General features: G+C 59.3%; 31 protein-coding genes and 1 pseudogene. 14 read left to right on the top strand and 18 right to left on the bottom strand.

Annotated features, from left to right (window positions below):
• Nucleotides 1-66: 66 nt before the first annotated feature.
• From NW826_RS07545 to NW826_RS07535, 3 genes are all read right to left on the bottom strand, one after another.
• On the bottom strand, nucleotides 67-741 hold the full coding sequence (locus NW826_RS07545; protein WP_414509808.1) for a hypothetical protein: 675 nt from the start codon (nucleotides 739-741) through the stop codon (nucleotides 67-69).
• 414 nt (nucleotides 742-1155) lie between these two features.
• Entirely contained in the window at nucleotides 1156-1698 is a 543-nt protein-coding gene (gene nrdR / locus NW826_RS07540; protein ID WP_414334944.1) for a transcriptional regulator NrdR, read from the bottom strand.
• A gap of 80 nt (nucleotides 1699-1778) precedes the next feature.
• The gene (locus NW826_RS07535; protein ID WP_414509807.1) at nucleotides 1779-3356 is read right to left on the bottom strand and encodes a cryptochrome/photolyase family protein; all 1578 of its coding nucleotides are present in this window, start codon (nucleotides 3354-3356) and stop codon (nucleotides 1779-1781) included.
• Nucleotides 3357-3464: 108 nt separating this feature from the next.
• Here NW826_RS07535 and NW826_RS07530 point away from each other — a divergent pair, with 108 nt between their 5' ends.
• Nucleotides 3465-5897, top strand: coding sequence for a phospholipid carrier-dependent glycosyltransferase (locus tag NW826_RS07530; protein WP_414509806.1), 2433 nt, complete (start codon nucleotides 3465-3467; stop codon nucleotides 5895-5897).
• Here NW826_RS07530 and NW826_RS07525 read toward each other — a convergent pair.
• A complete protein-coding gene (locus NW826_RS07525) occupies nucleotides 5827-6807 on the bottom strand; it encodes a LysR substrate-binding domain-containing protein (protein ID WP_414334941.1) in 981 nt (326 codons plus the stop codon). The genes NW826_RS07530 and NW826_RS07525 overlap by 71 nt on opposite strands.
• A gap of 201 nt (nucleotides 6808-7008) precedes the next feature.
• On the opposite strand from NW826_RS07525, the gene ribH reads away from it, so the two are divergent.
• Nucleotides 7009-7599 (top strand): 6,7-dimethyl-8-ribityllumazine synthase, encoded by a 591-nt coding sequence (ribH, locus tag NW826_RS07520; protein ID WP_414334940.1) that lies wholly within the window; start codon nucleotides 7009-7011, stop codon nucleotides 7597-7599.
• On the opposite strand, the gene htpG is transcribed toward ribH, so the two are convergent.
• Nucleotides 7593-9452 carry a molecular chaperone HtpG gene (htpG, locus tag NW826_RS07515; protein WP_414509805.1) on the bottom strand — a complete coding sequence of 620 codons (1860 nt, stop codon included), beginning with the start codon at nucleotides 9450-9452 and terminating at the stop codon, nucleotides 7593-7595. The two genes, ribH and htpG, sit on opposite strands and share 7 nt — an antisense overlap.
• Before the next feature lie 105 nt (nucleotides 9453-9557).
• Nucleotides 9558-11003: an LCP family protein gene (locus NW826_RS07510; protein ID WP_414509804.1), complete on the bottom strand. Its 1446-nt coding sequence runs from the start codon at nucleotides 11001-11003 to the stop codon at nucleotides 9558-9560.
• Between the two features lie 130 nt (nucleotides 11004-11133).
• On the opposite strand from NW826_RS07510, the gene NW826_RS07505 reads away from it, so the two are divergent.
• The 4 genes from NW826_RS07505 to NW826_RS07490 all read left to right on the top strand — a co-directional run bounded on the left by NW826_RS07505 (nucleotide 11134) and on the right by NW826_RS07490 (nucleotide 16172).
• Nucleotides 11134-11751, top strand: coding sequence for a 4'-phosphopantetheinyl transferase family protein (locus NW826_RS07505; RefSeq protein WP_414334937.1), 618 nt, complete (start codon nucleotides 11134-11136; stop codon nucleotides 11749-11751).
• Between the two features lie 91 nt (nucleotides 11752-11842).
• The gene (locus NW826_RS07500) at nucleotides 11843-12244 is read left to right on the top strand and encodes a plastocyanin/azurin family copper-binding protein (RefSeq protein ID WP_414509803.1); all 402 of its coding nucleotides are present in this window, start codon (nucleotides 11843-11845) and stop codon (nucleotides 12242-12244) included.
• A gap of 65 nt (nucleotides 12245-12309) precedes the next feature.
• Nucleotides 12310-14805: an HD family phosphohydrolase gene (locus NW826_RS07495; protein ID WP_414509802.1), complete on the top strand. Its 2496-nt coding sequence runs from the start codon at nucleotides 12310-12312 to the stop codon at nucleotides 14803-14805.
• Nucleotides 14806-14948: 143 nt separating this feature from the next.
• Nucleotides 14949-16172: a glycosyltransferase gene (locus NW826_RS07490; RefSeq protein WP_414509801.1), complete on the top strand. Its 1224-nt coding sequence runs from the start codon at nucleotides 14949-14951 to the stop codon at nucleotides 16170-16172.
• A 186-nt stretch (nucleotides 16173-16358) separates the two neighbouring features.
• On the opposite strand, the gene NW826_RS07485 is transcribed toward NW826_RS07490, so the two are convergent.
• A complete protein-coding gene (locus NW826_RS07485; protein WP_414509800.1) occupies nucleotides 16359-18134 on the bottom strand; it encodes a peptidoglycan D,D-transpeptidase FtsI family protein in 1776 nt (591 codons plus the stop codon).
• A 475-nt stretch (nucleotides 18135-18609) separates the two neighbouring features.
• Between NW826_RS07485 and NW826_RS07480 the strand changes: the two genes are divergently transcribed.
• Nucleotides 18610-19419 carry a hypothetical protein gene (locus tag NW826_RS07480; protein WP_414509799.1) on the top strand — a complete coding sequence of 270 codons (810 nt, stop codon included), beginning with the start codon at nucleotides 18610-18612 and terminating at the stop codon, nucleotides 19417-19419.
• Nucleotides 19420-19518: 99 nt separating this feature from the next.
• Nucleotides 19519-21105, top strand: coding sequence for an ArnT family glycosyltransferase (locus NW826_RS07475; RefSeq protein WP_414509798.1), 1587 nt, complete (start codon nucleotides 19519-19521; stop codon nucleotides 21103-21105).
• A gap of 17 nt (nucleotides 21106-21122) precedes the next feature.
• Here the strand turns inward: NW826_RS07475 and NW826_RS07470 are convergent, their stop codons facing one another.
• The 5 genes from NW826_RS07470 to NW826_RS07450 form a co-directional block, all read right to left on the bottom strand.
• Nucleotides 21123-22439, bottom strand: coding sequence for a gluconeogenesis factor YvcK family protein (locus NW826_RS07470; RefSeq protein WP_414335119.1), 1317 nt, complete (start codon nucleotides 22437-22439; stop codon nucleotides 21123-21125).
• Nucleotides 22440-22473: 34 nt separating this feature from the next.
• On the bottom strand, nucleotides 22474-23469 hold the full coding sequence (gene rapZ / locus NW826_RS07465) for an RNase adapter RapZ (protein ID WP_414509797.1): 996 nt from the start codon (nucleotides 23467-23469) through the stop codon (nucleotides 22474-22476).
• A gap of 56 nt (nucleotides 23470-23525) precedes the next feature.
• Nucleotides 23526-24215 (bottom strand): endonuclease III, encoded by a 690-nt coding sequence (nth, locus tag NW826_RS07460; protein WP_414335114.1) that lies wholly within the window; start codon nucleotides 24213-24215, stop codon nucleotides 23526-23528.
• Nucleotides 24216-24221: 6 nt separating this feature from the next.
• Entirely contained in the window at nucleotides 24222-25319 is a 1098-nt protein-coding gene (rseP, locus tag NW826_RS07455) for an RIP metalloprotease RseP (protein ID WP_414509796.1), read from the bottom strand.
• A 112-nt stretch (nucleotides 25320-25431) separates the two neighbouring features.
• Nucleotides 25432-25674 (bottom strand): NifU family protein, encoded by a 243-nt coding sequence (locus NW826_RS07450; RefSeq protein WP_414335112.1) that lies wholly within the window; start codon nucleotides 25672-25674, stop codon nucleotides 25432-25434.
• A 217-nt stretch (nucleotides 25675-25891) separates the two neighbouring features.
• Here NW826_RS07450 and NW826_RS07445 point away from each other — a divergent pair, with 217 nt between their 5' ends.
• From NW826_RS07445 to sppA, 5 genes are all read left to right on the top strand, one after another.
• A complete protein-coding gene (locus tag NW826_RS07445; protein WP_414335111.1) occupies nucleotides 25892-27025 on the top strand; it encodes a PIN/TRAM domain-containing protein in 1134 nt (377 codons plus the stop codon).
• A 45-nt stretch (nucleotides 27026-27070) separates the two neighbouring features.
• On the top strand, nucleotides 27071-28816 hold the full coding sequence (locus tag NW826_RS07440; protein ID WP_414341650.1) for a sensor histidine kinase: 1746 nt from the start codon (nucleotides 27071-27073) through the stop codon (nucleotides 28814-28816).
• A gap of 37 nt (nucleotides 28817-28853) precedes the next feature.
• Entirely contained in the window at nucleotides 28854-29684 is an 831-nt protein-coding gene (gene rsmA, locus NW826_RS07435) for a 16S rRNA (adenine(1518)-N(6)/adenine(1519)-N(6))-dimethyltransferase RsmA (protein ID WP_414335109.1), read from the top strand.
• An 82-nt stretch (nucleotides 29685-29766) separates the two neighbouring features.
• A complete protein-coding gene (gene fabG / locus NW826_RS07430) occupies nucleotides 29767-30471 on the top strand; it encodes a 3-oxoacyl-ACP reductase FabG (protein WP_414335108.1) in 705 nt (234 codons plus the stop codon).
• 73 nt (nucleotides 30472-30544) lie between these two features.
• Nucleotides 30545-31351 carry a signal peptide peptidase SppA gene (gene sppA, locus NW826_RS07425; RefSeq protein ID WP_414335107.1) on the top strand — a complete coding sequence of 269 codons (807 nt, stop codon included), beginning with the start codon at nucleotides 30545-30547 and terminating at the stop codon, nucleotides 31349-31351.
• 532 nt (nucleotides 31352-31883) lie between these two features.
• Here the strand turns inward: sppA and NW826_RS07420 are convergent.
• The 6 genes and pseudogenes from NW826_RS07420 to NW826_RS07395 form a co-directional block, all read right to left on the bottom strand.
• Nucleotides 31884-32870, bottom strand: a pseudogene (locus NW826_RS07420) (chlorophyll a/b binding light-harvesting protein); the annotation flags it as partial.
• A 30-nt stretch (nucleotides 32871-32900) separates the two neighbouring features.
• The gene (locus NW826_RS07415) at nucleotides 32901-33386 is read right to left on the bottom strand and encodes an allophycocyanin subunit beta (protein ID WP_414349198.1); all 486 of its coding nucleotides are present in this window, start codon (nucleotides 33384-33386) and stop codon (nucleotides 32901-32903) included.
• Between the two features lie 254 nt (nucleotides 33387-33640).
• On the bottom strand, nucleotides 33641-34114 hold the full coding sequence (gene apcD, locus NW826_RS07410) for an allophycocyanin subunit alpha-B (protein WP_414337776.1): 474 nt from the start codon (nucleotides 34112-34114) through the stop codon (nucleotides 33641-33643).
• A gap of 240 nt (nucleotides 34115-34354) precedes the next feature.
• Nucleotides 34355-38089, bottom strand: coding sequence for a PAS domain S-box protein (locus NW826_RS07405; RefSeq protein ID WP_414509795.1), 3735 nt, complete (start codon nucleotides 38087-38089; stop codon nucleotides 34355-34357).
• 148 nt (nucleotides 38090-38237) lie between these two features.
• Nucleotides 38238-38789, bottom strand: coding sequence for a hypothetical protein (locus NW826_RS07400; RefSeq protein WP_414509794.1), 552 nt, complete (start codon nucleotides 38787-38789; stop codon nucleotides 38238-38240).
• Between the two features lie 161 nt (nucleotides 38790-38950).
• On the bottom strand, nucleotides 38951-40243 hold the full coding sequence (locus NW826_RS07395) for a serpin family protein (protein ID WP_414509793.1): 1293 nt from the start codon (nucleotides 40241-40243) through the stop codon (nucleotides 38951-38953).
• A gap of 228 nt (nucleotides 40244-40471) precedes the next feature.
• Between NW826_RS07395 and NW826_RS07390 the strand changes: the two genes are divergently transcribed.
• Nucleotides 40472-41014: a DUF192 domain-containing protein gene (locus NW826_RS07390; protein WP_414347931.1), complete on the top strand. Its 543-nt coding sequence runs from the start codon at nucleotides 40472-40474 to the stop codon at nucleotides 41012-41014.
• Nucleotides 41015-41123: the final 109 nt, after the last annotated feature.

Here is a 41123-nt window from a genome sequence, read left to right as displayed (position 1 = left end):
CTAGCTCGGTGCCAGGCTCACCTCTGCCCCCCCACCACCCAAGGGGGGGCTAGTCCTTCCATAACTTTAGGGCGCCTGCACAGGTGGCGGGTTGTTGCGCAAGAAGGGCTGTACAGCCAGAAATCCCAGTCCGAAAGAACCAACCACCAAAAGGACTGCGGCGGCCATCCAAAGCACGGGAGATCCCTGGGATCCGTGATGTTGCTCCCGTACCCGCTGGTAGATGCCGCTGGGATGGGAAAAGGAGTCTGCCTCGCCGAGATAGGGATCTGAGCCGACTGGATCTTGCATCAACTCGTCCAGGGAAGGAACCTGGTACCCGGTGCGGGGGTTATCTTGGCGCAGGCAGGTGGAAGGTGGAGAGCGGCGGAGAGAGTCCAAGGGGGGCGAGGCAAAGCTATTGGACGAGAAGGAGGAGGTCTCGCTGCGGGCCTGGCGGCGCTTGAGGCGATTCAAAAAATCGTAGCTGGGGGGAGTTTCCGGTTGGCTGGGATCGGCAATCGAACTGTCCTGCTGGAAAGATGCTCCAGAAACCCCAGTGGCATCAGCAAGCTGTAGGCTGATTTGCTGTAGGCGCTTCAGGGCCTGGCCCAACTGCCCCTGGAACTCTTGGCCGATGGCGGCAATCTCTCCAGACAACTGCTGATGCAAAGCGCGCAGGCGCTGGTTTTCGGAGGAGAGCCGACTCACCTGCTGACGGGCGGCCTCCAACTCTTCGGCCACTTGTTGATATGCTTGCATCGGTACGACTCCTGGCCCCGTCTCTCTTGGGGCAGGGGAGCGAAAGCCGCTGCGAGGCAAACCACCGAGGTTGCCGTTGCGAGTGCCAGAGGGGGTAGAACCCCGAAAATCGTATTGCATAAGTTGGGATTGACTTGAAAAGACAGAGGGCTGAGACACACGGGGGCTCTTTAGGGGTAGTGCTGAACATCGATAGTCTGAGGATGTGCAGCGCTAGGGTTAGTGTGAGCAGCGATTGCTACCCCAAGCATACCGCTAAGCCTTTGCAATGGGCGACCTCTTACAGCAATTTTTCTCACCCATAAGCGCCCTTTTCTCGCTGACCCAGGGGATCGCCTGGGCTTGTTGGCGGCTATCGTTCCTGAGTTACCGAGAAGCGCCGCGAAGTCTCTGGCTTTGGCTACGGGAAGTCTGTCAAGAATATCCCCCCACCAAGTCTGGGGAACTTGGGGATTCGGAATCTGAGGCGGAAGAGTCCCGCAGCAGCCGCTCCAGCTTCTGTCGAAGAGGGGGCTCCAACTGTTCCAGCTCGTTGACGAAGTCTTTTATACCCTGAAACTGGCGGTAGACGGAGGCAAAGCGTACATAGGCCACCTCGCTCAGGTGTTGCAGGCGCTCCAGCACCATCTCGCCGATGCGCAGAGTGGTTACCTCTTGGGCATCTTCCAATTGCAGTTTTTCTTCGATCTCGTTGACCAGCTCTTCCATCTGTCTGACGGTGACGGGGGTTTTTTGGCAGGCGCGCATCACCCCCTGCAGGATCTTGTTGCGATTGAAGCTTTCGCGGGATCCATCCCGTTTGATGACCATGATGGGCATGAACTCGATGCGTTCGTAGGTGGTGAAGCGGTAGCCGCAGGACATGCATTCTCGCCGCCGCCGCACACTCTGGCCGCCTTCTGCCGAACGAGATTCCAAAACCCGGATTTCTTGTTTGCTGCAGCGGGGACATTTCATGGCTGGTGATCCTCGACAAAGCGACAGGTGGAGAGGGGGTGCCTCAATTTTACCGGATACCTTCGGATACCCATTTAGACTCAGACAGATTGCAGCTGAGATGAACTCTGTTCGTTGGGCATAGATGGCCAGGGATCCCACCAGGCGGCGGCTTGCGCCTGGATTTGGGCTTTTAGCTCTGGTTCCATGCGATCCAGATGGGCCAGTACCCATTTCATCCTGCCCAAAGGAGATAGGAGGGAGTGCTGACGCAACAGGAAGTCCCAGTAAAACGTGTTAAAGGGACAGGCCCGTTCGCCCATCTTTTCGCTGGGATTGTAGCGGCAATGGCGGCAGTAGTCACTCATTTTGCGGATGTACTGGGCGGAGGCCGCGTAGGGTTTGGTGGAGAGCATGCCCCCGTCGGCGAAAAGGCCCATGCCGATGACGTTGGGCTGCATCACCCAGTCATAGCTGTCGATGAACACGTCGTGAAACCACGCTTCCACCGCTTGGGGTTGGATACCGCTGATGAGGGCAAAGTTGCTGAGAACCATCAGTCGCTGGATGTGGTGGGCATAGCCATGGCGGCGAATTTGCCCTAGGGTGTGCCGCAGACAGGCCATGTCGGTTTCGCCCGTCCAAAAAAAGTCCGGCAGGGGGCGGTAGTGGCCAAAGAAGTTCTTCTGGGCATAGCCCTGGGGCATTTGGTATTCGTAGAAGCCGCGCAGGTATTCCCGCCAGCCCAGGATCTGGCGGATGAAGCCTTCCGCCGAAGGGAGAGGGATCCCGCCGCGATGGTAGGCCTGTGCGGCGGCGGCGATGACTTCATGGGGGGTGAGCAGGCCCAAGTTGAGGTAAGGGGACAGCAGGGAGTGGTAGAGGAAGTCCTCGCCGGTTTGCATGGCGTCTTGCCAGGGGCCGAAGTGGGGCAGGCGGTGCCGGATAAAGTCTTCGAGCACTTGCAGGGCTTGGGCACGGGTGACAGCCCAGCCAAATCCCTCTAAAGATCCGAAGTGATGGCCGTAATGGTGCTTGACTTTTGTGATCACGGCCTGGGTGATGGCGTCGGGAGGAAACGTCAGAGGCGGCGGGTAGCGCCGGCCAGGCTGGGGAGGCTGCCGGTTTTCCCGGTCGTAGTTCCAGCGCCCGCCGAGGGGCTGGGAGCCGTCCATGAAGATGCGGAAGCGTTTGCGCCCTTCGCGGTAAAAGTCTTCCAGGAGCAGGCGCTTGCGGCCTGTGGCCCAGTCGATAAATTGGCGAGCTGTCCAGAGGAAGTGGTTGTTTTCCAGGATCAGGAGGGGGCAGGGGAGGGCAGACCGCAGCTTTTCTACCTCATCCCGGACGGGAATATCGGCGGGCTGCATGAGGCGGATTTGCCGCAGTTGCTGTTGCTTGGCCCAGGTTTGCAGGGGCTCGGCATAGCCGTCGGCTTCCACATAGGTGACCGGGTAGCCCCGCTGTTGCAGTTCTTGGGCAAAGTGGCGCATGGCCGACCACACCAGCACCAATTTCTGCTGATGGTGGTTGCGGGAGCTGGCCCAGGTGTGGGATTCGATGAGGATGATGGGAACGCAGCGAGGGGGTAGGGCGGAGAGGGAGGCGAGGGCGGATTGTTGGGGATGGAGTTGATCGGGGAGGATCCAGACGCCTGTGGGGCCAGCGAGTGAAGCGGTCATGGGAAGGCGGGGTAATTTTGTCGATCGCGGGGCCAAGATGTCTCTAGATCTCTGAGGGCAGCCCAAGTTGAGTGTAGCGTTGGGGAGCAGGGCTAAGGTGAGGTGGCGATGGAGAGGGCATCCAGCCGGCTAGCGGGGGAAAGAGGGCGGTTGGGGATCCCTTTTTTCAAGGCCTGGGCCGGGCTGGGGATGGCGGCGCTGCTGCTGCTGGTGATTTGGAATTGGACGGATCCCTTGCCGCCGGCCTGGGATGAGGCGCAGCATCTGCTGCAGGCGCAGGCGTTTGGGCTTCACCTGGGGCGGTTTCGCTGGGAAAAGATCTGGTGGCAGCAGTTGCTCCACCTTAACCAGCGCTACCCGCCTTTGGCCTACTGGCTGGGGATCCCGTTGGCAGCTCTGCATCCGTTCGGCCGTGCTGACGGGCAATTGCTCAATTGGGTGTTGCTGGGGGTTCTGATCCTGGCAACCCAGCGGCTGGGGCGGCGGGTCTATCGCTCTTGGGAAGTGGGCTGGCTGGCGGCGGCGCTGGTACTCCTTTATCCGGGGATCACGGCTTTGGCTCATGTTTACATGCTGGAGCTGCCGCTGGTGGTGGCGGTGACGCTGGCTTTTTGCGCGCTGTGGGCCTATGCGGAGGAGCCGTCCTGGCGGGGGGCGACGGGGGTGGGGGCGGGGGTGGCGGCGGTGCTGCTGACCAAGTGGACAGGGGTGCTGTTTTTGCTGCTGCCTCTGGTGGGGGCTGCAGGTCAGGCTTTCTGGCGCAGCAGAAAAGCGGTGGGGTGGCAAAAAGGGATCCCTGTGGCCCAGATGGGGTTGGGCCTGGCTGTGACGCTGCTGCTGTGTTGGCCTTGGTACGGAGCCAACTGGCTGTTTGTGCTCAGCAATGGGTGGGGCTATGCCAGTACTGCCCACTACTACGTCACCTGTGGGGCTGGATCCCTGTGTTGGTGGACTGCCTACTTGCGCTGGTTGCCCCTGCAGATGAGCCCTTTTTTGTGCCCCTTGCCGCTGCTGACGCTGCTGGGATCCCTGGACCGGCGAGAGGCAGTCCTGTGGGCCACCTACAGTTCGGGCTATCTTCTCTACACCGTGGTGGATATTAAAGATGTGCGCTTTACCCTACCCCTGTTGCCCCTTTTGGCGGTGTTGTCGGCAGGTGGGATGCAAAAAGCTTATCGGTGGCTGGGGGAGGGCTGGGGCGGGTGGGCTTTGCAAAGGGGAGCCTGCGCGGGGCTGGTTCTGGGCTGCTTGGCCTTGGCCAGCTTGGGTCGGCCCCTCACCCCAGGCGTGGCCCCTCTCTGGAGGGGGATCCCGATGCAGTGGCAGGGGCAGCGCCCCGCCCAGGAGCTGACCCAGTGGATTGAGACGTTGCTCCAGCCGGGTTTAACCACCACCTTGGGCGTTCTTCCCAACACCGAGCTCATTTCTTCGGAAACGCTGACTTACTTGGCGGCTCTCCAGCGCTGGCCGGTCACGTTCCGCGCTGCCGGGCAAACCCCCTGGCCGGAACTGGAGCTATCCTTGCTGGACGGGTTTGTAGATGCTGCGGGGGAACAGGGAATTGTCGGCCCCTACGGCCCGGCCAAGGAGCAGATCCGGCAGCACCTGCGCAGCAGCCCGGACTGGCGACAAGAACCTGGGGTAGAGTTGCCCAGCGTGGGTCGGCTGCAGACTTATTTTCCCCGCCGGCCACGGGTGACGGTGCAGGAGTCGCCTCTTGAAGCTGGGGAGGTGGAGTTGGTGGAGGTTGAGGCGCTGTCGGAGCTGGGGATCCCGGCCTGGCGGCTGCGCTGGCAAGGCCCGGCTCAGGAGTTGGCCCAAACCCTGGCCTGGGCGTGGCTGGAAGATTCCCAAGGGCAGGTGTTGGCCGAGCGCGCCTGGGTGGTGGGGCAGAACCGCCTGCAGCTCAGCTCAACGGGTGTCTGGCTGGTGGAAGAGATCCTGACGCTGCCCACAGCCGACTTCCCCAAGGAGGGCTTTCTACATCTGGATTGGCAGTTGCCCAATGGGATCCGCCATGCCCTCCACCAGCCCTGGAGAGGATTCCTGTTCAGCTTCCAAAAGGAGGGATCCCTTTTTTTGATGGATCCCTTGTTTCCTCTCCAAGAGGCGGCCAGAGCTGCTGCTGCTGGGGATCTGCAAACTCTCTCCCTTTACCTCAATGCCTGGACAACCCTGCAATACCCGACTTTTCTGACGGATCCCGATCGCACCCTGACACGCCAATTGCTAGAGGGGCAATGGCAACAGGCCGCTGCCCAGGGTCGAGTGAACCGGCAAATCCAAAGCCACTACCAACTGGGCCTCATGTTGGCAGTGCTGCTGCAGCCACAAGCAGCCCAGCGGCATTTTCAACAAATTGTCGAGCTGGATCCCGAGGACCAGTGGGCGCGGGCTTACCTGGCCTTTTTGCGAGTATTTTTTACCCGTGACCTTGAAGGCGTTCCGGAGTTGCAACAAGAGGTTTCGGCTATGGTTCGGCCTCTTTGCCAGAAAGCGGATCCAGACTGGGATTGGAATTGGGTTTGTGCTGATCTTTAGCCACAAAGTCCAAATCCATTTGAGAAACTTGTGAAAGCAGAAAGTCGGCAAAAGCTTTGGCCACCACCGAAAGGCGCTTGGAGCGCAAATAGACCAAATACCAAAACCCCCGAATGGGGAACTCTTCCACATCTAAAATAGCCAGATGATGTTGCCATCCCCCCAAAGCCAACACATGCTGAGACAAAACCGAAATGCCCAGTCCACCAACAATGCCTTGGCGAATGGCTTCGCTGCTGCCTATCTCCATGCGAATATTTAACTTCAAGTTGTGTTTGTCAAAAAGCCGCTCCACCGCCATGCGCGTTCCAGATCCGGGTTCGCGGGCCAAGAAGGGTTCTTGGGCAATGCGCGCCAGAGGGATCCGCTTTTGGCCCACCAATGGATGATGAATGGGGGCCATAACCACCAAAGAGTTTTCCAGAAAAGGTTGCGCCACCACATCCAAATCTTCCGGCGGCATCCCCATCACGTAGAGATCGTCCATGTTGTGGCCGAGCCGCTCCAAAACCTGCTGGCGGTTGATCACTTTAAGGGCGACGTCGATACCGGGATACTGCTGACAGAATGGCCCCAGAAGACGAGGAATAAAGTATTTGGCGGTGGTGACCACCCCAATGCTCAGCCGTCCCTGTTTTAACCCCTTCAGGTCGGCAAGGGTCATCTCGAATTGATTCAATTGTTCGAAAATTTTGTCGCAGGTTTGGTGTAAAGCTTGCCCCGCTTCGGTGAGATACAGCCGCTTGCCCACCTGCTCAAACAGCGGCAACCCCACGGCTTTGCTCAATTGCTTGATCTGCATGGAAATCGTGGGCTGGGTCAGGTAAAGCTCTTCGGCAGCCCGGGTAAAGCTCAGGTGACGAGCGGCAACCTCGAAGATTTGCAGTTGGTGCAAGGTAATGGCCTTCATGGACAATTAGGAAAAACTAAAGGTTCACTACTAAATCATAAGCCCTGATCTATGCGTTTTGGCGAGATCTCCCCGGGGAAAGGCAAACCCCTGTCCCCCGTCCTTTGACGGAGCTTGAGGTAGGGGAGTGAACTAGGATGGGAAAGCGCGGTTTTGCCGTGTTGGTCGACCCGCTTGTCTTTCAGGTCTGGAGCAGTGTAGATGGCAGTTTACGAGGGCAACTTTGTTCAGACGGCGGATCTGCGTCTGGCGATTGTTATCAGTCGGTTTAACGACTTGATTGCCGGCAAATTGTTGGAGGGGTGCCAGGACGGGCTGAAGCGGCATGGTGTGGATGTCGGCCCGGAGAGCAAGCAGGTGGACTACTACTGGGTGCCGGGCAGCTTTGAGGTGCCTGTGGTAGCCCACCAACTGGCCCAGTCCCGCCGTTACGATGCCATCATCTGCTTGGGGGCGGTGATTCGCGGCCAAACCCCTCACTTTGACTATGTGGCAGCAGAGGTGGCCAAGGGGATCGCGGCAGCGAGTTTTCGCACCGGCGTGCCAGTCATTTTCGGGATCCTCACCGCCGATACTCTGCAGCAGGCGCTGGAGCGGGCCGGGATCAAGAACAACAAAGGCTGGGAATACGCCATGAGTGCCCTGGAGATGGCCACCCTGATGCGCCAAGTGGCTCCCCTGTTGCAAGGGAGCAACAGCGCCGGCAACAATGGAGCGGCCTCCCGTCCCTCTCTGCCCGGTGGAGCAGAGGCGCTGCAGCCGGGGGTAACTTTGGAGAGTGCCGCCTACTGACGGCGGGTTAGACGGGTGAGCACCTCGTTGGAACGCTGCACAAAGGCCCGTGCGGCTGCGGGGTCAAAGCTTTTCTGGGTAATCAGCGCCAGATCGTAGATGTGATTGCAGATGAGGTTGACCAGCTCTGGATCCCGCCCCTCCTCGGCCAGAGCCTGCAGGTTTTGGATCAAGGGGTGGGCGGTGTTGAGCACCAGGGTGTGTTCTTCCAGAAACTCCATGGGCTTTTGTTGCAGGATGGCATTGAGCTCCTGCAGGCGCCGCAGCGCCTCCGGCAGCAGGATCATGGCCGGAACCGACTCAGACTTGAGGGCCTCGGCTTTGATCTGCAGCTTCTCTTTGCCCAAAGCCTGACGGAACAGATCCACCAGCTTTTCGCTGCGGGTTTTTTGTGTTACCGGATCGACGAGATCGGCAGCTTTGTCTTTCTGGAGCAGCGTCTCGTCCAGCTCGGAATCCACCCGCTTAAATTGGATCCCTTCTTCCCGATACTCCCGCTCCAGGAAGCTGCTGAAATGGCTGTCGATCCAGCTATCCAGCATGATGACCTCCAGGCCCTGGGAGCGGTGCAGGTCGATGTAGGCGCTCTGGGCTGCTTCGTCGGTGGCGTAGTAAACCCGCTTGTTTTGCTTTTCCCGCGTGCGCTCCAGGTATGCTTTGAGGGTCACGTACTCCGGTTTATCGGCAGGGGATCCGGCCACTCGGAAGATGAGAATGTCTTTAATCTGGGCGAAGAACTTGTCGTTGTTCATCGCCCCAAACTTCATGAAGAGGCTGATATCGGGCCAGACCTTGACATATTTTTCATAGTCTTCTTTGTAAAGCTCGTTGAGGCGATCCGCCACCTTTTTGGCGATGTGATCCCCGATGCGCCTGACGGTGCGATCATTTTGCAGGAAGCTGCGGGAGACGTTGAGGGGAATATCTGGGCTGTCGATGGCACCGCGCAGAGGCAGGAGGAATTTGGGAATGACTTCTTCGCAGTTATCCTGGACAAAAACCTGGTTGCAAAATAGCTTGACCTGGCCCTTGGTGGGATCGATATCCGGGCGCAACTTGGGGAAGTAGAGGATCCCTTGCACGATGAAGGGATAATCCGTGTTGATGTGTACCCAGAAGTGGGGATCCTCTTGGAAGGGATAGAGGTAGCGGTAAAACTCTAGGTAATCCTCATCCTTGAGCTCAGAGGGAGGAATCTTCCAGAGGGGCTTCTGGCGATTGATGACTTCTCCGTTGAGTTTAATAGGGACGGGAATGAAGTCGCAGTATTTGCGCACCAATTCGCGGATGCGGCTTGGCTCCAGATACTCCTCGCTATCCGGGCTGAGGTAAAGGGTGACGGTGGTGCCGATGGCGGAGCGCTGCGAATCGGAAAGGGTAAAAGTTGGGCTGCCGTCGCAAGACCACTGCACAGGTGTGCTGCCGGGCTGATAGGAAAGGGTGTCGATCTCCACCCGCTGCGCCACCATAAAAGAGGAATAGAATCCCAGACCAAAGTGGCCGATGATCGCCTGTTCTGCCTCTTTGCCTTTGTACTTTTGAAGGAACTCCTCAGCGCTGGAAAAGGCCACCTGGTTGATGTACTTTTTTACCTCTTCGGCAGTCATACCGATGCCGGTGTCGCTGACCGAGAGGGTCTTGGCCTCTTTATTGAGCGCGATCACGATCTCCGGCTCCGGGGGATCCGCCACTTCGCCGGCCAGTTTGGCCATCTTGAGCTTGGCAATGGCATCGGCAGCATTGGAGATCAGCTCCCGCAAAAAAATCTCCCGATCCGAATAGAGAGACTGCTTGATGATGGGGAAAATGTTCTCGGTGTGGATGGTGATGGATCCCTGTTCCAGCACAGTCATAGATGGCTCGGCACTTCAACAAGCTCAGTGCCAATCTACAGAGGTAGCAAAGGCCCCGACAAGCTGAACTTTTTCCAGAAATCCGCACCCGCAACCGAACCGGCTCTAGAGCTGAGCCCCTCTGGCCGGACTCTGCGCCTGGTCGATATCAAGGGTAAGCTGGTGGGCCCAATCTTGGCCAACGCGAATGGTGATGTCGGAGTTGAGAACGCCGGTGGATTCCACCCGCAGCTCTCCCAGGCCAAGGGCAGCGCGAACCTGCTTGGCTCCTTCCCGATCCCCGCTTTGGGCGAGGATCTCCGTTTGCGGCAACACCTGGGGGCTGTCTTCGACGGCAAAAGCCTGGGTATAGCCCTGTCGAACCAGTTCTTGCACCATGCGGCGGGCCATCCCCGGCTTTCCGGTAGCATTTTGCACAGCTATGCGCAGGCGGTGCGGCGAGATGGGAGCTACTTCCGCCTCCAGGCCAAAGTGGGTCACGGCCAGGCGGCGGATCCCGGCCAAATCTGGCAGCCAGTAGCTGGTGGCAAACTCTCCCGGCTGGCTGAAGCGGCCCGGCAACAGCACCAGGTCGATGCGATCGTCCCCAGAGGTGAGGACGAACTTGGCCAAGCTCAGAACCTCTTCCCAGGTGAGGTTGGTCTCCAGGTGGGTGCGGACGACCTGCAAAACCTTCGGGATGCGCGGCCAGACGGCAGGGGAGAGCAGTTCCCGGCTCAGGGCCCGCAGCAGCTCCTGTTGCCGTTGTACCCGACCGATATCCCCCAAGCCCAGGTGGTCGCGGCGGAAGCGGGCAAAGTGATGGGCTTGTTCGCCATTGAGGCGGTGCCAGCCAGGCTCTAGGTTAATAAACAACTGCTGCGTGTGATCCACATAGTGCATGGGCTCCGGCACATAGACCTCCACACCCCCCACTGCGTCAATCAAAGCTTCCAGGGCCTCGGTATTGAGGCGAACATAGCGGTCAATCGGGATCCCGCCCAGCAAGGTGCTGACCACCTGGGCCACCAGCGCCGGGCCCCCTGCCAAGTTGGCCGCATTGATCTTGGTTACACCAAAGCCAGGCAAGCGCACGCGGGTATCGCGAGGGATGGATAGGACAGTGATCCGCTGCGCCTGTGGATCAAAACGGGCCAAGAGGATGGTGTCGGTGCGGGTGTTGAGACGCTCCCGTTCTGTGGACAAGGGCAGGGTGGGATCCGGGTTGTCGGTGCCGAGGATGAGAATGTGCAAGGAGCGATCCAGAGCGGCAGCCCGCAAAGCATCCGGACGGAAGGCTTCTTGTTCGCCGGGAGTGAGGGAAGTGGGGATCACCTGACGGGGCAACATCACAGCCAAGAAGGCACCGGCAGAGCCCGCCAACACAGCCGTGAATCCCAACAACAGCCAGAGGATCTCCTGGCGAATGGCCTGCTGACGAGCGGCGCGGACACGGTCTGGGCGGGGTGGATAGTGGAAAGATGACATCAGGTCGGGCCGAGCCTCGCGAGCGCCTGCAGGAAGGGGTGTACTGTCTAGGTGGTGTTGCCAACCCCACCAATTCAAGGTCATGTTACCGCATCCTTATTCTCTAGGACTGTCCATACCCAACTGCAACGAGAGAGCAGCTTCCCCGGCGGGATCCCTGCAGCCGTTACCGGGGAAGTGGGAGGCGCACCTTTGGCTGTGGAGCGTACCCCCGTTGGAGCAGTTGCTTCCCCAGCTCGACATGCTTTCTCCTGGGGAATGCCGGCGGGCAGAGCGTTTACAACTGCCGGCGGATCGGTGCCGCTTTCTGGCCGGTCGTCTTGGGTTGCGCAGCTTGCTCAGCCGCTACAGCGGCATTCCACCCCGGGCGATCCCCCTCGACCACAGCTCCACCGGCAAGCCCTATTGGCGGGATCCACCCCTACCGCTGCAGTTCAACCTCAGCCACTCCCACGAGTGGATCCTGGTTGGCTTGACGTTGCAGCGTCGAATTGGCGTGGACTTGGAGCGGATCCGACCCGTGCCCCGCTGGCAACGCATTGCCCGACGCTATTTTTCCGCCGCCGAGCAGGCTCGTCTGTTGGCCTGTCCACCGGCAGAGCGGGAGAGGGTTTTCCTGGAGCTGTGGACGCAGAAAGAAGCTCTCCTGAAAGCCATGGGCGTGGGGCTGGCCGGAGCCAGGGCCGGGGCCGGGGATCCCTGCTGGCTGACCCTGCCCCTGCGGGTTGCCGAGGGCTACGTTGCCGCTGTGGCGATGGAACGACTGGAAGTGGGCGGGCCAGTCCCGACGGTGCAGCTCTGCCAAGGCGCAGATCTCTTCACTCCCGCTTGAGCTGCTATCTTGGGTTTTCAGGCCGAGTTTCCATGTTGGGGTTATGTTGCGTGGGTTGCGTTATCTCCTGATATTGAGCCTCTGTCTGGGGATGTCGATCGGCGGGATCCCGCATCCGGCCTGGGCGCGGGATCTGTCGCGGCAAACGCCCCAGGACAAAGCTGTCGAGTTAGGTACTGCCGATAACCAGTTGGTGTTTGTGCCCAAGGAGCTCTTTTTTCGCAACGGCAACCTCTACCGTTTGCACTTGAGCAACCCCAGCCAGTTGAAGCACTATTTTAGCGCCAAAGATTTTGCCGATGCCGTTTGGACTCGCAAGTTGGAAGTGGCCGGCGTGGAAATCAAGGGCCAGATCCGAGAGCTGGAGCTGAAGCCAGGCGCGTCAGTGGAGTGGCAGTTTATTCCCCTGAAATCTGGAGTTTATTCTTTGGCCTGTACCATTCCTGGCCACGCCGAAGCGGGCATGATCGGGCAGATTACCATTGGCGACTAGGCTATCTCCTGGGCTAGGGGGGCAAAAGGGGATAGAAAAGAGAAAGACGCTGCCAGGCAAATCGCATGAAAAACCTGCTCAGCCCCATCGTGGAACACTGGACTCGGCGACGCCAGGCAGCCTCTCCTCGCAAGAGCAGGCCCCCCCTGCCGGAGCGGGTTGCCGGCTATGCCCTAGCGCTTCTCTCCCTCACTGCTGTTCACGGGATCCGCTACTACAACGAGCCGCAACTGACCGTCGGCAGCCGCTCCCCGCAAACCTTCCTCGCTCCTGCTGCGGCAGAGATCGAAGATGTGGAGGCCACCCAGGCCCGGCAGGCCGAGGCGCGACGGCGGGTGGTGCAAGCCCTCAAAATCAACAGCACCGCCAACGAGAGCATGCGGCAAAATCTGGAGGCTCTCCTGGCAGCGGTGGAGGCCATCCGACAAGAGGCAGGTTCTCTGCCCTATGTTTCTGTCCAGTTGCTATCTCTGCCAACGCAGATCTACCTGCGCCAGCTTTCCCCAGAAGAGTGGAAAGCCTTTCAGGCTCGTGTCCGACAAGAGGCCATCCGCACCCGTGCAGCCACTCAATCTCTGTCGGAAGAGGTTGCTGGACGTCTGGAGCCGCTTTTTCCAGAGCAGCGGGCCCGGCAAGAGCTGGTCGAGGTTTGGCAGCGGGCCTGGTTGGATGGGGCGGCCACTCAGACGGCGGCCACGGATCCCTATACCCAGTTAATTGCCCAGGTGGAAGCGGCCCAACAGCGCTACCAAGGGGCTCTGCCGGCTCTGGAGCAGCTCACCCCCCCTGTCCCGGCCACGGTTCTCAACTTAACAGAGACTGAGTGGCAGCAGCTCCAGGGCCTGAGCCGGCGGGTCTTGGAGCGCCTGCAGAAGATAGGCATTGTGGATGGCCTGCCCCGCGAGGTGCGCGCTGAAGGGATCCAAGCCCAACTGGACGAGCTGGCCTTTCCAGGCAGTGCCGCCCAGCGGCAGGAGCTACAGGCGCTGGTCTATCAGTGGCTGCAGCAGGTGCTTGTTCCCAACGTGGAGGTGGATCCCCAGCGCACCGAGCAGCGCATTCGCGCCGAGCTGGAAAAAGTTGAGCCCGTCCTGATCTCGGTTGCGGAAAACCAGGTGATTGTGCGAGCAGATCAGATCATCACCCCCGAGATTTTTCTCATTTTGGATCACTTTGGTTTTACCCAGCGCGGGATCAACGTCTGGGGCCTGGTGGGGGTGGCTGGCGTCATGGGCTTGGGCTTGGCCATTTTCGTCCCCTTGCAGCAACGCTTGCAGCCGGGATTGCGCCGCCGGGATCGGGTGTTGATCCTGATGGTTTCCCTGACTGCTCCGCTTGTGGCAACTTTGTTCAAGCTGGAGTTCAGCTCCTTGCCGGCGGTGGGGCTGTTGCTGGGCAGTTTTTACGGGGCAGGGCTGGGCCTGGTGGTGGTGGTGGGCCAGGCGTTACTTTTGCCGTTGGTCTCCTCTGCCAATCTGCTCACCTTCGCACCCTTGCTTTCCGGCAGTGTGGTGGCCTGCGCCCTGGCCGGGCGCTCCCGCTCTCGGGAAGAGCTGGCCTTGTTGGGAGGAGGGGCGGCGGCGGTGCAGATGCTCACCTATGCGGCTGTTAGCTTGACCACAACTGGCGGCATCGATCTATTGGCGATGGCCTTGGGGGGAGGGATCACGCTGGGGTGGAGCATTGTGGCGCTGGGAGCCAGCCCCTACCTGGAGCGCTTGTTCGACCTGGCCACCCCCATTCGCCTCATCGAGTTGAGCAACCCCAACCGCACCCTGCTGCGACGGCTGGCGGCAGAAGCCCCCGGCACCTTCCAGCACACCCTGTTTGTAGCCACCTTGGCGGAACGAGCTGCCCAGAAGCTGAACCTTAACGTGGAGCTGGTGCGCACCGGCACCCTCTACCACGACATCGGCAAAATGCTGCAGGCCCGCTACTTCATCGAAAACCAGATGGGCGGCCTCAACCCTCATACGCAACTGGACGATCCCTATCGCAGCGCCCAGATCATCAAGGCCCACGTCAGCGATGGGCTGCGCCTAGCCAAGCAATACAATCTGCCCACCGCTGTCCAAGCTTTTATCCCTGAGCACCAGGGGACGATCCTGATTGCTTACTTTTACCATCAAGCCCAGATGAAAGCCGGGGATCAGCCGGTGCCCGAGGAGCTGTTCCGCTACGATGGCCCCATCCCCCAGAGCAAGGAGACAGGGGTGGTAATGCTTGCCGATGCTTGTGAGGCGGCCCTGCGCAGCATGACCCTGAGCGACGGCTTTGGCCCTGAGGTGGTTGAGCGGGCCAAGGCTGTTGTCCGCAAAATTGCCCAGGCCCGTTGGCAAGATGGCCAACTGGTCGATAGCGGCCTGACGCTGGAGGATTTGGAGGTGGTGGCAGACGCTTTTGTAGAGGTGTGGCGGGAATCCAACCACGAGCGCATCCCCTATCCCAGCGTCACCCCTGCCCCCTCGCTGCCGGAGCCTGACCAGGCACAAATGCCGATGTCGATGCCCCCGCCCACCGGCTCCTCTCAGCCGAGCGCACCCTTGCGAATCGCTGGGTAGGTAGAGAAAGGTCTAGTCCTGAAGCTGATCCATCGGTAGGATAAGGGATTAATTGCGGATCAAGTCAAGACGGCCCAGAGTTGGGATCCCCTGCCATTGTTTTTTGGATGGCCTCCTGTTCGCGTCAGCGGGACAGAGTCTTTATGCCCCATGTAGCTCCTGCTTCATCTACCCATCCCAAAGCTTCTGGAGTTCCCATTCAGATCCCATCTCTATCCCACCCCAGCCCTGTTCAACTTTCGTTGGTCATTCCCACCTACAACGAAGCTTCCAGCATTGGCAGCTTGATTCGCCAGTTGTGCGCCCACCTCGACGCGATTCTACCCGGAGCCTATGAGCTGATCGTGGTGGATGACAACAGCCCAGATTACACCGCCAAGTTGGCCCAGGAATTGCAAGAGGAGTTTCCCCAACTCAAAGTTATCTGCCGCCAGGGGGAACGGGGCTTGGCCACAGCCGTATTGCGGGGATGGCAAGTTGCCCGCGGCGAGGTGCTGGGGGTGATGGATGGGGATCTGCAGCATCCGCCGGAGATCGTCCTCAAACTGTGGCCGCTCATGCAGAGAGGGGCAGATTTGGTGGTGGGCAGCCGCTACGTGGAGTCGGGGGGGGTGAGCCACTGGAACCTGGGCCGGCGCCTCGTCTCTCGGGGAGCTCAAGCAATCGGGCTGGTTTTGCTGCCAGGGGTTTTCAGGCGGGTGTCGGATCCTCTCAGCGGGTTGTTCCTCGTCAGACGCCAGGCTATTGCCGGGATCCCGCTCAGCCCCAAGGGTTACAAACTGCTGATCGAGGTGCTGGCACGGGGCCGGGTGACAACCATTGCTGAAGTCGGCTACATCTTTCAGGAGCGCCAAAACGGCGAGAGCAAAATTCAACTGCAAACCTGTCTTCAGTATCTCCACCATCTCATCCACCTGCGCTTCTCGCTAGGACAGGTGGGATCCTTTTTGCGCTTCAGCACAGTCGGCCTGTCAGGCACTGTGGTGGACATGGTTTTGCTCTATTTGTTACACGATCCGGACAACTTAGGATGGGATCTCATCACGAGTAAGCTGATCGCTTCGGAAGTGGCCATTCTCAATAACTTCCTGTGGAACGATCTGTGGACATTTCGCCATGTTACCCGATTGCAGCCGGGTCTCTTGAATCGCCTGAAGCGGCTGGTAAAGTTTAATGTCATCTGCTTGATCGGCTTGTTTCTTAACTCTTCACTGGTGATCTTGCTAACCGAGCGCTTGGGCATTCATTATCTGTTGGCCAACCTAATTGCGATCGGCATTGTTGTATTCTGGAACTTCTACCTCAACTCCAAGCTGAGCTGGAAAAGTGCAGAGGTTAAGCTGGATCCCAGGGGCGACAAGTCTTGAACGTCTGTTTATTTCAGACACTCCTGAAGCGCTCACGCGACCACTCCCGGCCCCTCTCCCTGAGGCCCTCACCCCCGGCCCCTCTCCCTCAGGGAGAGGGGAGTTAGGGATCGACGCCACGATCCGTTCCATTGCTATTTAGTTAAAGCTCTAGTTAAACTTACTTGAAGATCCTAGCCCCCGCTTTCAGTTGCTGTAGCCACGCTCGGTAGAATTGGGGCGGATCCCTTCTAGGGTGATGATCTCCTCAATGACCGAGCGAACCACGGGAGCCGCCGTCGTCGAGCCGAAAGCATCTTCCCCCTGGGGCTCGTCGAGCACTGCCAGGATCACGTAATTGGGGCGAAGGGCCGGGAAGTAGCCCACAAAACTGGTGATGCGTTTGCCGGGCAGATAGCCCCCCCGCGGCCCTGCTTTCTGGGCGGTACCTGTTTTGCCGCCGATCTCATACCCCTCGATCTTGGCCGATTGCCCGGTGCCAAAATCCACCACGTCCCGCATCTGGATGCGCACCGCCAGGGTGGCCTGCTCCGACAGCACCCGCACCGGCTGGGGTTGCGGGGATCCCCAAACCAAGGTGTCTGTATCCTTTTCCACCAGACCGCGCACCACATGGGGCTGCACTTTCAGCCCGCCGTTGGCGATGATGCAATGCAAAGTGGCCAACTGCAGGGGGGTGAGGGCCAGCCCCTGGCCAAACGCAACGGTGGCTCGCTCCACCGGCACGGTTACGAATTGCCGCAGCGGCTTCAAACGGCTGGCCGGCTCGAAGGGCAGATCCACACCACTGCGCTCATTCAATCCCAATCGTACCAAGGCATTGTAGTACTGGCGGGGATCCAGTTTGCGCATCAGCTGGACCATGCCCACGTTGCTGGACTGGCGCAGGATATCGGTGACGCTCATCCAGCCATGGGCCCCCCGCTGGTGGTAGTCGTAGTTTTGGATGGGCCACTGACCGATCAGGATCCGTCCTTCGTCATACACCCGTTCATCGGCTCTAAAGGCGCCGGCATCCAGTCCAATGGCGATGTTGATGGGCTTGAAGGTGGATCCCGGCTCATACAAATCCGTTACAGCCCAGTTGCGAAAAAGGCCGGGGTCATACTCGAAGTAGCGGTTGGGGTCGTAGGTAGGTTCGGCCACCAGAGCCAAGATCTCCCCCGTGTGGGGCTGGAGGACGATCACCGTGCCCCGCAGCGCTCGAAACCGTTGCAGTTGGGCTTTCAGGGCGGCGCGGGCAGCCCTTTGCAGGCGCATATCCAGGGTGAGCTGCAGCACCGTCTCCTGGGATTGCAACAGTCCTTCCGGCACTTCGGCCGCCAACAACTGGCCGTAGCCATCGCGGGGAAGGGTGACAGGCTGAACCGTCCGCTCCAGCAAGACCTGTTGAGAGTACTCCAGCCCTGCTTGGCCGCGGTGATCCAGATCCACATAGCCCACCACTTCGGCGGCCATTTCCTTCTGGGGATAGACCCGCTGCCGCTCGCTCACCAGTTCCAGGCCGTCCAGGTACAAAGCCTGAATTTGAGCCGCCACTTCCGGCGACAGCCAGCGCTCCAGCCGTACCGCGTGAGTGGCCGACAACTGCTGAGTCAATTGCTCAACTGGCCGCCGCAGCAGAGGGGCCAGAGCAGTGGCAATCTCCTGGGGGGTACGCTTGCCGAAGAGGCGAGGGTGGGCCCAAAGGGTATAGACAGGGCGATCCACGGCCAGCAATTCTGCCTGCTGCTGGGCAAGGGAGCGGCGATCCACAATCGAGCGACGAGGGATGAAGGGTCTCAACTGAGCCCGCTGCTGGGCCTCAGCTCGCTGCTGCAACAGGGGCGCCTGTTGATGTTGCAAATAAACCAGACGTGCTCCTGTCAGGAATAGGGCAATGATTAAAGCCAAGCCGGTCATGCCGGCGCGAAAGTCGAGCTGGCGAGCTGTCGGGATCCGTTCCCCCAGGAGCCAACCCAACGTTGTTCTCCACCGCCTGGAGCTTGGCAGTGAAGGGGGCCAAGCACCTCTTCTGTATCGGTGGGCAAGTTGCCGGCCCTTCTGCTCTGTCTCCGGTTTTTTGGGCTCAGCTCGCCGTAGCCCAGCCCTAGATCTGACTTCCACCACAACCCCTACCAGACACCACCGCTAGTTTGGCGTCCATCCTACTGCTATGTCAGCGCTGCGTGGCAACAACGCCACCTCACAGCTTTTGAGAGTGTAGTTATTTCAAACCAGATTAAGACACTCCTCAGTCGCTCCCTTTTTGGAAGAGGTGAGTTGGAGATCGATGTGATAGACCATTTCATTGCCATTGGATTTGAATAGGCTAACATAAGTGATTCTGCTGATATCCGAACAGCTTCGTATTCTCAAACACTGACAGATGCTACATTGACAAGCAATAATGAGGGCAACCACAAAAGGGTCAACGGAGCTGAGTTCTATGAGATGCGTGGAGCAAACTCCCGGCAAGCGTGTTTATCTAGAGCCTGTAGTTTCTGGGGCTGTCGGTATTGCCTTTGTAATGTTGCTTTTTTCGTTCCCACTTATCCTAACTATTGGGCTTTCTGAGAGGGATCGCCGTTTTACTTGCCATCGGCTTGATCAGGATACAGTCACCTGTGAAGTGGTCTTCCAGCCACTGCTGCCTTTACCAAAACAGATCGAGTTTTATTATGACGTAAGGGGAGCCGGAACCGAAACTGAAACTCGAACAGACTCCGAAGGAGACGAGACAACCTATTACTACGTCACTCTCATAACTCCTGCAGGAGAAACAAAAGCTTGGTCAGCCGCCAGCGAGAGCGGGGCTCGGCAACTGGCAACAAAGATCCAATCGTTTCGGATGAGTGCAGAGAGCCAGCTCTTGGTGGCCAGCGATGGTTTTGCCTTAGAGGATTTCTTGGCTGTTGCTCTGGCTCCAGCAGGAGTGGTGGTTCTATTGCTAATACTCGCTTTAATTAAGAAGAGGCGTCGGCTGACCTTTGACCGCTCCCTCAACCAGATCCTGGTGGAGTACCTCACTCCCTTTGGTGTAAGGGGGCGGAAAACTTATTCCTTCAGAGATGTTCAGCAAGTTGTAGTTGAGAGGTCAACAGATTCCGATGGCGATAGTTATTTTTCGGTGAAGGTGGAGCTGGCATCGGGAGAGCCTTTGTTGCATCTCAGTTTCGGTTCTGACAATGGCAAGGCAAGGGCGGAGGCGGAGCAATTGGGCCAGCTTTTGGGGTGTCCGGTAAGGCTGCCGGAGGCAACGTCTTAGGCTTAGCCTATTCTGAGCCCCCACTTGGGTTTTTGGGGACAAGCCCGGCCAAAGCTGAGACAATAACACCTGTCCACGCGCTTAAAGGGATCCCCTGTGGTGCCGAAAGCTGCTCTGTGGATTTTGGGGTTGGGCCTGCTTCTGCGCTGCTGGGTGGCTGCTCTGTTGCCGCCGGGCTTTGACGAGGCCTACTACTACCTCTACACTCGCCATCTGGACTGGAGCTATTTTGACCATCCGCCACTGGTGGCCTGGACAACGGGCTTGGGGCCTGTTTTGACGGGGCAGGTGTCGGCTTTTTCGATTCGACTGGGATCCCTGCTGGCCTACACTGGCTCTTCCCTGTTGCTTTACCTCACGGCGGCGCGGCTTTTTTCGCTGCAGGCGGGGCTGATCACCCTGGCAACCATCAGCATCGCGCCCATTTTCTGGATTGGGTTTGGAGTGCTGACCCTGCCGGATAGCCCGCTGATGTTTTTTACGGCGGCAACCCTGTGGGTGGCTGCCCAGGAGTTTTTTCCGGCTCCCTTAGTGGAGGGGAAATTGGGGGTCTATGGGTCGGCTCGCTACCGACCGGGGCCGCGGCTGGCGCTGATTGGGCTATTGGTGGGGCTGGCCTGCCTGGGCAAATACCACGGCCTGGCGTTGGGGTTTGGCCTGGTGCTCTTTTGTCTGCTCAGCCCGGCCCACCGCTGCGCCCTCAGGTCGGGATGGGCGCTCTTGGCAGTGCTGGGGTTCTTGGCGGCCTTCAGCCCGGTGCTGATCTGGAACGCCCAGCAGGATTGGGTCTCCTTTCGCTTCCAAGGGGGGCGAGCGGTGCCGGAGGCAGGGTACCAACTGCAAGAGCTGGTTCTGACGGTGCTGGCGGAAATTTTTTATCTTTTCCCAACCTTGGGGATCCCTTTGCTGGGGCTGAGCTTGGCTGAGGGTGGGCGGGTGGGGCTGGTGCTTTTTCAGGGAAGACGCCTCACGGATCAGGAGCTGAAGCATCTTCTAATCCTGGCCTGTGGGCTGCCGCTGGTGCTGGCTTTTACCTTGATGGGGGGCTATCGGCCCATTTTGCCCACCTGGCCCATGCCGGGGTTTTGGGTGCTGAGCTTACTTTTGGGATCCCGTTGGGAAAGGTGGCCAGGAGCGAAGCGGCTCTTGGCGGGAACGGCGGTGGCGGTGGGCCTGTTGGTGGGGGTGGGGCTGGCCCATGTGCGCTACGGCCTTCTCCAGGCTCCCGGTGGGCTGGGCCTGTGGCCGGTGGAACGGGATCCCTCGACTCAGTTGATTGCAATTGAACAGTTGCGGCGGCAGTTGCAGACGGATCCCCGCTTGGCCCAGGCTCTTGCCGAGGCGGATTTCATCTTCACCAACGCCTACTTTTTGGGCGGCCAGATCGGCATGGCCTTGGCGCCGCTGACGGATAAGCCCCTCACCTGCCTGGATGAAGATCTGCGCGGCTTTGCCTTTTGGTCGCAACCTGAAGATTGGCTGGGAAAAAATGGGCTGTTGGTTACCTCCAAGCTGTTTCAGCCAAGGGCGGGGATCGCGGCCACCTACGGCAACCATTTTGAACAAATTGAACCGGTGGCAGAGATCCCGCTACAGCGGGCGGGCGTGGTGGCACAAACCTTTCAGGTGTACTTGGCTCGCCAGATGCGCCGCCCCTATCCCCGACCTTATTCCCGCCAGCGCTGATGCTTCTCCGGAGTGTCCTATCGGTGCCTGTCGAACCAGCGCATCAGCATTGCCGCCAAGCGCTCGGGGTTGTGGCGCACCAAGCCGGTCTGCGGATCTTCTTGCATGACGTTGGCCAAAACGGCGCGGCAGCCCAGGTAGGCCAGTTTGTCAGGATCCAACATCACAAACTCGGAGCCGCTGCGGCGGTAATGCTCCAGAGCCCGTGGGGAAGGCGGCTCCCGCTGCACCAGCACGCCGTCAAATAGGCGCACGCCCGCCACCCGATCCAAAGCCATGACGTGATCCCCAACGGTATAGCCGTCGGTTTCCCCCGGCTCGGTCATGATGTTGCACACGTAGATGTGGGGCGCCATATTTTTGGCCAGAGCTTCCACAATTTCCGGTACCAACAGGTTAGGAATAATGCTGGTGTAGAGGCTGCCCGGCCCCAGCACCACAAACTCTGCCGCCTCAATGGCCTCGATGACTTCCGGCAGGGCCGGCGGGTTGGGGGGATCACAGCCAATCCGATAGATGCGTCCTCCGGCTTTGGCGATGTTGGACTCCCCCACCACGCGGCGGCCATCGCTCAACTCCGCCCAGAGGGTGACATCCGCCAGCGTGGCCGGCAGCACCCGTCCCTGAATGGCCAAGACTTGCGAGGTGGCGGTGATGGCCCGGATCAGGTCGCCCCCGGTTACGGCGGTGAGGGCGGTGATGAAGAGGTTGCCGAAGCTGTGCCCGCTCAGCCCCTCCCCCGCCTGGAAGCGGTACTGGAACAGCTCCGTGAGCAACTTTTCTTCGTTGGCCAAGGCGGTGAGGCAGTTGCGGATGTCGCCGGGGGGCAACACGCCGATCTCCCGTCGCAGGCGCCCTGAGGATCCCCCGTCATCGGCCACGGTGACGATGGCGGTAATGTTAGAGCTGTAGCGCTTCAGGCCCCGCAGCAGGTTGGAGAGGCCGGTGCCGCCCCCCAGCACCACGATGCGGGGGCCACGGCTGAGGCGCCGCCGCGACAGCAGCTTATCCACCAGCGCCTCATCCCCCTCTGGGATCAGCACATCTTCGATGGAGCGCATGGCGCTGCGAAAGCCCAGCACCACCATCACCAGGCCGATCCCAGTTACCAAGGGGCCGCTGATGTTGTTGGGGATCCAGGTGGTGATCAGGCGCAGGGTGATGTCGATCAGCCGCTTCAGGCGAAAGATGGGGGTCAGCTCCGTCCAGATGGCGATGCCCAGCACCATCAGCAGCACGCCCCCCACGGCCAGGGTGAGCCAGCGCTTAACGGCCAGACCGGGAAAGAGCCATTTCCAGCCACTGCCCGGCCAAGCAGTCTTGCGGCGGCGCATGCCCCAAGCGAGGGACTTGTTGCTGGGCACAGGCTTAGCCATGGGGAGGTACAGAAACGCCGGCCAAAGGGATCCTAACCTGTTGCTGCGCAACACTGACGGAGCCGCTCGCCGGGCCGAAGCGGGCCTCCAGCTCCCGCTGCGAATCCAGCAAATGGCGGTGCTGCACCTGGATGTTCAGGGCAGGCAGGGCAGGGTTGCCAGCAGGGACGGTCCAAGGTCGCAAATCTTGCGCCAGGCGCTCCACCAGGGCCACCGAGCGGTGTTGGCCGCCGGTACAGCCGATGGCCACACTTAGGTGGGGGCGACGTTCTGCCCGGTAGTGGGGCCAAAAGGCCTGGATCAGGGAAACGATGTGCTGGTAGGTGGATTGGGTAACCGGATCGGCAAACAGGAACTCCTGCAGGGGCGGATCCTGGCCGGTCAGGTGGCGCAGGTGGGGCTGAAAGAAGGGGTTGGGCAAAAAGCGCACATCGAAGAGCAAGTTGGCATCGGGGGGGGCGCCGTACTTGAAGCCGAAGCTGACCAGCCGCAGGTTGAGCGGCTGCGGGATCCCGTGGGCCAGAGCTTGCAATTGCTGCCGCAGTTGCTGGGCATTGAGGTCGGAGGTATCCAACCAGTGGGTGCAGCGCTCTCGCAGCGGAGCCAGATCGCGCACTTCCTGCTCAATGGCTTCCAACAGGCCACCGCCAGGGTGGTGGGGGTGGGGGCGGCGGTGGGCGCTGAGACGGTTGAGCAATACCAGGGGGCGAGCCTCCAGAAAGAGAAAAGGGATCCCTTGCGATTGCACCCAGGCAGCCAGGGTGGGAACCTGATCCCGGTACTCCTGGGCGTGGAGATTCAAACTGAGGGCCAAAGCAGTGTGGTGGGGCCGCATCGCCTCCACCAAAGGGATCACCTGGCCAGGCGGGATCCCTTCTAGGCCGGTGTAGCCCAGTTGTTCCAATTGCTGGATGGCCAGGGTTTTCCCGGATCCCGTCAGCCCGGCAATAACCAAAACAGGTGTCACTCTAGTCGGTTGATCGTCCATGCAGCCTATTCTAGGGCGAGGGGAAGCCCAAAAACCGGATCCCTGCTGCCAGGCGCTCAGGTCTGGACGGCTGTCGCTGCTTCTTTGTCCGTCTTCCCGTCCGAGAGAGGGGCGCTGGGGCAAAGGTCGGCCAAAAAACACTGCTCGCAGAGGGGTTTGCGGGCGGTGCAAATGGCCCGCCCATGGTCGATCAGGCGAATGGACCAATTTTCCCAATCCGCTTGTGGCAACAACTGCATCAGATCCTTTTCGATGCGCACGGGATCCTCGTGCTCGGTAAGGCCGAGGCGGCGGCTGAGGCGCTTGACATGGGTATCGACAGTAACCCCGGCATTGACGCCAAAAGCGTGGGCCAGCACCACATTTGCCGTCTTACGCGCTACACCGGGTAGGGTGAGCAGCTCCGGCATGGTGCGGGGCACTTGACCGCCAAAATCCCTCAGGATCTTGCGGCAGGCTTCCTGAATGTGTTTGGCCTTGTTGCGATAGAAGCCGGTGGAATGGATGAGGGCCTCGATCTCCTCCCGCGGGGCTGCTGCCAGCGCTTGGGCATCCGGGAAACGGCGGAACAGCTCTGGGGTGACCTGGTTAACCCGCTCATCGGTACACTGGGCAGACAAAATGGTGGCCACCAGCAGTTGCAGCGGCGTTTGGTAGTGGAGGGCACAAGTGGAGTTGGGGTAGTGGCGCTTCAGCCGGATCAGGATCTCCAAAGCGCGCTGGCGCAAGGCCCGTTTGCTGGCCATCTTTCCCTAGCCCGACCCGGTAACGATGGCGAGGGTGTCTTTGAAGATCAGCACCACCCCCAAGCCCAGCAACAACACCAGGCCTGTCTGCATCACCCGGTCTTCTAGCTCCTTGGGCAGCCGTTTGCCGCGGATCCCTTCCAGGATCAAAAAGGCGATGTGCCCCCCATCCAAAGCGGGCAGAGGCAACAGGTTGAGAAAAGCCAGGTTGATGCTGATCAAAGCGGTGAAATTAAACAAGCTGGCAGCATCATCCCGCGCCAGATCCGCGCCGATCTTGACGATCCCCACCGGGCCGGAGACCTGTGTGGCCGTGCTTTGAAAATTCTCAACCAACTGCCGCAAACCGTTTACATTCAGCATCACCACCCGCTGGTAGGCGTTTCCAGCCTCTGTGAAGATCTCGGCCAGGTTCCGGGCGGGGCGCAAGGTCACCTCCTGGTTGGGCGCTAAGGTCACCCCAATGGCCACCGTCTCCCCCCGCAGCTCCGGGATCACCGTCAACTGGAAGGGATCCCCTGCCCCGCGCTGCACCTTTAGGGCAACGGGCTGGTTCTCGCTGCTGCGGATCAGCGCCTGAAAATCGTTCAGGGCTGCCAAGGCCGCCGTCTCGTCGGCGATGGCGCTGTAGTCGTGGTCGGCTGCCCGCAACACCACATCTTCCGCCTGCAGGCCGGCCCGCTCCGCCGGGCTATCCGTCATCACCTGAGGGATGAGGATGCCGGGATGGATGCGCGCCACCGATGGGATGCCCACCGAGGCAAACATCAACACCAGCACCAGATAGGCAAAGATCAGGTTGGCCATCACCCCGGCACTCATCACCACCAGGCGATCCAACACAGGACGGTTCTTCAGCAGATCCGGGTCATCGGGCGGGTAGGGGGAACGCTCGTCCTCGTCGGGAAAGCCCACATAGCCCCCCAGCGGCAGGGCGCGAATGGCGTACTCCGTCTCCTTACCTTGGTAGCGCCACAGCACCGGGCCAAACCCCAGCGAGAAGCGGTTGACGTGGATCCCTTGTAACTTGGCCGCCGCAAAATGGCCTGCCTCATGCACCAGGATCAGCAGGGCGAGAATGGCGATGGAGAGGAGAACAGGCATGGGCTGGCGTGCAGGTAAAGAAGGAAGAAAAGCCAAGAGGCAGAGGATCAGGGCGACGGACAGGCCTGCTGCCTCAGGGAACCAGGATAACAGACCAGAAGCGGCAGAATCCTCAGAACACCTGCTCCACTTCTAGGATGTCGGGGATGCTCTCCCGCAACTTGCGCTCAATGCCCATTTTCAGGGTCAGGGTGGAACTGGGGCAGGCACCGCAGGCCCCCTGCAGGCGCAGCTTGACCACCGGGCCGTCGATTTCCACCAACTCCACATTGCCCCCATCGGCCATCAAGTAAGGGCGCAGCTCGTCTAGGACTTTCTCGACGTTCGCGCTATTGAGTTCCAGTGCTTGTGCCATGGTTGCTTTCAGCCTCATCGAGTTTGGATTGTAGCGATTTCCCCCCAGCCCCCTCAAGGCAGCCAGGGATCGCTATGATTTCAACATAGTCTGAATCTTGCGGGGAGAGGGCTAGTCTGGTTGTCCGGATCCATCCAACACCAGACGACTAGAATAGGAAGCGGATTTGCCTATTCCCAGCAGCGTTACCCACTCAGCAGGGCTGTCTTTATTCTTTATGCTAGACGCTTTACTGATCGCGATCTTCATGTTGGCCGGGGCTGGCCTTGGGTTTTATGGCCTGGATCTGCTCCCTCCTGCCGCCATTCAGGGGGCCAATGTGGAGGGAGCCCGCGTCGTCACCAGCGGCTTCGGCGTGCTGGCAGGGCTGGCTCTGGGATCCCTGGTGCGCTGGAGCTACCGTCGCTTCGAGGCCAATGTGCGTTCCCTGCCGCCGGACGTGTTGATCAGCCGCTCGGTGGGGCTGGTGATTGGTTTGGTGATCGCCAACTTGGCCATGGCTCCTGTATATTTGTTGCCGCTGCCCCCTCAACTCAACCGCTTTCTCGAGCCGCTGGCTTCGGTCTTTTTCAGCTTGGCTTTTGCTTATCTGGGGGTCAGCCTGGCCGATACCCATGGCCCCTCGCTGCTGCGGCTGTTGAACCCCAACTATGCTCTCCAGGCAGCCCTTTGGGCAGAGGGCAATGTGGTGGCTGCCACGGCCAAGGTTTTGGACACCAGCTCCATCATCGATGGCCGAGTGGCCCAGTTAATCGAGACAGGCTTTTTGGAGGGAACCCTGGTGGTTCCCCGCTTTGTGCTGACGGAACTGCAAACCATCGCCGACAAGGCCGATGCCCAAAAACGAGAGCGGGGCCGCAAAGGCCTCGATACGCTGCAAGCTTTACGAAAGGCCTATCCTGAGCGCTTCGTCATTCACGAAGCCAACTATCCCGATCTGACCACCGTCGACGAAAAGCTGGTGCGCCTTACCCAAGCTGTAGGGGGAACGCTGCTCACCACCGATTACAACCTGAAGAAGGTGGCGACTCTGCAGGGGGTTAAGGTGCTGAATGTGCATGAGTTGGCCGAGGCGCTGCGGCCCATCTATGTTGCCGGCGATAGCTTCGATATCAAGATCACCCGCGAGGGCAAGGAGCCGGGCCAGGGGGTAGGCTATCTGGAGGACGGCACCATGGTGGTGGTAGAAGAAGGGCAGCGCTCTTTGGGCAAAACCCGCTCCGTTGTGGTAACCAGCGCCATTCAGACCTCAGCAGGCCGCATGATCTTCGCCCGTCTCAGCAAAGACTCTGCCCCGCTAACCCGCCCGGCCTCTGATCCCGCCAGCCCAGCCTCCTCAGGGAAAACCTGAGCTCTGGGCCTGTGTTTCCCCGACGCGATGGTGGCCTCTTCCCACATGGGCGTGCTTCGACCCACTCCGATTTTCTACACACAGGATCGCCAGAGGCGCTTCTGGGGTTTTTATTGGGAAGAGGCTGAGAAATATGGCATCCACCCTCAGCACATCGTGAGTGGACAGCAAATCTGGGAGGTGGCCAACGCCGGGGAGTACGAAGCCCAGCTCAACCAGGTGTTTGAGACTGGGGATCCCCTTTCCTACCAATGTCAGGTGAACTCGCCCCGCTACAAGTTGCACTTGCATCTCTCCCTCAACCCGGTACGGGACATGGAAGGGGCGGTGGTAGCCGTCTCGGTGGTGGGCAAGCTGTTGGGGGCAACGCCTTTCAACTTGGCCGGCGGAGCCAGCAGCCCCACTGCCCAGCCCCATCCCCTCTTGGCTGATCCGGTGCAGGGGATCACGGCCCAGTTGCTGCGCAACATCGGCCACTCCCTAGACATTCGCGAGCTGTGCCAGCAGACGGTGGAGCAGTTGGGGCAATTGTTTGGGGTGGATCGCTGCCTGCTGGCCCTCTACGAAGTGGGGCAGGATTCCCTCACGGTTAACGCCGAGTACCGCCGCAACCCAGGGGATCCCTCGCTGCTGAACCAGACCTTGCGACTGGCGGATTATCCCCATCTGCTGCAGGCCCTGAGGCAGGAAGAGCCGGTGCTGATGGAGCGCCGTCTGGCCATTGCCATGTCCTATCGCGGCTATGCCAACAGCCTGCTCTGGTTGGAAGTGCTGCCGCCCAACGGCGTTCCCGTTTGGCAGGCCGGCCACCTCCAGGTGCTGCAGAGCATTGCCACCTACCTGGGCACGGCGATTGCCCACGCCATCTTGCTGGATCAAAGCCGCCAACTGGCCACCCGCCTACAGTTGGCCAACCAGACACTGCGCCAGAAAAACAAAGAGCTGGAGCAGGCCCGTGCCCAAGCGGAATCGGCCAACCAACTGAAAAGTCAGTTCTTGGCCAATACTTCCCATGAGCTGCGCACCCCTCTCAATGGGATCATCGGCTTTATCAAGCTGGTGCTGGACGGGATGGCCGAAAGCCGCGAAGAGGAGCTGGACTTTTTGCAGGAGGCCTATCGCTCGGCCCTGCACCTGTTGGCCTTGATCAACGACGTGCTGGACATCGCCAAGATCGAGGCGGGCAAAATGCAGTTGGAGTTTCAGCCCTGCGACCTGCAAGCTTTGTTTAAGGATGTGGCAGCCAAAACCAGCCTGCAGGCCAGCCAAAAGGGCCTACAGCTGAGCTTTCATCTGCCCACCACCTCAGATCAGGTTTTGCTCTTGGGCGATTACCAACGCCTGTTGCAGGTGATGCTCAATTTGGTGGGCAATGCCATCAAGTTCACCCCCAAAGGCTCGGTGACCGTGCGGGCGGATATCCTTCCCGGCAACCCGGGTTTGGCCCGCATCCGCGTCATCGACACCGGCATCGGGGTGTCGCTGGAAAAGCAGCAAAAGCTGTTTCAGGCTTTTACCCAGGTGGATGGTTCCACCACCCGCCAATATGGGGGAACGGGCTTGGGCCTGGCCATCAGCCAGCGGCTGGTGGAGGCGATGGGGGGGGAGATCAATTTCTACAGCTTGGGCGAAGGGCTGGGATCGACCGTTACCTTTACGGTACCCCTCTACCGCCGGCCGCTGCTGGGCGGGGATGCAAGCCCAGAGACAATTGCCGCCGGATCAACCCAAGATAGACCTGAGGATACCGATCCCACCTTGATTTCTGTTCCCCACCCGGCCCAGCGATGATCCGTCCGGCCATTTCTTCTCGATCATTCGCCTAACTATGCCCCATCCTCGCAAACGGTTTGGTCAGCATTGGCTCAAGGATCCCGCTGTCCACGCAGCCATTGTGCGGGCTGCCCACCTGGATGGCTCTCAGGCAGGCGCAGATCCCATTTGGGTGCTGGAGATCGGCCCCGGCACCGGGCAGTTGACGCAGCGATTGCTGGCCCAGGGCGTCCAGGTGGTGGCGGTGGAGATCGACCGGGATCTGTGCCGGCTGCTGCAAAAACGGTTTGCCGACCAGCCGCGTTTTCACCTGGTGGAAGGAGATTTTCTTCGCCTGCCGCTCCCGCCTCAGCCCCGCCTGCTGGTGGCCAACATCCCCTACAACCTCACCGGCCCGATTCTGGAGAAAGTGCTGGGATCCCCGGCCCAGCCGGTCAGACAGTTCGAGCGCATCGTCCTCTTGGTGCAAAAAGAGCTGGCCGAGCGCCTTCAGGCTGGCCCCGGCAGCAAAGCCTACGGTGCCCTGAGCCTGCGGACGCGCTATCTGGCCGATTGCGAGCTGATCTGTAAAGTGCCTCCCACCGCTTTCCAGCCGGCCCCCAAGGTGGAATCCGCTGTGATTCGCCTCACCCCCCGCCCCGCCCCCACCCCTGCTCGGGATCCCCGCTGGTTTCACCAACTCCTTCGCCAAGGGTTCTCCACCCGCCGCAAGAAGCTCACCAATGCCCTGGGGAGCTTGGTGGAGCGAGAGGCGGTCGCAGCAGCGTTGGCTCAGCTCCGCCTCAGCCCCGATGCCCGCGCCGAAGAGCTGGATCTGCCCCACTGGCTGGCCTTGAGCGACCTACTGCTGGAGAAAGCGCCCAAGGCTGCCCCTCAAGAGGAATAAGAATCGCGGTAGGGTGGGAAAAGACGGTGGCTGGATGCCCAGCGCTTTTTGGCTTGAGGAAAGGCTTTTTAAGGGCGAACCTATGCTCGACAACCAAGGCAAACAGATTCTTGTAACCGGTGGCACCGGCGGGCTGGGGTTGGGGGTGGTTCCCGTAGTGCTGGCCAGCGGGGCAGAGCTGACCCTGACCTACCGACAGGAGGAGGAGCTAGCCGTGCTGCGGCAGCGCCTGCCGGCCAGTGCTCTGGATCGGGTGCGCTTTGTGCAAGTGGATTTGTTGGACGAGGCGGCGGTTGCCCGCGCCATTGCCGACCTGCCCCGCGTAGATGGGCTGATCCACTTGGTGGGCGGCTTTGCCATGGGCCCCACCCACGAGTACAGCTTGGCAGACTGGCGGCGCGACTTTGACCTCAACCTCACCACCACTTTCCTAGCTTGCAAGCACAGCCTGCGCAAGATGTGGCAGCAGGGCTATGGGCGGATTGTAACGGTGGGATCCCGCGGCGCAGTGGAGCCGGGCTCGCAATTGGCGGCCTACTGCGCTTCCAAAGCAGGGGTGGTGGCTCTGACCCGCACCATTGCCGCCGAGACCCAAGGCACCGACATCACCGCCAACGTCATTCTGCCCAGCATCATCGACACGCCGGCCAACCGCGCCGCCATGGGATCCGCGCAAGCCGAGCGGTGGGTAAAGCCGGAGTCCATTGGGCAGGTGATCGCTTTTTTGGTCTCGGAAGCGGCGCGGGATCTGAGGGGCGCGGTGATCCCGGTGTATGGCAGCGTCTAAGCGACCGGTTGACCGGGCCACGAGCCGCCATTCATGATACAAATATGTACTTATCCCAATCCAGTTCTTGTCTATGCTGAAGCGATTATTCTGGGGTGGTTTGCGTCGGCAAATTGGTCGCATCGAGGTGGCAGGGGCCATTGATGGCAAAGCCCGCGAGCGCGTTCTCAAAGCCCTAAAAGAGGTGGAAGAAAAACAGCTCCCTGCTCTAGTGCTCCGCATCGATAGCCCCGGCGGAACAGTGGCCGACTCCCAAGAAATCTACAGTGCTCTCTTGCGTTTGCGGGAACAAAAAGGCACCCGCATTGTTGCCAGCTTTGGCAACATTGCCGCCTCTGGGGGGGTTTATATCGCCATGGGAGCGGAAAAAATCGTCGCCAACCCAGGAACGATCACCGGCAGCATCGGCGTGATCATTCGAGGCAATAATATCGAGCGTCTTTTGGATAAAGTGGGGATTTCATTTAAAGTGATCAAGTCTGGCCCCTACAAAGATATTCTCTCGTTTGATCGCGAGCTGACCCCAGAAGAGCGAAACATCTTGCAAGAGTTGATCGATATCACCTACGGTCAGTTTGTGCAGACGGTTGCCGCTGCCCGCAAGTTGAGTTTGAATGTGGTCAGGACTTTTGCCGATGGCCGCATTTTCAGTGGAGAGCAGGCCCTCCACCTAGGCGTGGTGGATCGCTTGGGCACGGAAGAGGATGCTCGCCTCTTGGCGGCAGAGCTGGCGGGGTTGCCGACAGATGCCAAATTCTACGATCTGCTCCCCCGGCGCAGAGGCTGGTCTCGGTTTCTGCCGGCAGCAGAAGCTCTGGCGCGTTTGCAGTTTGAAGTGAGCACCTCGGGCTTGCCCCTATGGCTCTACACCGGTTCTTGAGTCGGAAAAAACTGTATAGTCTTTTCAAGAAGATTGAGGCGCTTCAGCCCCTCTCCCAAAAGAGGAGAGAGGAGCCGGGGATCAGCCAGCAAGCTGTTCTATCACGGCTGGCCACAGGTTAAGCCTGTACCTTGCCGGGCTCGTAGAAGACTTTGGGCAGGGGTCGAGCAAACTTCGAGAAATCGGTCTCCGGCCTAGGCGAACCATAGCCTGCCTTCAAGTTAGAACGATTGAAAGTACTTTTCCCTCTGGCAGGCTCGTAGAAGATCCACCTTCTGAGGGTGTAGTTCACTTCATAGAGAGTTTGCCGAACACCGTTGATCAGCGATGGAGAGCTGAAGCTGCGGGCTCTGGGCGGCTGATACCAATAGACATCCCCCGGAGATACAGATAAAGGCTCTGGATCGGCAAAGGGAGGATCGTAAAAAATTGCAAAGTTGGGCTGAGGTCGGCACTGAAATTGAACCTGATATACCCCTTGAGAGGTCATTTCCTGCCGGCCCTGTTGCCACGACTGCAGCATTTTGCCAACATCAAAGCCCATAGCTCGCTGAAAATGCCACAGGGATCCCTGGAGGAAAAAGAAGGCCAAATAGAAGTGGGCATTGGCCAGCCAAACCCTCGAGGAATAGTTCCACGCTCCGGTTTGATTTGGATCGAAGTAGTAAGGGGTGAACGCGGATTTCAGCTCTAGGGTGGGGCCATAAAACTCCACCGGGTAGGCCAGCGAGTTAAACCCACAATAATAAGAGGCCGCAAAGCCGGCCAGAGCAATGCCAAATAGAGAGTAGGAGAGGATCCCGTCTGCCGAGAAAAGAAAGCGAGCTTTAACCCACTCAAACGGCGGAACCAAAATGTGCCACACCCCTCCCAGCAAGAGAAGAGCTGCCACATAAATATGGCCCCCCACCAAGTCTTCCAAATTGTTGACATCGAACAAATGGGTGCGGTAGTCCCAAAGGGTGGCAAAATCTAAAGTTGGAGCCGTAACCAGGCGTACCTGATCGCTATTGGCATCGTACAACCCCCCAAATAGCATTGCCTTGGCCACCAACAACAGGGATCCCAAGCCCAAAACTAGCAGGTGGTGCCCCAAAATTACCCCCAATGTTTTGGCATCATCCCAAGCAAAGTGAAACTTGGCGGCCCTGCCAAATTCCATATCTAAGCTGGGGGGAAGTCGGGTTTGGTGGAAGTAGGCCCCCCAAGCCAACACGCCCGCAGCCACCAGGTGAATGGCAGCAATGGCCACGTAGGGAAAGGTATTGACAATCTGGCCGCCGCTGCCGACCCCCCATCCCAACGTGGCCAGGTGGGGCAGCAAAATCAGCCCTTGCTCGTATAGGGGCCGCTCTGGCGAGAACTTGGCCAGCTCAAACAGGGTGAAGACCCCTGCCCAAGCCATGATCAAAGCCGCATGAGCCACATGTGCCACGATAAAAGTATTGGAGAGGTTCATCAATCGAGCGTTACCTGCCCACCAGGGATAGCCTGATGGGTGCGTCTTTCTGGTTTTCATAGGTAGTTCCTCAGTCAGCTACAGGCAGGTTTAGCTCAAACCGGCAATAATGTGGTCAAGATAAACGGCCATCTCTTGACCTGCCTCTGTGCCAAGACTTTCCGTCAGCACCTCCTTCATAGCATTCAAGGCTTGAATGACACGATCGATGGGAACGCCGAGAGTGATGTAAGTTTCTTTCAAACCCTGCAACACCCGCTCATCCAAAATAGAAGTATCGGCAGCCAACATGGCGTAGGTGGCATAGCGCAGAAAATAGGTCAGATCCCGCAGGCAGGCCGCGTAGCGCCGGGTGGGGTACATATTGCCCCCCGGCAGGGTGATATCCCCATAGAGCAAGCTTTTGGCAACGGTTTGGCTGATAATGCTGCTGGCGCTGGAGCTGATGGTTTTAGCCGCCTTGACGCGCATGTTGCCACTCTGGAAATAGCGACTTAACTGTTCCAGAGCTGCGGCATCTAAGTAGGAGCCTTTCTCATCGGCAGGGTTAATCAGGGAAGTAATGGTGTCTTTCATGACTTTTCCTCCAAGCACTGATATGGACTATTTTTTTGAGGCAATTGGACAAATTCTGCTTGCGTTAGCGGGACGGGATCCTTGCACCGCTTGCTCAGGCATTGCCTGTGAGAACTTTTATTGAGTTGCAGCTTAAGACATCAGAGCCTGCAAGCAAGCTTAAACCTCAAACTCGCAAATCTTAAGGGCAACACAACTCAAGTCCTCAACAAAATCGAGCAACCCCGCAGCAAAGTGTCTACTAACTTATCCATTCAAAAAGCGCGAATCAGTCGATCGAAGTAGGGGGCTGCCAAAGCCATTTCCTCCGAAGAAAGAATACCGGCGGCTACTTCTTTTAGACAGCTCATGGCCACCCGCAGGTTCGGCAGCGGCACGCCCAAGGACGTATACATTTCGCGCATCCCGTTCAGGCCGATGTCCTCTAGCGGCTTATCGTTTCCCGCCAAGATGCAATAGCTAACCAAGCGGATGTACCAGCCTTGATCCCGCTGACAGAGGGCTGTCTTTTGAGGATTGCCTTTATTGCTGGGGGTGTTGGGGCATTTGGCCCAAAAACGTTTGCTGCCTTCCTGGACAATTTTTTGCTCGTTCTCCGCTAACTTTTTGGCGGCTCGGATACGCACTTGACCCTTGCTGAAGAAATCTTCTAGCTTGGCAATCTCGGCACTGCTGAGGAAGCGATCAGCCGCATCCGACTGCGCGATGACTTGGGCAACAATGCTCATAGGTTTTTGGCAAGGAACGCTCTACAGGTAACAAAGTAAGCTATATCCTCAAGAATCGAAATCACTTATTAAGAAAAAGTTGTGAATTGAAACTTACTCGCAACAAACCCTCTCTGCCCTGTGTTTTCAGCACCGTGACCAGATCGAGAGGGCTGGGTTGGCGGCCAATTGGGATCCCGGATACAAACGCGACTCACAGGGATCCGCTCAGCACCCCAGTTCCTCGCTGGCAAAACTTTGTCAAAGCTGCGGCAGATGGGGCAGGTGGAGCGTAAAGGTTGTCCAGCCGGCGGTGCTGCTCACCTCGATGGATCCCCGCAACTGATCCACCATCTGTTTCACCAAGGCCAAGCCCAGCCCCGTGCCCCCTTCCTTCCAGGGATCCTTGCTGGGAATGCGGTAAAAGCGCTCAAAGATGCGCGTCAGCTCCTCGGCAGGGATCTCTTGGCTGTTGCTAACCTGGATGCGGCTTTGAGGATTTTCCGTTTCAATTTGCAAGCGGATGGATCCCTGGGCTGGGGTGTATTTGACGGCATTGTGCAAAAGCTCGCGCAGGATCCTGCTCAACAGCAAGGGATCCGTCGTGAGGTTGCTTTCTAGGGGGACGCTGGCTTGAAAGCTCTGCCCCTTGGCGTGGGCCCGCTCCTCGGTAACGGTCAGCAGATCCCCCAGCAGCTCCCGCCAGGTGAGGGCTTGCACCTGCAGAGCATAGGCCCCCGCCTGCAGGCGCTGCAGATCCAGCAGGTCGTTGATGAGCTCGATTTCCCGCTGGCATTCTCGCTCGGCAATGCTTAGATATTGAGCTCGTTTTTCGGGAGAGGGAGCCATCTGCAGCATCTTCAGAGCCATCTTCAAGCTGGCCAGGGGGGTGCGTAGCTCGTGGCTGACGGTGCTGATAAAGTCATCTTTAAGACGGTTAAGCCGCTCCAGGGCTTGCACCTGCTCTTGGGCAGCTTGGAACAGGCGTGCCTGGCGCAGCCCAATGGCGCATTGGTTGGCCACTTGCTGGATCAGTTGGATCTCCTGGTTGTCAAAAGGACGTGCAGCCGAGCGAAAAATCCACAGATCCCCTAGCACCTGGCCTTTGTCTAGCAAGGGACAAGCCATCACCACCTGGCGGTTTTCTGGAGCCCTCCCTGAGAAGCAAAATAGACAAAGCTGTCCTCTGAGCAGTTGCCGGTGAATGTCGTCGTAGGGCCCTCCCACTAGGGGTAGAGAAACGTTCAGGTGGGAAGCGGAGCGGGGGCAATACTCGTAGCTGATGGTGGAAAGGGTGAGGTCGGCGTTGTAAAGACCGATATCGCAGCTATCGGCATCTAGACTCTCTCCCAGCTCGCGCACGGCGGTGTTGAGGATCTCGGCTTCGTCGAGAGCATCGCGCACGCGGTCGGTGATGCGTTTTAGGATGGCCTCAAATTGCAAAGCCCGCTCCAGCTCGGCGGTGCGCTGCTGCACCTTCTCCTCCAGCGTTTGGTTCAGGGCTTTTACCTGCTCGTAAAGCTGGGCTTGCTGCAAGGCAATGGCCAATTGCTCCGCTAGCTCTTGCAAAAGCTTGATCTCCCACTCCTGCCAAGGACGGCTGGCGCGGCAGTGCTGCGCCACCAAGAGGCCCCAGAGCTCCTCCCCCCGCCGAATGGGGATCACCAAGTTGGCCTGAGCCTGGAAAGAGTCCAAGAGCTCCCGGTAGCAGGGATCCAAAGGGGCCGTGGCTACATTGTCGATGGCCTGCACAAAGCCCTGCTGGTACTTGCGATAGCAGGGATCCTGATGAAAGCAAGCATCCCACACGGAGCGGCCTAAGTGGCTGGGCCAGGGATCCAGGACGGACTCGGCGGCTACAAATCCCCCTATGCCCTCCTGCAACTGGTAGATTATCACCCGATCCACCTGGAGAAACCCTCGCACTTCCGCCGCCGTGGTTTGCAGGAGGGGCTGCAAGTCCAGCTTCTCGCGGATCCGGCGCAGCAGGGATCCCAGAAGTTTTGCTCGCTCTGCCTCTTGCAGCAGCAGATCCTGGGCTTCTTTGAGAGGGGTTATATCCACAGCAATGCCGCAAACGGCATAGGGATCCCCTTGCCAATCCCGCAGGGCAAACTTGGTGATCCACGTTTCTTGCTTTTTGCCGTCTCGACAAATGGTGCGCTCACAGCTGATGGGAGCGGGAGACTGGATGGCCCTTTGATCTCCCTTGCGGAACTCCAGAGCTTCCTCTGGCGAGAAGAGCTCCGTATCGGCCTTGCCGAGAACTTCTTCTGGGAGTTTACCGTTTTTTTGCAGGCAAGCTTGATTGACCTGTAAGTAGCGGCCCTGCAAATCTTTAACAAAGATGGGAAAAGGGATCCCGTCGAGGATGGCCTTGAGACGGGCCTCGCTCTCTTGCAGCGCCAGCTCTGCCTCTTTTTGCTCGGTGATATCTTCTGTGATGCCGGCAATGCGGATCACTTCTTGCTGCTCATTGAAAATAGGTCGGCAGGAAGTTCGCAACCAGCGCACCCGACCATCTCGATGGCAAATGCGATAGGTAACTGGCTTCTCTCCTCGGATAACTTGAGCTACGGCTTGCAAAACCTGAGGCAGATCTTCGGGGTGGAGCCTGTCTTTCCACAGATCCGGCTTCTGGTAAAACTCCTCCGGCGTGTATCCCCAGATCTGCTTGCACTGAGGGCTTTTGTATAGGTATTGACTGAGATCCGGAGAATAGACAAAGAAGCTCACTGGCACAGCTTCGGCCATTTCCCGGAAGCGGGCTTCGCTTTCCCGCAGCGCCAGTTCTGTCTCTTTTTGCTGGGTAATGTCGCGGGTGCTGCAGACGATTCCCGCCACCGCAGGATCCTGCAAAAGGTCGGTACAGCGGCTCTCTAGCCATACCCAATGGCCATCCGCATGCTGTGCCCGATAGATAAAGCTGAGCGTTTCGCCAGGTCGAGCCTTGAGTTGTTCAAGAGCACTAGCAACAATCTCCTGATCTTCTGGGTGAACCCAATCCAAAGGTATAGGTTCTCCCTCCTTAGGACAACGACCTAAAATTTTCTCAGCAACTGGGCGATTGAAGGGATAGACCAAGCCTTGGGCATCGATCCGGCACAAAATGTCGTGGCTGTTGTTGAGAAAGGCGCAAAAGCGCTCCTGTTGTTCTTGCACCTGTTGTTCCAGCCGCTTTTGCTCCGTAATGTCCAAGGCAATGCCGAGGCACCCCAAACCTTTGGACTCATCCTGCAGCTTCACGGCCAGGCGATAGACATAGCGCTCTTGGCCTTGAATGATTTCCTTGCCCTCCACTTGGGAAATCCCTTGCCGCTCTAGGTCGGCTAGAGCTTGGGAAGCGCGCTCCAGCCACTGGGGGTACTGCCGAGCCGCCTCTTGCAGGGAAGTGCCCAGCAGGTCGCCAAACCAGGCACGGTCGGTGGCATTTTGCAAAATCAGCACCCCCTGGGGATCCCTGGCCCATATGGCTGCCGGCAGGGCGTCCAAGAGGGCTTGCAATTGGGCTTCCCGCAGCCGTAGCTTTTCTTCCAATTGCTTCTGCTTGGTGATGTCTCGGCCGACCCCGCGAATAAACTGCAGCCGACCCCGCCGGTCAAAGATGCCCTGGTTGATCCACTCAAGCCACCGCACCTGTCCCGCCGCGTCCACCATCCTGACAACCCTTGTGAAGGTGGGCTGCTGAGGGGTGAGCTGGGCTATTTGCTGCCGCACCTGCTCTTGCTCCTCTGGCAACAAGGCCTCGATCCAGCGCCGGCCCCGCCAATCGCCCAAAACCCTCTGATGGACTTCGTTGCACTCCAGCAACGTCGTATCGGGCCGCGCCAGGGTGACGATGTCGGGAAAACCAACCTGGGCCTGATGCAGCCGTCGCCTTTGCCAGAAGACAAGCGCCAGGAAAGAGGCTGCCCACAAAAGCAGCCACGGCCAGTTGCGCAAAGCATCCCTGACGACTAGGCTAACGGTTTCTAGAGACTCCCCAGGAATAGTCATGACGGCTTAGCATTGCCGAAATTCTGTTCTGTGAAGGTTCGCAAAAGCACCTATCCAAATCGACACCCATTCTCGACAGCTTTCCAAGGATTGCCAAGTACTACAATCAACAGCTTACGTGGCTTCGGGAGCTACGCAAGAGGAAACCTCACGGGTTAATATAGGCCTGAATCCAGCCTGCCAGCCGCTGCGCCAAGGCAAGGGCTTCCGGCTCGCCTTTTTTGATCGCCGATTGGCTACTGAAACAAGCGATCACTTCTTCAAGCTCTTGTTCAAAAACCTGGGGACGGAACTGCAACCGCACCTGAGCTTGTATCTGAAAGCTTTCCTGTGCTTCTTTATCCAAGATCTCTTGTCCCAGCCGCTGCAGCCGCACCCCTTGCAATTGGGCGAGAGGATAAGAGAAGACCTGCTGCCGCCAGATCCCCCAAGGGCCGCCCAGCCGGGTCAGGGTCACCCGCTGCCGCTCCCGATCCACACTCAAGATCTGCCCCAGCCCCCAAGGGATCCCAATCCCCAGGCCCGCTGCTACAGCCAGTAGCCCCAGCAGAGGGGAAGGCTGCCAGAGCTGGGATCCCAGCGCCAACAACCCCAGGCCCGCCACCACCCGCCAGGCCAGCTGCTCAGAGGTAAACCTTTGCAGGGCAATCCGCAGCCGCCTGGGGGTGCGCTCCAGAACTTGCAGGTAAACCAGCGCCATGGAAGGGGATCCCGTTTTTGGAGCCAGTCTAGCAGGTGCTGCGAAACCCTAAAACTTAGGTTCGGCAAAAAACTCTGACAAATCCAAGGCAAACCCAGGGATCTTTTCTTGTTCCAAAACCTCGATTATCATGACCTCCGCAGTCAGCATGAGGGATCCCCTTATCCAGGATCCACCAGGGATCCCATAAACAGCACAGTTTGCGCCTCGGGGTTGTCGCCGGATCTAGAAGCGACAATGGCAAACCAGAAAGGTCGATCCGCTACGAATTGGAAGGGCTCCTGCCGGTCGCTGGCGGTGCGGGAGACGATTACCCCGGTGGCAGCAGCCGCCTCGGATCCCTTTTCATCCACTTCGATGGCCGCCTTGTGCAAGACTCTGCTGACCTGCGTCGGCTCTGAGGTCATCTGGCTGAAATCGGCCCGGCGAGAAAAGGCGATCCCCATACCCAACTGCTGCAAAGCCGGCACCAGATCGGTTGCGTAGGCCAGCTTAAACTTGGGGATCCGCACCGAGCCGGGGCGGGTGGGCAGGGATCCCGTCCATTCTTGCCAAGTTTCTGGGCTGAGCTCCTGTTGCAGGGTTGCCAAGCTCACCCCTGGTTTGGGCAGCAGGATCAGCAGGGCCAGCTCCCCTTCCCCATAGGGCAGGCGCACCACCTGGAGCTGCTCGGTCTCCCGGTAGCCGTAGCGACCGGATTGGGCCATCAGCGGCACTTGGACACGGCGGCCATCAGCTCGGGTGAAGGGCTGGGGCTTGGTCAGGGCCGGATCGAAGGGCTGGGTCCACTCTCCCTTGAAATGGACGGCGTTGAGCAAAACCATCACGTCCTCGCGGCTGAGGCGATCCACGATGCGGTCGATCTGGCCCTGGGTGCGCTCGGCTACCCAACGGTTAATCGCCTGCACCGTCTGGCGGGATCCCAGCTCCACCCGATTGACCACCGCTTGGTAATAGGTAGCCAGCGCCTGCAAAAAGGGAGGCCGCAGGGTGAGGGTTTGATCGAGCCAAAGGCCGTTGGCCACTTGCACCTGGATCGGCCCTCCTGCTTGGGATCGCTCCACCAGCCAGCGCGCCATCTGGGCGTTGGTCCAGTTCAACTCATTGAGGGAGAGTTCTTGGGCCTCCAGCACCTCGGCCATGGCCGCTTGGGTCTCTCCAGCGGCGCCGTTGTACAGCATGCTCAGGGCCAGGCGAAGGCTCAAGGGGGAGAAAAAGAGGTTCTCTTGCGGCTGCTGCTGGAGTAGGTGAGCGAATAGCTTTAGCGCAAAGCGACTTTGGGCTTGTTGGGCCACAGCCTCTTCTCCATACCCTTCCCCATAGGTCACGGTCGGCTCAAACGGGATCCGCACCGGGGTTTCCCCGTGGGTGGGCCAGAGACCCAAAAGCAATAGGCCAAACAGAGCCAGAAGCGGGATCCGGCTCACCGAGGATATATTCAAAAGGTCTTTCATTGGGTCTCTCCTGGCCGGGTGGGGAACGATAGATAGACTCTATAGGCTATGGTATCGGGTTGGGGGTGGATGGCTCTTGCCCAGGCCGGCCATTGCGGCTGCGCTTGAGGTGAGATCGACAGGCCAAAGCCCGCAGGAGATCCCGGCCAAACTTGCTACGGATCCCCTCCCTCTTCAGTCCAGAGAGCAGGGTAGGATCAAGCCTGCACAGCTCAGCAGGAGAAAGGGATGAGTTGGTGGGCAAGAGAGCGCCAGGCTGTCACAGCGAGCGGGATCGCCTTGGGCCTGGCTCTGCTGCTGGGATGTACTGCTGGAGGAGAAGCCCAGGAGACGGCAGCCGTTGCCAGCTCGACCCCGGCCAAAGGGCAGCCCCAGCACCTGCCGGTGGAAGCGGAAGTAACCATTGCCGGCAAGCGCTTTGAGCTGGAAGTGGCCCGCACCCCCGAGCAACAGCGGCTGGGCCTGATGTTTCGCACCGATTTGCCGCCTGATCGCGGCATGTGGTTTCCCTTCGACCCGCCCCAGCCGGCTGCCTTCTGGATGTTCAACACCCTGCTCAACCTGGACATTATCTTTCTCCGCCAAGGTCAGGTGGTGTACATCGCTGCCGATGTGCCCGGCTGCCCCGCCCAACCCTGCCCCGTCTATGGGCCACCCTCTGACCAGTTGGTAGATGGCGTGCTGGAGTTCCGCGGCGGGACGGCTGCAGCCCTGGGCTTGCAAGTGGGAGACGCTGTAGAGATCCGCAAGCTTCCGCCCCCCACCCCTTGATCTCTCTCCCCCCTCTCCCTCAGGGAGAGGGGCCGGGGGTGAGGGCCTCAGGGAGAGGGGCCGGGGGTGGTCGCGTGAGCGGCGCGGAGCGCTTGGGCCTCAGGGAGAG

The organism is Synechococcus sp. OH20 (assembly GCF_047502685.1).
Lineage (GTDB): Bacteria > Cyanobacteriota > Cyanobacteriia > Thermostichales > Thermostichaceae > Thermostichus.
The sequence above is the reverse complement of the archived record's forward strand: the minus strand, read 5'-3'. Positions and strand labels throughout refer to the sequence as shown.

Coding starts and splice junctions, on each gene's coding strand:
- NW826_RS07545 (WP_414509808.1), bottom strand. CDS start 741: ATGCAAGCATATCAACAAGTGGCCGAAGAGTTGGAGGCCGCCCGTCAG.
- nrdR (WP_414334944.1), bottom strand. CDS start 1,698: ATGAAATGTCCCCGCTGCAGCAAACAAGAAATCCGGGTTTTGGAATCT.
- NW826_RS07535 (WP_414509807.1), bottom strand. CDS start 3,356: ATGACCGCTTCACTCGCTGGCCCCACAGGCGTCTGGATCCTCCCCGAT.
- NW826_RS07530 (WP_414509806.1), top strand. CDS start 3,465: ATGGAGAGGGCATCCAGCCGGCTAGCGGGGGAAAGAGGGCGGTTGGGG.
- NW826_RS07525 (WP_414334941.1), bottom strand. CDS start 6,807: ATGAAGGCCATTACCTTGCACCAACTGCAAATCTTCGAGGTTGCCGCT.
- ribH (WP_414334940.1), top strand. CDS start 7,009: ATGGCAGTTTACGAGGGCAACTTTGTTCAGACGGCGGATCTGCGTCTG.
- htpG (WP_414509805.1), bottom strand. CDS start 9,452: ATGACTGTGCTGGAACAGGGATCCATCACCATCCACACCGAGAACATT.
- NW826_RS07510 (WP_414509804.1), bottom strand. CDS start 11,003: ATGACCTTGAATTGGTGGGGTTGGCAACACCACCTAGACAGTACACCC.
- NW826_RS07500 (WP_414509803.1), top strand. CDS start 11,843: ATGTCGATCGGCGGGATCCCGCATCCGGCCTGGGCGCGGGATCTGTCG.
- NW826_RS07495 (WP_414509802.1), top strand. CDS start 12,310: ATGAAAAACCTGCTCAGCCCCATCGTGGAACACTGGACTCGGCGACGC.
- NW826_RS07490 (WP_414509801.1), top strand. CDS start 14,949: ATGCCCCATGTAGCTCCTGCTTCATCTACCCATCCCAAAGCTTCTGGA.
- NW826_RS07470 (WP_414335119.1), bottom strand. CDS start 22,439: ATGCGCCGCCGCAAGACTGCTTGGCCGGGCAGTGGCTGGAAATGGCTC.
- rapZ (WP_414509797.1), bottom strand. CDS start 23,469: ATGGACGATCAACCGACTAGAGTGACACCTGTTTTGGTTATTGCCGGG.
- nth (WP_414335114.1), bottom strand. CDS start 24,215: ATGGCCAGCAAACGGGCCTTGCGCCAGCGCGCTTTGGAGATCCTGATC.
- rseP (WP_414509796.1), bottom strand. CDS start 25,319: ATGCCTGTTCTCCTCTCCATCGCCATTCTCGCCCTGCTGATCCTGGTG.
- NW826_RS07450 (WP_414335112.1), bottom strand. CDS start 25,674: ATGGCACAAGCACTGGAACTCAATAGCGCGAACGTCGAGAAAGTCCTA.
- NW826_RS07445 (WP_414335111.1), top strand. CDS start 25,892: ATGCTAGACGCTTTACTGATCGCGATCTTCATGTTGGCCGGGGCTGGC.
- NW826_RS07440 (WP_414341650.1), top strand. CDS start 27,071: ATGGGCGTGCTTCGACCCACTCCGATTTTCTACACACAGGATCGCCAG.
- rsmA (WP_414335109.1), top strand. CDS start 28,854: ATGCCCCATCCTCGCAAACGGTTTGGTCAGCATTGGCTCAAGGATCCC.
- fabG (WP_414335108.1), top strand. CDS start 29,767: ATGCTCGACAACCAAGGCAAACAGATTCTTGTAACCGGTGGCACCGGC.
- sppA (WP_414335107.1), top strand. CDS start 30,545: ATGCTGAAGCGATTATTCTGGGGTGGTTTGCGTCGGCAAATTGGTCGC.
- NW826_RS07415 (WP_414349198.1), bottom strand. CDS start 33,386: ATGAAAGACACCATTACTTCCCTGATTAACCCTGCCGATGAGAAAGGC.
- apcD (WP_414337776.1), bottom strand. CDS start 34,114: ATGAGCATTGTTGCCCAAGTCATCGCGCAGTCGGATGCGGCTGATCGC.
- NW826_RS07405 (WP_414509795.1), bottom strand. CDS start 38,089: ATGACTATTCCTGGGGAGTCTCTAGAAACCGTTAGCCTAGTCGTCAGG.
- NW826_RS07400 (WP_414509794.1), bottom strand. CDS start 38,789: ATGGCGCTGGTTTACCTGCAAGTTCTGGAGCGCACCCCCAGGCGGCTG.
- NW826_RS07395 (WP_414509793.1), bottom strand. CDS start 40,243: ATGAAAGACCTTTTGAATATATCCTCGGTGAGCCGGATCCCGCTTCTG.
- NW826_RS07390 (WP_414347931.1), top strand. CDS start 40,472: ATGAGTTGGTGGGCAAGAGAGCGCCAGGCTGTCACAGCGAGCGGGATC.